This window comes from Hyphomicrobium sp., assembly GCF_051860585.1.
GTDB lineage: Bacteria > Pseudomonadota > Alphaproteobacteria > Rhizobiales > Hyphomicrobiaceae > Hyphomicrobium_C.
In genome coordinates, this window is record NZ_JBHYDS010000001.1 from 170,043 (window position 1) to 227,186 (window position 57,144).

Consider the following 57,144-nt stretch of genomic DNA (forward strand, 5'->3'; position numbering starts at 1 on the left):
CGCTGACGGGGGCTTCCACCTTTCCGGTGCTCGTGATGTCAATCTGGTGGAAACGGCTCAACGTCTTTGGCGCGGTGGCCGGCATGGTGACAGGCTTCGGCGTCACAGTGCTCGCGATCATCGCCGGTGAAGCCGGGCTGACGGGCACGGACGGCGCGCTAGCCGCGGCGATCGGATTGCCAGCGAGCGTGGTGGCAACCATCGCGGTCGCCCTGGCGACGCCTGGCCCGCAAAAGAACATCATGGAGCTTCTGCGCGATATCCGCGTGCCGGGAGGCGAGGTGCTCTACGATCGTGAGATGCGCTATGAGCGGCGCGCCAAGGCCCAGCGCCCGTGACGCGCGAAGGACAGACGCACGAGGACGACCGCGCGAACGCGCCCGGTGGCCGCAAACAGCTTTACCCAGCGCTCGAGCCCTTCAACGAGGGCTTCATCGATACAGGCGACGGCCACACGCTCTATTACGCGGAATGCGGAAAACCAGACGGCGCGCCCGCGCTGATCGTCCACGGCGGTCCGGGCGGCGGCTGCAATCCGGCGATGCGGCGCTTTCACGATCCGGCGCACTACCGCATCATCCTCCTCGACCAGCGCGGATGCGGACGCTCGCGGCCGAACGCCTCGATTGAAAACAACACGACGTGGCATCTGGTCGAGGACATCGAGCGACTGCGCCGGCATCTCGGCATCGGGCGCTGGCAGCTGTTCGGCGGATCGTGGGGATCGACGCTGGCGCTCGCGTATGCCGAGACCTATCCCGACCGCGTCACCGCCCTCGTTCTGCGCGGCATCTTCCTGCTCAGGACGTGCGAGCTGGCCTGGTTCTACCAGACTGGTTGTAGCAACCTCTTCCCGGACGCCTGGGAGGCGTTCGAGCGCGTCATCCCTCCGGCCGAGCGCGGCGACATGATCGGCGCCTATTACAAGCGGCTCACCGACCCCGACCCCCGAGTCCACCTGCCGGCCGCGGAAGCCTGGAGCGTATGGGAGGGCACGACGCTGTCGCTGATCGAGGACAAGCTCCGCGTTCGATCGTTCGCGCAGCCGGCCTACGCGCTCGCGTTCGCGCGCATCGAGTGCCACTACTTCGTTAACCACGGCTTCTTCGCGGAAGACGGCGCGTTGCTGAAACATGCCGGCGCACTCGCGTCCATTCCCGGCATCATCGTCCACGGGCGCTACGACGTGGTGACGCCGGTGAGAAGCGCCTGGGACCTGTCGGCGCTGTGGCCATCTGCCGAGTTGCGTATCGTCCCCGACGCGGGCCATGCGATGACGGAGCCCGGCACGATCGACGAACTGGTGCGGGCAACGGCGCATTTTCGCGACGAGCCGGTCGCCGGGGTCTGATCTTGCTGGCCTCCCGTCGACCGGGACGCGTAAAGTACCCCGCAAGCAATGCCCTGTTATTGCTACGCCTCTGGATTGTGAAAGACCCCTTCCGCCGATGCCGTCCGAGACCCATCGATCGATCGCTATCGCCGACAAGAACCCGGTCGTCCGCACCGGGCTCGCCGATATCGTGTCTCGCGATGGGCGATTCGTGGTGACGGCCGCGGTCTCGACGGGGACGGCGCTGCTCGATCTCGTCGCGGTTCAGCCGGTCGACATCGTCATCCTCGGCTGGGCGCTACCGGATATGACGGGCGGCGACGTGCTCGCCGAACTGAAGAAGCGAAAGAGCCAGACGCGAACGATCGTCTACACCGGCGAACCGGGCGACGAGATTGTGCGACGCACCATTCGCGCGGGCGGCTGGGGTTTCATGTCGAAGTCGGACGAGCCGGACGTTCTGCTCGAAACCATTTCGACAGTTTCGCACGGCCGCGTGTCGTTTCCTTACGTCGACATGGACGCCGACGCGAACGATCCCCTCAGCGCGCTCACGGTGCGCGAGCGCGAATTGCTCGGAGCGCTTGCGGATGGATGGTCGAACTTGCAAATCGCGGCGCGCATCGGTATTTCACGCAATACCGTGAAGTATCATCTCAAGAACCTCTACGACAAACTCAACGTCAACAACCGCGCCATGGCGGTCGCATTGTTCATGGCGCAGACGGGCACGCGCGAGCAACGCTGAGCCCTTTCGCACCATCCTTCCAACGCCCTCATTCCAAGAGCGCTTAAGCCGCAGGTGGGTAGGGCTAAAACTACCCACATGGGGCATTCCCAAGGCCACCCGGACCAACGATAAACCTACTCAAGAGATTTCCGGCAGCTCCCCCTGCGGGTGTTGTCCGCGATGCGACGGCTGCTTACGAACTGCCTCCGAGGCACTCGTTGAACGGCCATCAAATCGCCTCCGGGGATCACATCTCGATTTTGCGAAAACTCAACGCTGATACCGCAACGGCAATGTCCAAATTGCGCGGAGCAGCGAGCGTTTTGGCTGACGCTGATCCGCCATGACGCTAAGGTTGGGCAAAAAAAGACGGAAGCATTACTCGCGAGGAGACGCACATGACCACCACAATGGTGAAGCCGCACCTTTTCATTCCAGGCCCGACCAACGTTCCCGATGCCGTTCGCATGGCCATGAACATCCCCATGGAGGACATGCGCAGCGCCGATTATCCGAAGCTCACGCTCCCCGTATTCGAAGACCTGAAGAAGGTCTTCAAGATGAAGGACGGCCGCGTTTTCATCTTCCCGTCGTCGGGCACCGGCGCATGGGAATCGGCGATCACGAACACGCTCGCCGTCGGCGACAAGGTTCTGATGAGCCGCTTCGGTCAGTTCTCGCTGCTCTGGGTCGACATGGCCGAGCGCCTCGGCCTCAAGGTTGAGCTTTGCGACGAAGAGTGGGGCACGGGCGTTCCGCTCGAGAAGTATGCCGACATTCTCGCCAAGGACACGGCGAACGAAATCAAGGCCGTGTTCGCCACGCACAACGAAACCGCAACGGGCGTCTCGTCCGACATCGCGGGCGTTCGCAAGGCTCTCGATGCCGCCAAGCATCCGGCGCTGCTGTTCGTCGACGGCGTCTCGTCGGTCGGCTCGCTCGAGATGCGGATGGGCGAGTGGGGCGTGGACGCTTGCGTCTCCGGCTCGCAGAAGGGCTTCATGCTGCCGACGGGTCTCGGCATCCTGGCCGTGTCGCAGAAAGCGCTCGATGCAAACAAGAGCCTCAACGGCCGCATGAACCGCTGCTTCTTCTCGTGGGAAGACATGATCAAGACGAACGATCTTGGCTACTTCCCCTACACGCCGGCGACGCAGCTGATCCGCGGTCTCCGCGCTTCGCTCGATCTCATCTTCGCCGAAGGCCTCGACAACGTGATCGCCCGCCACACGCGCCTCGCGTCCGGCGTGCGTGCCGCCGTCGATGCCTGGGGCCTCAAGCTCTGCGCCAAGGAGCCCAAGTGGCACTCGGACACGGTGTCGGCCATCCTGGTGCCGGAAGGCATCGATGCGGTCAACGTGCTGAAGACGGCTTACTACCGCTACAACACTTCGCTCGGAACCGGCCTCAACAAGGTCGCCGGCAAGGTCTTCCGCATCGGCCATCTCGGTGCTCTCGACGAGGGCATGATCGGCGGCGTGCTGTTCAACGTCGAAATGGCGCTCAAGGATTGCGGCGTGCCGATCAAGTTCGGCTCGGGCACCGGCGCTGCGGCGGAGTACTTCAGCAAGACTGCAACGAAGCCCGCTCTGCAGAGCGCCGCTTAGTTTCAAGGCGGCGCTCGATACCGGGCGCCGCCTTTTCTCTTTTCGCCCAATAGACGGCCCGTCCTTCGCTCAGCTGCGACGGACTTCGCCGGAAGTGTCTTCAAAAACAATCTGATCGAGGAAATGCCAGATGAGCTATACTCTTTATCCGCTCCGCAAGCAGCGCCTGCAGCGTTCGTATCTCGCTGTTCCGGGTTCGAACCCGACGATGATCGACCGCGCCATCAAGAGCGCCGCCGACTATGTGTTCCTGGATTGTGAAGACGCCGTGGCGCCGCCCGAGAAGGAGCAGGCCCGCAAGAACATCATCCAGGCGCTGAACGACCTCGACTGGAAGGGCGCAGGCAAGAGCGTCTCCGTTCGTATCAACGGCCTCGACACGCACTACTGCTATCGCGACGTCGTCGACATCGTCGAGCAGGCCGGCGCGAAGCTCGACACGATCCTGATCCCGAAGGTCGGCGTTGCTGCCGACGTCTATGCCATCGAGAGCTTCGTCAGCCAGATCGAAGTCGCGAAGGGCCTCCCCCACCAGATCGGCACCGAAGCCCTGATCGAAACGCCGCTCGGCATGGCCAACGTCGAAGCCATCGCTTCGGCCAACAGCCGCCTCGAGTCGATGCACTTCGGCGTTGCCGACTACTCGGCCTTCAACAAGGCCCGCACGGTCGTCATCGGCGGCCTGAACCCCGACTATCCGGGCGACCAGTGGCACTTCCCGCTGTCGCGCATGACGGTTGCCTGCCGCGCGTTCGGCCTGCGTCCGATCGACGGCCCGTTCGGCGGCATCGACGATCCGGAAGGCTACAAGGCCGCTGCTCGCCGCGGTGCCGCACTCGGCATGGAAGGCAAGTGGGCGATCCATCCTTCGCAGATCGAGCTCGCCAACGAGATCTACTCGCCGACGGCGAAGGAAGTAGAGCGCGCCGAGCGCATCCTCGTCGCTCTGAAGGAAGCCGAAGCCCAGGGCAAGGGCGCTGCTTCGCTCGACGGCAAGATGATCGACGCGGCATCCGAGAAGATGGCGAACAACCTGCTCGCCACGGCGGCGGCGATCAAGCGCAGCGAAGCCGCCCGCGGATAATAAGAAAAACTTCGAGGAAACACCCCCCAAGGAGGTCCAGAATGGACATTCACGAGTACCAAGCCAAAGAGCTTCTTTCGAAGTTCGGCGTGCCGGTTCCGCGCGGCGGTCTTGCCTACAGCCCCGAGCAGGCGGTCTACCGGGCGCACGAAATTGGCGGCGCACGTTGGGTCGTCAAGGCGCAGATTCATTCTGGCGCCCGCGGCAAAGCCGGCGGCATCAAGGTCTGCAAATCGGACGATGACATCGAGGCGGCGGCCGAAGGGCTGCTCGGCAAGAAGCTCGTCACGATCCAGACCGGCCCCGCCGGCAAGCTCGTCTCGCGCCTCTACGTCGAGGAAGCGACCGACATCGACAAGGAGATCTATCTCTCCTTCGTCATGGACCGCGCAGCCGAGAAGATCGTCGTCGTGTCGTCGGCTGCCGGCGGCATGGACATCGAGGAAATCTCGCACAGCCAGCCCGACACCATCATCAAGGTGGCCGTCGATCCGGCTGTGGGCATGCAGGGCTTCCAGGCTCGTGAAGTCGCTTTCGGCCTCGGCGTCGAACCGGAGATCGTCGGCAAGCTCGAGCGTGTCATCCTCGGCTGCTACCGCGCGTTCCGCGATCTCGACTCGTCGATGCTCGAGATCAACCCGCTCGTGATCACCAAGCAGAAGCAGGTCGTGGCGCTCGACGCCAAGATGAGCTTCGACGAGAACGCTCTGTTCCGCCGCCCGCAGATCGCGGAACTGCGCGACAAGAGCCAGGAAGACAGCCGCGAAACCTACGCCAACGATCGCGGCCTCTCCTACGTCGGCCTCGATGGCGACATCGGCTGCATCGTGAACGGCGCCGGCCTCGCCATGGCCACGCTCGACATGATCAAGCTGGCCGGCGGCGAGCCCGCGAACTTCCTCGATATCGGCGGCGGCGCAAGCCCCGAGCGCGTGACGAAGTCGTTCAAGGCCGTGCTTCGCGACAAGAACGTGAAGGCCATCCTCGTCAACGTGTTCGCCGGCATCAATCGCTGCGACTGGGTTGCAAAGGGTGTGGTGGACGCGATCAAGGAACTCGAAATCAAGGTTCCGATCGTCGTGCGCCTCGCAGGCACCAACGTCGAGGAAGGCCGCAAGATCATCGATCAAAGCGGTCTCACCATGATCAGCGCGGAGACGCTGGCCGACGCTGCGAATAAGGCCGTCTCGGCCGCCAAGAACGCCGCGTAAGGAGGAAACGAGAATGGCCATCTTCATCAACGAAAATACGCCGATCCTCGTGCAGGGCTTCACCGGCCGCATCGGCACGTTCCACGCGCAGGAAATGATCGACTACGGCACCAACGTTGTCGGCGGCGTCACGCCCGGCAAGGGCGGCAGCTCTCACCTCGGCCGTCCGGTGTTCAACACCATGAAGGGCGCCGTGGACGAGACCAAGGCCGAAGCCTCGATCGTGTTCGTACCGCCGCCGTTCGCGGCGGATGCGATCATGGAAGCGGCCGATGCCGGCATCAAATACTGCGTCTGCATCACGGACGGCATCCCGACGCAGGACATGATCCGCGTGAAGCGCTACATGCGCCGCTACAAGAAAGAGAACCGCATGGTTCTCACGGGGCCTAACTGCGCGGGCACCATCTCGCCCGGCAAGGCGATGCTCGGCATCATGCCGGGGCACATCTACATGCCGGGCCGCGTCGGCATCGTCGGCCGCTCGGGTACGCTCGGCTACGAGGCTGCCTCGCAGCTCATGGGACTCGGCATCGGCGTCTCGACCTCGGTCGGCATCGGCGGCGATCCCATCAACGGATCGTCGTTCAAGGACGTGCTCGAGCACTTCGCGCAGGATCCGGACACGGACGCGGTGATGATGATCGGCGAAATCGGCGGTCCGCAGGAAGCCGAAGCAGGCGAATACATCCGCGACCACTTCAAGAAGCCGGTCGTCGCTTACATTGCGGGCCTTTCCGCTCCGAAGGGCCGCCGTATGGGCCATGCCGGCGCGATCGTCTCCGCATTCGGCGAAGCCGCGGCTGAGAAGGTCGAAATCCTGGCAAACTGCGGCGTCTCGATTGCGCCGACGCCGTCGGAAATGGGCTCCACGGTTCAGCGCGTGCTGGCCGAACGCAAGGCAGCCTAAAGGCTACGGCGGGACGCGCAGACTGGCCGGCAACCGAAAAACCCATTCGGCCCGGCGCGCTTCCCCTCTCAGGTCCGAGCCACCTCTGTGCCCGATGCCAGAGGCGGCTCGACGACCCGGCGGTCTCATGTTTGGACCGCCGGGCCCTTCTCTGCCTTTGGGACTCTCGTTGCGCGAGCCCCGTTTCAGCCGGGGCGTTGAGGAGATCTAGATGTCGTCCAAGAAACAGGCGTCCGGCGAAAGCAAGTTCGACGAAAAGTCGCTGCGCGCTGAATTGAAAGCGCTGCGGGCGCAAATCCCCGATCAGCCGACGCTCAATCCGATCGTCAATGTCGCGTTCAATCTTTCGCGGCGGCTCGAGGGTGGCGAGGTCAGCTTTGACGACGTCACGGCGTTGGCGACGCGGCTGATGGACAGCGCCTGCATCCACCGCGCGGTGCTCCTCAAGGACCAGATCGGCGTCGAAAGCGAAGACGCGACCCGCAAGGAATTCTCCGACTTCATCAAGCCGTTCGCGGCCGGCACGGACGCGAAGGCGTTCGAGGCGTTCAAGGCCCGGTTCTCGCGCGCACGCAACGGCATCGTCTTCACCGCCCATCCCACGTTCGGGCTTTCCGAAGCGCTTTCGGACCGCATGGCGGAAATCGCCGTGTCCGGCAGCGGCGACGGGCAGACGATCGGGCTTCCGCACCGCCCCGACGCACCGCTGACGCTCGAATACGAGCATGGCCGCGTTCAGAGCGCGATCCGCAACCTGCGCGATGCCTACTGCGATATTCTCGACGACTTCTTCCGCACGGCGCACGAGACGTTCGGCGACAAGGCTCTGGCCTCCAATCCCCAGCTCGCGACGTTCGCCTCGTGGGTCGGCTACGATCTCGACGGGCGCACGGACATCAAGTGGACGTTCTCGTTCCTCGTTCGCCTCAAGGAAAAGATCGCGGCCCTCGCCGACATCCGCGAGCGCGTGCAGGCGTTGCGCCCGCAGCTCGGCGAGGACGGCGAGATGGTCCGCCTTGTCCGCCAGATCACCGGCAAGCTCGACCTCGCGGTTGCGGCCGCGCAAGGCCAACTCAAGGCGCTCGAGTCCGTCGGCACGAACGGCTTCACGCTCGCGCATGCGGCGAACGTCATCACTCAGGGCGACGGTCATAATCTGACCAGCGCCGAGCCGCTGCTGGCATTGCTCGACCAGATCACCGAAGCAACGCAATCTCTCGATAACAAGGTCGCGGTCGCGTCCGTCGCGGGCCTGCTGCGGGCGACCGGCCTCGGCATGAGCCACATCCACGTGCGCGTCAACGCCGTGCAGATCAACAACGCGTTCCGCGCCTTCGTGCACGAAAGCTGGACGCGCGACCTGACCGAACGACAGGCGCTCGCGCGCATCGTCGAAATGATCCGCACGGTCAAGCCCGAGACGGTGAACTTCGAGACGCTCGATCTCGAGAATGCCACCGCCATCCGCCAGTTCGCGCTGGCGGCGCAAATCTCCAAGCACATCGATAGCGACACGCCGATCCGCTACCTGATCGCCGAATGCGAGACACCGGGCACGATCCTGATCGCGCTCTACTTCGCCAAGCTGTTCGGCGTATCGGAAATCGTCGACATCTCACCGCTGTTCGAAACCCCGGCGGCGCTCGAAACCGGCCCGCGCCTCGTCGAGCGCCTGCTCGCCGAGGAAGCCTATCGCGACTATGTCTCGAAGCGCGGCCGCCTCGCCGTGCAGACCGGCTACTCCGACGCCGGCCGCTTCATCGGCCAGATCGCGGCGGGCCTCGCCCACGAACGCCTGCATCACGGCCTTGCCGAGGTTGTCCGCAAATCGGGCCTCAAGAACGTCGAGACGCTGATCTTCTCGACGCACGGCGAGAGCATGGGACGCGGCGCGCATCCCGGCCCGCTCCGGCGCCGCCTCCGCTACGTGTTCCCCGGTGAATCGCGCTGGCGCTTCTTCCGCGACGGACTGCCGGTGAAGCACGAGACGAGCTTCCAGGGCGGCGACGGCTATCTGTTCTTCGCCAACCGCGCGTTCGCGCAGCGCGCGCTCGCCACCATCATCATGAGCGGCAAGGATCCCGGCGAAGGTGAGGATCCGTTCTACACGGACACCAATCTGACGCTCGATTTCCAGCTTCGTCTGCGCGACTACCAGCAGCAACTGTTCGCTCATCCGGGCTACCGCGCGCTGCTCGGCGCGTTCGGCGCCAACCTGCTGTTCAAGACCGGCTCGCGGCCCGTCAAGCGGCAGGGCGATCACCATTCCGACCGCGGCGATCCGGCCCGCATGCGCGCCATTCCGAACAACGCCATCCTGCAGCAGTTCGGCTATGTCGCGAACGTCGTGGCGGGCCTCGGTGCGGCCGTCGGCAGCGAGCGTGAGCGGTTCGTCGAAATGGCGAAGAAGTCGTCACGGCTCAGGCCGCTGATCGAGATGATCGCGCGCGGCAAGCAGCTTTCGAGCCTCAATGCCGTGGGCGTCAACGCCATTGTGTTCGACGCGGGCTTCTGGGCGCAGCGCGCGTCCTGGGCGCGCGAGGCGCATCTCGACGGCGCGTTCAAGTTCCTGGCCGACCGCCTGCTCGACGACGACCGGGCGCAGAAGATCAACGGGCTCGCGCACTATCTGCGGCTCGACGCCATCGAGCTGCACGGCATCCTCGAGGAAATCGGCCTCGAGGGCGGCAAGATCCCCGACGAGCACCGCATGGAGCTCGATCTGCTGCAGGCCATCCGCGCCGCGCTGATCATGCGCATCTTCATCCTCACAGCTCAATTGCCGCGCTTCACGCCGACCAACGAAGTGACGCACGAGGAGATCGTCGGCAAGGCGCTGTCGCTCGAGATCCCCGAAGTGGTTCGCGTCGTGCGGCAGGCGTTTCCGCGCCGCGTCGACGATCCGCACGATGACGGCAATTTCGTCGAGAAGGCGACCTACCTGCCGAAGGGCATCGACGACTACGGCCGCATCGAAACGGAGATCCTGGAGCCGATGGAGCGCGCCTACGAGCTCGTGCGGGAAATCGGAACGGGCATCTCGCATCACTGGGGCGCATTCGGCTGAGGATTTCCCCATAGCCCTGCACTTGCGATGGGGAGAGGGGTCCATGCGAAGCATGGCTCCGCCATGACGGTGAGGGGCAGAAGCTGGCGCTGCGGTGTTTTGCTGCCCCTCACCCCAACCCTCTCCCCGCAAGGCGGGGAGAGGGAGAAGAACCCTCACCGCATGCCGGGGGCATGGCTCCGCCATGACCCTCTCCCCGCAAGGCGGGGAGAGGGAGAAGAGCCCTCAGTGCATGCCGAGCCAGCGCGGCAGCGCCAGCGAGAGATCGGGCCAGAAGGTGACGACCATCAGGAACGCCACCATGGTGGCGAGCCACGGCACGACGGCGCGCGACATGGTCATGAGACCCAGCTGCGAGATGCCGCTCGCCACATAGAGATTGAGCCCTACGGGCGGCGTGATCATGCCGATCTCCATGTTGACCACCATGATGATGCCGAAGTGCACGGGGTCGATACCGAGCTTGGCCGCCACCGGAAACAGGATCGGCGCTAAGATCAGCGTCACGGACGCCGGCTCCATGATCGAGCCCGCAACCAGCAGGATGACGTTCACCACCAGCAGAAACGCGATCGGGCCGAAGCCCTGGTGAATGAGCCAGTCGGCCATGGCTTGCGGGATCTGCTCGTGGGTGAGCAGGAACGTGAAAAGCACCGCGTTGGTGATGATGTAGAGCAGCATGGCGCTCATGCTGGCGGATTGCAGCAGCACGCGCGGCACGGCGTTCAGAGGCAAGTCGCCGTAGATGAAGACCGCGACCACGAACGCATAGACCGCGCTGACGGCCGCGGCTTCCGTGGGCGTAAACACGCCGCCGTAGATGCCGCCCATGACGATCACGATCAGCGCCAAACCCCAGAAGCAATCGACGAAGGCCGCGAGGCGCTCGCTCCAGGGCTGGCGCGCGCCGGCAGGATAGCCGCGACGCCAGGCGAGCCACACCGTCGTCAGCGCGAGAAGCGTGGCCAGGACGAGACCGGGCACAACGCCGGCCATGAAGAGGTCGTCGACCGACGCGGCGTGGACGCGTTTCCCATCGGGACCTATCGCCGCCATGCCGGATGTCGCCACGCTGTAGAGCACCATGACGATGGACGGGGGAATCAGAATACCAAGCGCGCCGGACGACGCGACGACGCCCGCGCCGAATTTTTTTGGGTAGCCGCGCGCGACCATGGCCGGGATCATGATCGAGCCGACGGCGACGACGGTTGCCGGAGACGAGCCGGACAAGGCCGCGAAAATGGCGCACGCCACGACGGCCGCGAGGCCCAGCCCTCCCGGCCAGTGGCCGACCATCGCAGTGGCGAAGCGGATCATGCGACGCGCGACACCGCCGTGCGTCATGAAATTGCCGGCGAGAATGAAGAACGGCACGCACATCAGCTCGAAGCTTTCGATGCCGGTAAACAGCTTCAGCGCGACGGCGCTGAGCGGCGCGTCCGTCAGCGTGAACAGCACCGTGAGAACGGTGAGCCCGAGCGCGATGGAAACCGGCATGCCGACGAACAGCAGCGCGACGAGGAGCAGAAAGATCAGGGCTGTCGTCACCGGGGCACCTCGGCGCCCGCGGCGGAGCCGACGCCTTCGACGGCACCGGGATCATGGTGCGGACGTTCCCCCGTCCGCCAGTAGACCCACGCCACCTCGAGGAAGCGGAAGCACATCAGGTAGGAGCCGAGCGGCACGGCCAGATAGACGATCCACATCGGCAGTTCGAGCACGGCTGAGGTCTGCCCGGTGTCGTAGATGTGCCAGACGAGGTTGGCGCCAAGGGTGCCGATGACGGCCGTAAAGAATGCGCCCGCGAGCAGCCCGGCAAGGATGAGTATCCGTTGCGCGTTGCCGGTGAGGCGCTCGACGAGGATATCGACGCCGACGTGGATGCCGGTGCGCACGCCGTATGCGGCGCCGAACTTGGCCATCCAGACGATCATGAAAATGCAAAGTTCCTGCGCCCAGGTCAGGCGAACATAGGCGATGGCGAAGAACACGCTCTTGCTGGCGACGCTCAGGCCCTCCAACCCCTCCGCACGAGACCATCGGTAGAGCGATGCGACGCCCGAAAGGCCATAGCGCTGCACCACGGCAACGAAGATCAGCAGCGTCGCCGCGCCGAGCAGCGTCGCGATGATGATCTCCTCAAGCGAGTCGAGAGCCCGCGCGGCCTTCGAGCGCCGATCTTGCATTTGGGTTTTCCACGCCGGTTGGCCGCGGTGGGCCGCATTCATTCCGTGCACGCCTATGACACGGGATGCGCGCGCCGTCACGCCCGCTGTGGCCGCCTCAGTCTCCGCCGGTATTTCGTGGGCACTGGCGCTGTCGGATTCGAGCCCCTACGTTCGTCCTCGAGGAAACGCGAAAGGATACCCCATGGCCTATGTGGACGGATTTGTGCTGATCGTTCCGACGGACAAGATCGACGCCTACAAGAAGATATCGACGAAGGCCGGCAAAGTCTGGCGCGAGCATGGCGCGCTCGAATATCGCGAATGCGTGGGCGACGATCTCGACATGAAGTTCGGGCGCCCGTTTCCCAAGCTCTTGAAGCTGAAGCCGACCGAGACGGCCGTGTTTTCCTGGATCGTCTACAAATCGAAGGCCCAGCGCAATCAGATCAACGCCAAGGTCATGAAAGATCCGCGCCTTTCCGGCATGGATCCGAAGTCGATGCCGTTCGACATGAAGAAGATGTCGATGGGCGGGTTCACTGTGCTCGTGGACGTCTGATCGCGCGCGGAAGCGATGGCCGGTCCGGGCCGCGGCGTGGCGGCAATCACCGGGCCGGGGCTTTGCGGCCCGTGACGGCATAGATGCGGTCGATGAGGTCGCGGCCGATGCGGCCGGCCATTTCGTCGTGAACGGGAACGAGCGCCGCGACCCAGGCCGCGCGTTCCGCCTCGGTCGGCTCATGGAACGTGGTCCGGCCGGACGCCTTCATTTCCACAAGCGCGTCGTCGTTTTCCTGGCGCGCGAATGCGTTGGCGACCGGCGTCGTTTCCGCAATGGCACGCTCCAGGGCTTTGCGGATATCGGGGGAAAGGCCGGTCCAGAATGCGTGGTTAGAGATCACGGCGTAGCCAAGATAGCCGTGGTTGGTCATCGTGGCGTGGGCCTGCACCTCGTACATTTTCTGGGTGTACATATTCGCCGGCGTATTTTCCGTCCCGTCCACCACGCCCGAGGAGAGCGCCTGATAGGCTTCCGAGAAAGCCATCACCTGGGGGAGGCCGCCCATCGCCCACATCTGGGCTTCGATCACCTTCGACGCCTGGATGCGCATCTTGAGACCGAGCACGTCGTCCGGTCCGCGGAGGGCGCTGTTGGCCGACAGGATCTTGAAGCCGTTGTTCCAATACGCGAGCCCGATGAGACCCTTCTGTTCGAGCCTGCCCAGAAGCTCGCGGCCGATGTCGCCGTGCGTGACTTTCTCGAGAGCCTCGTAGTCCGCGAACATATAGGGCAGGTCGAACGCCTCGAACGCTTTGATGCCGAGCGGGCCGAATTTCGAGACGGACGGCGCGAGCATCTGGACGGCGCCGAGTTGCAGGGCCTCCAGCTCCTCCTTGTCCTTGTAGAGCTGCGAGTTCGGGTAGAGCTCGATGCGGACGCGGCCGTTCGTGTAGCGCTCGGCAAGCGCCTTGAAATGTTCGGCGGCGCGGCTCTTATGCGACTGGGGCGCCGCCACGTGGCTGAACTTGATGACGATAGGCGCATCGGCCGCGCGGGCGGGTGCGAGGGATAACCAGGCAAGCGCGAAAACCAGCACGACGCTGCGCATGTAAGCGATCCCCCTCCTCCACCCGGCTCCGTCAGCGCAGGGGCATTTCACGTGGCTCGTCCGCTTCGATGCGGGCCTGCTCCGCCCGGCGCCAATCGCGCAGGACGCGGCGGGTCAGGCGGAAAACGCGGCGCGCGCGGCGGCGGTCGTCCTTTGGCAGGCAGACGCAACAGCAGCAGAAGAACGGCTTGCGCGCGATCTTGAGCATCAGCTCCCGATGCTTCCACGCCGTTTCGTTCGAAACGCCGTCGGTCATGACCTCCGTCTCCCGTCCTATGCGTGCCGTTTCAAGGCCTCGGCCGTTAGCGCAAAGAGCTCGCCCTCACTTTGCTCCGTATCGAGCCAAAGAAACGGCAATGACGGGTATTCGGTTTCAAGCGCCTCGCGCGCCATGCCAACCTCGACGACCAGCATCCCCTCGGTATTGAGATGAACGGCGGCCTCGGCCAGGATGCGGCGCACGAGATCCAGTCCGTCGTCGCCGCCGAGGTGAGCCAGCTCGGGCTCCGCCTTGTATTCGGGCGGGAAGGCCGCGACGGCTTCGGCCGTCACGTAAGGCGGATTGGAGATGATCAGGTCGTACGTTCGACCCTCGAGGCCCGCGAAGAGATCGGACCGATGGATGGAAATGCGGTCAGTGAGGCCGTAGTCCTCGACATTGCGGGCGGCGACCTCCAAAGCGCCGACCGAGATGTCGACGGCATCGACCGCTGCATTCGGGTACGTCAACGCCGCCAGAATGGCCAGACACCCCGATCCGGTGCAGAGGTCGAGGATGCTTTCGACTCCATCGGGATCGGGCACCACGGCCGACAGGCCGTCGTCCAGCAGCTCGCCAATGTAGGACCGGGGCACGATCACGCGCTCGTCGACGTAGAACGGGCGGCCCCGGATCCAGGCCGTGTTAACCAGATAGGCGGCGGGCTTGCGGGTCGCGATGCGCTGCTGGATGAGGTCCGCCACCTTGGCGCGCTCGTCACGCGTCAGGCGCGCGTCCATCCAGGGTTCGAGCTGATCGATGGGCAGGCTCAACGCCGACAGAATGAGATACGCGGCCTCATCGAGTGCGGTCTCGGTGCCGTGGCCGTAGGCGAGTTTCGCCACAGTGAAGCGGCTGACTGCGTAGCGAAGCCAGTCCCGGATGGTGAACAGGTCGTCAAGGTGGCTGAAGTCGGCTGGTTTGCTCATGGACCCGGTGCGCTGTTGATCGTCTCACGTGTCCGTAGCCGATGGGGCGGGCGGTGCCAACCGACAGTTGCGCGCGGCGCGGACGGGCCTTATCGGAATGGCGTCTCGAAATGGTGTCCGGGAGGTGCCCATTCGGCGGGCACGGCACGCTTCGGATGACCTCGCAACATTCGCAACTGCGAAAGGGTTGACGCATCGCGTCATCGTGTCCAATGCCTATCGTGCCGCTTGGCGAAGCGCACGCAAAACGCCAATATCGCCAGCTTCGTCCCCGTTACATCGGGGCCGCTCACTTATAGAAACGACCATTCGGAGGGAACACCGTGACGGTGAAATCAGATATCGAGATCGCGCGCGAAGCCAAGATGAAGCCGATCACCGAGGTTGCAGCGAAACTCGGCATCCCCGCCGACGCCATCATCCCCTACGGCACCACCAAGGCGAAGCTCTCGTTCGATTTCATCAACGCGCTGAAGACCCGCCCGGACGGCAAGCTGATCCTGGTGACGGCCATCAGCCCGACGCCTGCCGGCGAAGGCAAGACCACGACGACGGTCGGCCTGACGGACGGCCTTAACCGTATCGGCAAGAAGGCCATGTGCTGCCTTCGCGAGCCCTCGCTGGGCCCGTGCTTCGGCGTCAAGGGCGGCGCGGCCGGCGGCGGCTATGCGCAGGTCGTGCCGATGGAAGACATCAACCTGCACTTCACGGGCGACTTCCACGCCATCACCAGCGCGCACAACCTGCTCTCGGCCCTGATCGACAACCACATCTATTGGGGCAACAGCCTCGGAATCGACAGCCGCCGCGTGGAATGGAAGCGCGTTCTCGACATGAACGACCGCGCGCTGCGCTCGATCACGAACTCGCTCGGCGGCGTCTCGAACGGATACCCGCGCGAGGACGGTTTCGACATCACGGTCGCTTCGGAAGTGATGGCGATCCTTTGCCTCTCCAGCGACCTCAAGGATCTCGAAAACCGCCTCGGCAACATCATCATCGGCTACACGCGCGAGAAGAAGCCGATCCGGGCGCGCGACCTCAAGGCGGACGGCGCAATGACCGTGCTGCTCAAGGACGCGCTGATGCCGAACATGGTGCAGACGCTCGAGAACAATCCTGCCTTCATTCACGGCGGGCCGTTCGCGAACATCGCGCATGGCTGCAACTCCGTGCTGGCGACCAAGAGCGCGCTCAAGGTGTCCGATTTCGTCGTCACGGAAGCGGGCTTCGGCGCTGACCTCGGAGCGGAGAAGTTCTTCAACATCAAGTGCCGCAAGGCCGGTCTGAAGCCGGCCGCAACGGTCATCGTCGCGACCGTGCGCGCGCTCAAGATGCATGGCGGCGTGGCCAAGGACAATCTCAAGAACGAGGACGTCGCGGCCGTCGCCAAGGGCTGTGACAACCTCAAGCGCCACATCGAGAACGTGAACAAGTTCGGCGTGCCGGCGATCGTCGCCATCAACCGCTTCATCACGGACACGGACGCTGAGATCCAGGAAGTCATGCGGGCCGCGGAGAGCATGGGCACGCGCGCCTTCATGTGCACGCACTGGGCCGATGGCGGTCTTGGCACCGAGGCGCTGGCCCATCATGTGGTCGAGGTCGCGAACTCGGGCAAGGCAGATTTCAAGCCGCTCTATCCGGACGACATGCCGCTGCGCGAGAAGGTTCGCACGATCGCGACCGAGATCTATCGCGCCTCCGACATCGCCTGCGACAGCTCCGTCGAGACCAAGTTCAAGGACCTGGAAGCGATGGGCTTCGGCCATCTGCCGGTCTGCATGGCCAAGACGCAGTACTCGTTCTCCACGGACCCGACCAAGCGCGGCGCGCCGACGGGCCACGTGGTGCCGGTGCGCGAGCTGCGGCTTTCGGCGGGTGCCGAGTTCGTCGTCGTCGTCACGGGCGAGATCATGACCATGCCGGGCCTGCCGCGCGTGCCGTCGGCGGATTCGATCCGGCTCAATGCCGAAGGTCTTATCGAAGGGCTCTTCTAAGCTCCACACGCACGCTCAATGCGAAACCGGCCGGTGCAGGGTGCACCGGCCGGTTTTTTTGTGGGTGGCTTAGAGACGCCTGGTCGGATCGTCATCCGTCACGTCTGCCGGGGCGGGTTCAGGTGCCGGAGCGGCCGCTTCAGCGGCTGCGGCCGCCGCAGCGGCAACTGCCATCTTGCGCTCCTCACGCTGCTTGAACAGCTCGTGCTTGGCGTGCTCTTCCCGCGGCCGAACGATGAATATTTTATAGGCGTGAAACGCGATGCCGGCGCCCCAGCCCAGCACGACCCACTGCACCCAGAAGTGCGCGCCCTCGATCAGATTGATGATCGCCAGGCCAGCTATGACGGCAAGGAAAATGCTGAAGTGGGTGTAGAAGCCGTTGATCGCCTTATCACGCTCAGTTTCCATGGCGTGTTCGAAGAGGTCATCCATCGCGAAGCCTCCTAATCCCTTATCGCTCCGATGTGGGACCACTCTACACCCATTGAGGCACATGGAAATGCCTCGTACGGAACACTTCAGCGTTAAGCAACAAGATGAAGCGGCTGGGTTGCCGGTCGCATGAACTCGAAGCCTTGCGCGACAAGGCGGCCTTCGGCGGCATCCGCGACCAGGGCCAAGCGGGTCGTCGCGTTCAGGATCGGCGGCTTGAGCCAGGAAAAATCGGTATCCAAGTCCGGAATGACGCAGTGCATCATCGAGGCGCGCTCCGCGCTCGCCATGCCGCGCGAGCGGCCCCGCCAACCCGGCGCTTCCCAGTGATTGGCGGCAACATTCGGCCCGACGTGGAGACGCGCTTCCGTCTCCGTCCGTTCGATCACGACAGTTTCGTTCGGCCTGATGCCGGCGAGCGAGAAAATAGCGGGCGTGGAAATGGGCTCGCGCGTCAATCGTTCGCGGGCATCGGCGAAGTCGGTGGCGTCCTCGAACACGGATCGCAGCAGATGGGCCGGGGTCGGGTGCGGCATGGTCCAGACGCGGCGGCGGCTGACGGCCCAATCGAGCACGTAGAACCCTATCGCCTTGCGCATCGGCGCCTGATTGAGGGCGGCCGAGAAACGGCCCGGAGCCATGCCCGTCAGAACGCCCGTGTAGCCGGGCCATGTCATTGTGACGAACGGGCCATGGCGGTTCTCGACGCGCGCGGCGATGACATGGCGGCCGAGGCCCGGCGTGCGCCAGTCCAGCACGCGCACCAGCCGCGCGCTCTTGCGGTCCGGGCCTGGGGCAACGCGACAGGTGCAGGCCCATTCGTAGTTCACGGACAGAAAGTAGGCGCCCGGCCGCTTCAGCCGTTCGGCAATGGCGTCAATTTCCGCAAGGTGCGCGTTCTCCCATTTGGCCAGCCAGCGCCGCGATACATAGTCGAGCTGGCGAAGGGCCGCGGAGGGCAACGCGCCGGTGGCGAGATCGAGAAGCGCATGCGCGCGCGCTTCGTGGGCGAGCAGCGATTCCATCGGGAACGACGGACCCGTGTCGAGAACCGGGATCGGCTCGAGCGGATCGAAGGCATGGGCGGGGGACAGCATGGAAGCGGCGGCCTCCTGCCGCGACGGCGCCAGCACTACGACGCGTCCCTACAGGTAGGCTTTCAAAACGGCGCGTCAAGATGATCGCGGGCTCACACGTGCGTCATAGCGAGAACGCTTGCTAGTCGCGCGGCATGATAAACCACAGCACCAGGTACGCGAGAATGCCGGGGAAACCGATCGAGGCGACGGTCGCGACAACATAGAGAAAGCGCGTGAGCGTGGGGTCCCAGCCGAGCCACCGCGCCAGACCTCCGCACACGCCGCCGATCAGCGCGCCCTGGCTGACGCGCCGGAGAGGCGCTGACGTGTTGAAGAGGGTGGGATCTGACATAGCAATGTGCCCAAGTTTATTGACAATCAACTCACCTAACGTTCTTAAGGGGCGCTCCGTTCCACAATGACGGCCCCGCGGCAATGACAACGCCCGCCTCCTACCTGCCGAGAGCCCGATGCGCCGCCGCCTTCTCATCATTCACAATGCTCATGCCGGGACTCGAAGCCGGTATTTTCTGCGCGCCGTGTGTCGCGCACTGGAGGCGGCCGGCGCGGAGGTGCGCGTCGAGCATGCCGATACTCTTGCCGCCGATGCGGCCATCGCGCGATCCGCCGTTGCGGAGGGGCGTTTCGACGCCATCGTCGCCGCCGGTGGCGACAGCACCATCCGCGGTGTCGCGTCGGGCCTTCTGGGCAGCGACGTTCCGCTCGGCATCATTCCCATCGGCACCGGCAACGTGCTCGCACGTGAGATCGGCGTTCGCTGCCGGGCAAAAGTGCTGGCGCAAACGCTTCTGCGTGGACCCAGCGTGCCAATCCGGTACGGGCTCGCCGACGGCACGCCTTTCTTGGCCATGGCGGGCGTCGGGTTCGACGCGGACGTGCTTCTCCGCCTCAGCATGGCGTGGAAACGCACCGTTGGGCGGATGGCCTATGCGTGGCCCATCCTGCGGGCCATGGCGCACGCCCCCCGGCCCTTTGAAGTCGTCGTCGATGGACGCACGCTTCCGGCGACTTGGCTGATCGTGACGCGCGCGGCGCGCTACGGCGGATCATTCGTGATCGCCAAGGAGCAGAGCCTGGCCGGTGATGGTTTCCACGCCGTGATCGCGAATGCCACCACGCGACGGGCGCTGGCGGGGCTGCTCATTGCGATCGCCCGAGGGCGCCTCGAAGGCCGGGCGGACGTTACCGTGCTGCCTTGCTCCCAGCTTGGCGTCCGCGCCAGTGACACGATCGCGGCACAGATCGACGGGGAGCGTCTATCGTCCGTACCGCGCGAGATTGCGGTCGGGCCGGAGCGTTTGACGCTCATCGTTCCGCATGGGTCTCCCCTTGCGGCAATGCGCGGCGCGTAGCCGGACGGGCTTTGGCACGCTCTCGCTAGCGCGCGAGCAGCAATCCGGAATCGATCAGGCGGCGATGGAACGTCAGGATTTCATCGCGCTTGGTGCACGTAAAGTACCGGCCTTGGCAGACATTGAGCAGGCGCAGTCGTTCGTGTTGCGCATCCGACAGCGGCAGGCGGGCGGCATTGAGCAACAACGCGCCGAGATAGGGCACGTCCAGCACGTCGACGTCCGGTAGCGGACCGGGATCGAAATTGATGCCGTCGACCGTGTAGTACGTGAGGTAGCCGGGCGACTCCGGCGTCATCGTCATGTCCTCGGTGGCGGTCGCGGCATTGAAGCCGAGAAACGGACGCGTCACGACGGGCTGATGGTCGCCATACTGGACGATCAGGAAACGCTCGTTCGGGAAACGGCGGACCAGCTCGGCGCGGAAATAATCGTAATCCATCTTCGCCATGCCGACGCGGCGCAGGTATTCATGCATCTTCGGCGTCGGACCGCCGCCCGGAACGTCGACTTCCGGCATATAGGGCGGCTCATACGGCAGGTGGGTCGCGGCCGTGATGATGAAGTTGAACAGCGGCGCCTGCGATTGCCGGAAGTGGCTCTGCATGTTGCGCAGCGCGTTGTCGTAATAGAAGCGGTCGCGCTCGTTGTACTTTTTCGCGCCCTGGGCTTTGCGATCCAGGATCTCCGAGAAGCCGATGGCGCTATAGAACCTGCCGCTCGAAACGAAGTCCTTCTGCATTGGATAATAGAGCATGTTGCGGTAGCCGCAGCGCGCCAGCGTCTCGGGGAGGGTGTCGCGCACCTTGCCCTGCATCAGAGACTGCACGAACGGGCGCATGCCGCCGAACGACAGCGTCGACACGCCGGCGAGAACCGAGAATTCCGTCAGCCAGGACGCGCCGCCATAGGTTTCCACGCGCAGCTTGTGCAGTCCGCCATCGGCGGAGCGGAAGAACGGGTCGAGGCCCTTGTCGTAGCGGATGCCCGGAAAGAAGTTCGGAGGGAAGACGCTTTCCTGATGGATGAGAATGATGTTCGGCGGCCGTTGCACCGGATGGCACGACGCGGGTGCGGCGAGCATGCTCGTTCCGCCGTTGTGCGGGGCGGCTTCGATGAGCTGCCCTTGCCATAGGGTCTCGATCGTCTCCGCCCACGACAGATAGAACGACGAGACGTAGTGGTGATCCCAATAATAGAGCGTGTGATGGCGTCCGCCCTTGTTCGCCACCGCGAGGGCGGTCGTGGCCAGCGCAAGCAGGAGGACACCGCCCGCGGCGGGGCGCGCGATGCGCGTCGGGTCGAGGCGAAACAGGAGCCAGCCCAGCCCGGTCAACGCGCCCATGGCGGCGAAGAGGGCGAGCACCTCGGTGCGGAAGCCGCTCCAGAGAAATGACAGCGTGTCCCACGACAGCAGATAGAAGACGATGTCGTAGGCGTGGAGCGTCATGCCGAGATAGTGGCGCTTGACCTCCGACACGGCGACGATGAGCGCAATGGCGCTCGCCACGACCGCGGTCGAGAACAGCACGCGCCGGGAGGCGAGCAGCACCGACGATGCGAGCGCCACCGTCACGCCGGTGGTGAACGTGATGGTCCACCAGGGCCATTCGTGCCGGACGAAATAGGACCACATGGCGGCGGCCAGGACGGCAGAAATCATCCAAGCGGCGGCGTGCCGGTTCGCCAGGCGATCCCGGGCGACGGCGCGAACCAGATCCATGAACCCGTGGCGTTTGGGATCAAACAGGTCCGTCGTCATGCTGTCTTTTTGGACCTATGGGAAGGAGGGTCGCACAGTCTTTGTGGAAGACTGTCACGAAGTCAAACTTCAGATATACGACAGTATCGCAACAACCGCACGCCGGGTGAATGTCCCTGTTTTCGGGGGCTTTATTGCGGCGCCGCAGACGGGCGCCTCCCCTCACCTGCAAATTTTCGTGCCGAGAATTATTCCGGGCGGGCGGCCAGCGTGGTGATCCGGCACCACACCCCAACACCACACCCGGACAAAGGCGGCGGCGGCCATATTAAAGCTCAGAATCAATTACGTTCTGCGGCAATCTCGGAGCTGTCGAATGGACCCTCGATGACGTCTGCCGTCTGCCGTTTCCTTGGCTCGCTTCTGCTCGTCGCCACTTCCGCGGCCGCTGTCTCAAGCTCCATTTCCACGCCGGCATCCGCCAAGTCGCCCGGCAAGACCTATTGCTACAACACCATCTGCCATAGAGTTAAGACTCTGGCGGAAATGGAGAAGCTGGTCGGCTTCGAGGAGGTCGTGACGGCGTCGTATTACGACGACTGCAAGACCGACAAGAACAACCCCTGCTCGGCCTTGTCGTCCGGCGAGGACTTCCGCCCGGATCTGCCCGACAACGCAGCGAGCCCGGTCTACCCCAACGGCACCATCCTGATTTTGCTCAACCCCAAGACCAACGCGTCGCTCCTCGTGCGGGTCAACAACTCGGGTCCCTACGCCAAGGGACGGCTGCTCGACGTGTCGCGCGCCGCGGCGGAGCAGCTCGGATTCGTCAAACTCGGCGTCACCAAGCTCAAGGTGACCGTGATCAGCGGGCCGTTAAGCTAAACGCGCGACCACACCCCTCCGAAAACAAGTCCCACCGCCGTGCACGTCTGGGAGACGCCCGAGCAGGTCGAGGGCGCGGCTGGAGCGCGCCCGCGTGGCGGAGGAAGAGCGGCTCGAAGCCCTTGAAAGGAAACGGCAGGACGAGAAGTGGGAGCAGTTTTGGAAAGACGTGGATCGGGATTTGCGGCCTCCTTAGGGTATTATTCCTCCGCTCAAACCGGCGTCATTTATGGTTTGCGACCGGCCAGCGATAAATTTTGCCATTTTTACGGCCGACACTTTCGAATTAATATAATCCGGTCGAGGCGAAAGAGACCCGGGGGGCTCGATTGTTTCATGCACGCCCATTTGCTCGGCCCGCAGCGGTCTCGTCGCTGATCGTGAGCGTTTGCCTCGGCGGTGTTTGCCTTGCGGGCGTTGCGCAGGCGCAGGACAAACATCCCGCAGCCGCGTGCAAGGAGCCCGGTGACCTCGCCGTTCTCGCTTCGCCCATTTCGCCCTGGAAAGGCGCGCCGCTGCGCGTCGTGTTCACGTCCGAGCAGGCGCTCGCGGGCGAGCTTTCGCTCGTCGCACCGGATGGCAAGGTGGCGACGACTTCGCGCGACCGGCACGGCGGGCCGCCCTATTTCTGGTTTGCCGAGGTGGCGGCGCCCGTCGCCGGTGCCTGGAAAGCCGTTCTCAAGCGCGACGGCGCGACCACCGAATGCAGCACCATCACGCGAGACATCGGCGTGCAGGCCAAGGCCCCGGCCCGGCCGCGCGGCAGCGACAAAAGCATTTGGCCGGTCCGCGATGCGTGGAGCCGCGGGACGGAAAACCTTTATTCGGCGTGGATCGAAAAGCTGTTCGACGCGCCGCTCGACGAGGCGCCGTCATGGCCCGCCCTGCACGAGGTTCTGCGCGATCGCTCGCGCAACGTGCTGTTCAATCACCTCGGCCTCGGCGAAGACGAGAAGGGCTTGATCATCCGGCCCGATTGCGCCGATCTCCCGTATTTCCTGCGCGCCTATTTCTCCTTCAAGATGGGGCTTCCGTTCGGCTACGCGAAGTGCACGCGCGGCGGGGCCGGCCAGCCGCCCCGGTGTGCGCAATGGTGGAACATCGAGAAAGAGGAGCCACCGCCCGCTCCGCCGCCGGGCCAGAAGATCGCGGCTGACGGCGACTTCTTCGGAATGTTCGGGGGTGCGCCCGAGGCGGCGGCGCCCCTCGTCAAGCTGCCTCCGAAGCCGCAAGGGCTGGTGCCGGGCTTTGGCTACTATCTCCGCACGACGGTCGCCAACGGGGTCCATTCCGGATCCGGGCGAACGCTCGCTGCCGACAACAGCACCGATTACTACCCCGTCTCCCTCAAGCAGGAGACGCTCCGGCCCGGCGCGATCTATGCCGACCCCTATGGGCACGTCCTGGTGTTGACCAAGCGCGTGGCGCAGACGGATGACGCGGCCGGCGTGTTTCTCGCCGTCGACGGCCAGCCCGACGGCACCGTGGCGCGCAAGCGCTTTTGGCGCGGCAACTTCCTGTTCGCGCAGGACCCGGCGCTCGGAAGTCCCGGCTTCAAGCGGTTCCGGCCGGTCGTGCGCGAGAAGGGGTCCCAGCGCCGCTTGACCAACGCCGAAATCGGCAAGAACCCCGAGTACGGCGACTTCTCGCTCGACCAGACGCAACTCTCGGTCGAAGACTTCTACGACCGCATGGAAGACGTGATGTCGCCCGCGCCGCTCGATCCGATGCGCGCCATGAAGGAAGTCATCACCGCGCTCGAAGAGCAGGTGAAGGCGCGCGTCACATCGGTCGAGAACGGGCGGAAGTACCAGACCGGTGGAGGCGCAGAGGTGGCGATGCCCGACGGCGCGTCGATCTTCGAGACCACGGGGGCCTGGGAGGACTTCGCAACGCCATCGCGCGACCTGCGCCTGTTGATCGCCATCGATGTGGTGCGCGGCTTCCCGGAACGCGTCGCGCGCCGCCCGGAACGTTATGCGATGCCGACGGGGAAAACCGCGGCGGACGTCAAGCTCGAGCTGGACAACGTGCTCGCGAGCGAACTTGGATCGCGCAAGTTTTCCTATACCCGGACCGATGGCACGCCCTGGACGCTGACGCTCAAGGACGTCATCGACCGGACCGGTGCGCTCGAAATGGCCTACAACGTCAACGACTGCGTCGAAGCCCGGTGGGGCGCGCCCGACACGGCCGAGGAAGCGCTCACCTGCAAACGGCGCGCTTCCGGCACGCAGCGGACCAAGATGACCGAGTATCGCGCCTGGTTCACCGAGCGCCGCCGCCCACCGCGCGGATAAGTCCAAGCTCAGAGTTGCAAACGCCTCTTTCGTAGGGCGAGACGTATGGCATAAGGGCGCCTGAATTGTCTTCAGGACCCGCGCGCATATGATCCGTCTCGACAATATCGGCAAGCAGAACGGCCATCAGATCGTCTTCATCGAAGCGTCTGCCGCGCTTCACAGGGGCGAGAAGATCGGCTTGGTCGGCCCGAACGGCGCCGGCAAGACCACCCTTTTCCGCATGATCATCGGCCGGGAGCAGCCGGACGAAGGGCAAGTGTCCACCGATCGCGGCATTACGATCGGCTATTTCAGCCAGGATGTCGGCGAGATGTCGGGCCGCAGCGCCGTCGCGGAGGTGATGGACGGCGCGGGGCCTGTGAGCACGGTCGCGGCCGAGCTCAAGGAGCTGGAAACGGCCATGGCCGATCCGGACCGGGCGGACGAGATGGACGAGATCGTCGCGCGTTATGGAGAGGTGCAGGCGCGCTTCGAAGAGCTGGACGGATACGCGCTCGACGGCCGCGCGCGCGAGGTGCTGGCCGGGCTCTCGTTCAGCCAGGAGATGATGGACGGAGATGTCGGCGCGCTTTCGGGCGGCTGGAAGATGCGCGTCGCGCTGGCGCGCGTGCTGCTGATGCGCCCGGACGCGATGCTGCTCGACGAACCGAGCAACCATCTCGACCTCGAAAGCCTGATCTGGCTCGAGCACTTCCTCAAAAGCTACGAAGGTCTGCTGCTCATGACCTCGCACGATCGCGAGTTCATGAACCGCATCGTGACCAAGATCGTCGAGATCGACGGCGGATCGCTCACCACGTATTCCGGCAATCACGACTTCTACGAGCAGCAGCGCGCGCTCGCGGAGAAACAGCAACAGGCTCAGTTCGATCGTCAGCAGGCGATGCTGGCGAAGGAGATCCGCTTCATCGAGCGCTTCAAGGCGCGCGCGTCGCATGCGGCGCAGGTGCAGAGCCGCGTCAAGCAACTCGCCAAGATCGACCGGGTTGAGCCGCCGAAGCGCCGCCAGACGATCATGTTCGACTTTCCCGCACCGCCGCGCTCCGGCGAGGACGTCGTGAGCATCAAGGCCGTGCACAAAGGCTACGGCAGCAAGCGCATCTACGACGGGCTCGATTTCCATGTGCGGCGAAAGGAGCGGTGGTGCGTGATGGGCGTGAACGGCGCGGGCAAGTCCACGCTGTTGAAGCTGATCGCCGGATCGACGGCGCCGGATGCCGGCACGGTCAACGTCGGCGGCAGCGTGAAGATGGGTTACTTCGCTCAGCACGCAATGGACCTGCTGGACGGGGACCGCACGGTGTTCGAAACGCTGGAGTATGCCCATCCGCAGGCGGGCCATGGATCGCTGAAGTCGCTCGCGGGCTGCTTCGGGTTCTCGGGCGACGACGTCGAAAAGAAATGCCGCGTGCTCTCGGGCGGCGAGAAGGCGCGGCTCGTGATGGCGAAGATGCTCTACGATCCGCCGAATTTCCTGGTACTGGACGAGCCGACGAACCATCTCGACATGGCGACGAAGGAAATGCTGATCACGGCGCTCTCCGAATACGAAGGCTCCATGCTGTTCGTTTCGCATGACCGGCATTTTCTCGCCGCGCTCTCCAATCGCGTGCTGGAGCTGACCCCGGACGGCGTCCACACGTATGGCGGCGGCTACACGGAATACGTCGAGCGCACGGGCTACGAGGCTCCGGGCCTTCAGAGCTGAGCACCTGCGCAGAAGCCTTCCACGCATGACTGCCCATCCCGGCGCGCAATACTTACGCCGGGAGGCGATGCTTACGGCGAAGTAAGCGGGGCCTCGGGAACGACCCTCACAGGAGCCACGTTTCCGATGCGCGCGCGTCATGCGCGAACACAACTCGGAGTACCACGTCATGAATAAGCTCGCATTGGGGCTCGCTCTTTCGGCAGCCCTTGTCTCCGCGCCTGCGTTGGCGAAGAGCGACGCGGCAAAGATGAAAAGCACTGAGGCCATGTCGCAGAGCGAGATGCTCAAAACCCCGGGCCAGAACCGCGAACCGGGTGAAAACGGCACGTTCCAAGGCAAGCCCGTTGTTGAAGGCCCGGCTCACTGGCCGAAGGTGATATCGGACAATGCTTCATCTGGCTCATCGACCGGAGAGGCGGGTAGTGCCGGCAAGTCTGCTACGCACAATTAGGCGTGCGATTTTCAGGCTGCTCGACACGTCTTTTCACCGCGTCTCCACCAAACTTGGCCCGCACAGCGGGCCATTTCTTTTTGGCAATCCGGCCGCTGGAGCGCGCGGCGGACTTATTTCACCTCGATCACTTCACCTCGATAGGGCCGAGATCGACGTCGCCGGCGCGTGCGGTGCCGTTGCGGTCGGCGGGCGAGTCCGCAAGAAGCTTGCCCGCGCCCAGGGCGGGCGAGTCGGCGGTCGGCGTGAAGTCGTTCGGGCTTCCGCCGACGACTGTCGGGAACTTGGCGAACCAGCTCGCGGAAAAGTCGTCGCGCGAAATCTCGTCGTTGCCGGGCTCGCGTCCTTCGAGCCTGCCGGAGACATAGAGATTGCCGCGGTAGACGTTGTCGCTGGCGGTGCCATCGACCTCCATCAGCAGAGCGGACGGATTGGCCGCGACCGCGCCTCCGTCGACCGTCACGCCCAGCAGAACGTTGTTGGCGAACAGATTGCGAGTGGAGTTGGCTGTGAACTGGACGCCGTGCTTGCCGGTGGTGATGAACAGGTTGTGCAGCACCTTGTTGTCGCTCGATCCGAGCTTCGGATTGTCGGTCTCTTGCCAGAAGCTCACGTTGTGGCGCACCTGCGGGCCGAAGACGTTGTTGCGGACGACACTGCGCCGGACACTGGTGAAATTCGGCCCGGACGACGCGCCATCGTGGAAGTAATTGCCTTCGACCAGGAAGTAGTCGCTGGCGCCGCGCCCGCCCTCTCCCTCGCCGGCATAGGCGTCGCAGCGGGGATCATCGAAGGGAATGCCTTCGTCGGCGCAGGTGGAGGCGGGGTCGGCGTTGATCTGGAAATCGCTCGACAGGTTGCCGTAGGTCTCGTTGAAACGGACGATGTTCCAATCGCTGCCGTTGGAGATGTAGATCCCGTGCCCGTCATCCTTTTTGGCGCCGAAGCCGAGGTTGGCCTCCCACACGTTCCAGTCCGACTGGCCGGAGAAGAAGGGATCGCGGTCCTGATCGTTGCCGGTCGAACGGAGGATGGCGATACCGCGCGAGTGCTGGCTGGCGTCGTAGCCTTCGCCGACCACGCGCACGCCGTACTTTCCGCCGGTCATGTGGAATCCATCGACGGCGATGTAGTCGGCGGCCTCGAAGTTGAAACAGCTCGCGCGGCCGCTCTTGCAGCATAACATCGAGACGCCGATGGACTTGTCCGTATTGCGCTCGGCATAGAGCACGACGGGCTCGTCGTAGGTGCCGCCGGTCTCCTTGGTGAAGTTGAAGCAGGCGTCGTATTTGCCGCGCAGGAAGTGGATCTTTGTGCCCGGCGTCGCGCCCAGCACGGCGTCTTTCGCAGCCGCCGGCGCTTCCGGGCTCGCGCCGTCGCCACGTCCGTCCGGGCTCACGAATACGGTCTTCGAGGGCTTCCACGCGGGGTCGGTGTAGTAGCGGTTGAACTGCTCGGCGAAGCCCATGTATTTGGCGCCGCGCGCGACGGCGGGTTTGCCCGGCAGTGCCGCGGGCGCGCTGACCGCTTCGTTGGATGCGGCGGAAGCCTCTTCAGATGCGGGAGCCGCGGGCTTCGCTTTTGCCTTGGGCTGAGCGACGGTGGGCGCGGGTTCTGGTGCGGTGTCTCGTGTGGTGTCCGGGCCGCCTTCCTTGAGCTTCTTCACGTAGGCGCGCGCGAGATTGGATAGGAAGCCTTCCGGGTAGCTTTCGAGAAACGCGTTCCAGCCCTCGATCGTGCCGAGCTCCTTGGCGGCGTCGAAGGCCTCCTTGGCGGGAACGTCGTCCTGCTGGGCGAAGGCGACCATGCCGGGGCCAGATGGGGGAGCCGCCAGCGGGATCAGGAGCGCGGCGGCAGCGACGAGGCCCAGGGCACGGAGACGGCTCATGATCATCCTGTCGGTTCGACTTACGGCTGACGTTTTAGAGGGAAAGGGCTACCCGGACAACGTCGGCTGGCTGACGGCCGTTCCACCTTCGAGCGGTCCCGCGGGGAGGCTGGGTGGCTGGCCAGACCCAGGCGCCAGCGGGTCACGTCAGAACATGTGCACGCTCTACGCCATGACCAAAAGCCGGGACGCGGTGCGGGCCTGCCCGGCTCGTCATGCCTACAAATGCTGCTCGACATCCATCTGCTGATGCAGGATACGCGTGAAATCGATGCCGTAGGCGACCTCTTTGAAAAACACGAAATGCGATCCAGCGGCGTATTTGAGATAGCCGGTACGGACATGCTCGGCGGAGCGGCCTTTCAGCTTGCCGTTTGCCAGCGCCGCAATCACATCGACGATCTTGGAATGGTAGATGTCGGCCTGGGCTGGCGACCAGTGCTCGGCGGTATAAAACCCTTTCAAGGTCGGTACGCGCCTTTGGCCTAAGCTTGTATTCCTTACCTCTTGTCGGCATGGCGTGTGTGCACGTCGGCGAGGAACGCCTGATTGTCGAACGGTTCCGCTGACCCGCTCTCTTCACCTTCGATCAGGGCGTCACGCAGCGACTTCAGTTGAACCTCCCGGTCCTCCAGGAGCCGCAGGCCCGCCCGCACGACTTCGCTGGCCGAGCCGTAGCGACCGCGTGAGACCTGCGCGGCGATGAACTGATTGAAATGCTCGCCGAGGGCGATGGACGTATTCTTGCTCATCTTGGCACCTCCCAATATGTACCAATATATAATATATATTGGTAGCTCTCAAACAGATTGGCTCGTCGAACCATCGACTAGAGTGGCGCGACGCTGATCCGCCTGAAGCCGATGCCACCGCCGCCAGCCACCGCGGCGCTTTGGGCCAACAGATTGACTTCGAACGGGATCTCCAGCATAAGAACGCCAGCGTGGCGGGCCCTAGGGTTCGTGGCGTTAAGAGCGCTGTCCGAGGCTCAGGTTGCGGATTTTGGCAACCCATTGAAAGTGTGCGATTAATTTCGCACCGCCACAGGGCGCGGAGAGACCTAAAGCGCTAAAAATGCGCGGAAAAGAGGCATCCATGTACGCTGTCATCAAGACGGGCGGCAAGCAGTATCGCGTCGCTAAAGACGACGTGATCATTGTCGAGCGGCTCACCGTCGAAGACGGGAAGAAGATCGAATTCACCGAAGTGCTGCTGATGGGCAGCGGCGCCGACATTAAGGTCGGCTCGGCCCTTCCAACGGGTGCAAAAGTCACGGCTGAGCTGGTCGAGCAGACCCGCGGCCCGAAGCTCATCGCCTTCAAGAAGCGCCGCCGCAAGAACTCGCGCCGCAAGCGCGGTCACCGCCAGGATCTCTCGAAGATCCGTATCACCGCCATCTCTGCCTAAGGCATCTGTGAGCGCGTCATTCGCTGCTCCGAAATAGAAGGAACTTCACGTCATGGCACAAAAGAAAGCCGGCGGTTCAACCAAGAACGGCCGCGACTCGCATTCGAAGCGCCTCGGCATCAAGCGCTACGGCGGCGAGCACGTCATTCCGGGCAACATCCTCTGCCGCCAGCGTGGCACGCAGTGGCATCCGGGCACGGGCGTCGGCATCGGCACCGATCACACCATCTTCGCCGTCGAAGAGGGCAAGGTGAAGTTCGAGGCCAAGCGCAACGGCCGCATCTATATCTCGGTTCTTCCCGAGAAGCTCACGGCGGCCGAGTAGGCCAGCCTTACTCTTCCAATTGACGAGGGGGGATGGGCGCCATCCCCCCTTTTTCTTTCTCGCGGCCAACGTAAGCTGACCATCCTCAAGCTTTGGACCTCAATGACGAAGCCGATCACAACCCGACGCCTCAAGCTGCGCGCTCTGCGCGACAGCGATGCGCCGGAGCTTGCCCGGCTCGCCGGCGACTGGGATGTGGCGCGCATGACGGCCCGCATTCCGTACCCGTATTCGGCGGCGCTCGCGCGCGAGTGGATGGACACGCTGGGCGACGACGAATTCGTGCGCGTGATCGAGTTTCAGGGCGCGCTCATCGGAGCAGTCGGCTACGTGGCCGGGACCGACCGTTCGGCCGAGATCGGGTACTGGATCGGCAAGCCGTGGTGGGGCCAGGGCTTCGCGACGGAGGCCGCTTCCGCGCTAGTGCGTCATTGTTTTACGCGGGCGGGCTTCAAGCGGCTCACCTGCTGCCATTTCGACGACAACCCCGCGTCGGCGCGGGTGATCAGCAAGCTCGGCTTCACGGCAGCCGGGCAAACCACGGCATGGTGCGATGCGCGTCATGCCGAATTTTCCGCTCGGACTTATCAGCTCAGCCGACCGATGACGGCCGTCTTCTGGAGGCGCTCGGCATGAAGTTTCTCGACCTCGCCAAGATCTACATCAAGGCCGGTGACGGCGGTAACGGATGCATCGGCTTCCGGCGTGAGAAGTTCATCGAATTCGGCGGTCCCGACGGCGGCGACGGCGGCAACGGCGGCGACGTGATCGTCCAGTGCGTCGACAATCTCAACACGCTGATCGACTACCGCTATCAGCAGCATTTCAAGGCGCAGCGCGGCATAGACGGCGCAGGCAAGAACAGGGCTGGTGCCAACGGAGAGGACTTCATCGTCAAAGTTCCGCCCGGCACGGTGGTGCTCGCTGAGGACCAGGAGACGGTGCTCGCCGAAATGACCGAGGTGGGGCAAAGCTTTGTCGCCGCGCACGGCGGCAACGGCGGCTTCGGCAACGCCCATTTCAAGAGCGCGACCAACCAGGCGCCGCGCCATGCCAATCCCGGCCGGCCGGGCGACGAATTGACGATCTGGCTGCGCCTGAAGCTGATTGCGGATGCCGGTCTCGTGGGACTTCCCAACGCAGGCAAATCGACGTTTCTCGCAACCGTCTCGGCGGCAAAGCCGAAGATCGCGGACTATCCCTTCACCACGCTGCATCCGAACCTCGGTGTCGTGCGCGCGGGCGATCGCGATTTCGTGCTGGCCGACATTCCGGGCCTGATCGAAGGCGCACATGAGGGCGCGGGGCTCGGCACGCGCTTTCTCGGCCATGTGGAGCGCACGCAGGTTCTGCTGCATCTCGTCGATGCGACGCAAGAGGACGTGGGCGAGGCCTATCGCACCGTCCGCCGCGAGCTCAAGGCGTACGCCCTGGACCTCGGCAAGAAGAAAGAGATCGTGGCGCTGTCGAAAATCGACTCGCTCGACGCCGAGACGCTGGAAGTGCGCCTGGCCGAGTTGCAGAAGGCTGCGCGAAAGAAGCCCATCGCGCTCTCGGCCGTATCAGGCGCCGGCGTCAAAGAGGCACTGTTCGCACTGACGCGGGAAATCACGCGCGCCGTGACGAGCGAGCAGGCCGCCAACAACGCCGACGAGCAGAAGCCCTGGCGGCCTTAGGGATTTTTTCCTGAGCTCGCAAGTGCCCGCGGAGTAGGGGTTCGCCCTTACGAACGGAACCGGGTTTGCGGCGCTGCGCCCTCGATCCCATTTATTGAAAATCGCAACCCGCCGGTGCGCCGAGGGGAGCCGTTGCCTCGCGTTACGGCACCACATGATGCGCACCCCGTGACAGTCGAGGATACAATGCGCATGGATGCGAAAATTCCGGAACAAGCGGAGATAATTCGATAACTCCTGCCATGTAACCTATTGAAGTCGAACTCGTCATGATCCACTAATTAACTGTTGCAGAGGGCACTTAAAGGGTTGCCCCGAGTACGGTTTTCGAGCCTTCAGGGGGACCTTCGTGCTTTCTCATATTTCTTCCAATCACTTTGGAAAGGCGTTTTCGCGCGTTGCGTACGCCTCGCTGGCAATTGCCGCCATCGCACAGTTTTCCGCACCGCAAGCCGCAGCGCAGGAACAACAGCGCAGCAAGTCCAAGCAGCGCGCCGCCGCAGCGAAACCTGCGCCGATCAGCACTGAGGGGCCGCTGACGCTGCTCGTGTCGCTCAATCAGCAGCGCATGTTCATCTATGACGCGAACGGCATGGTGACCCAGACGCGCGTCTCCACCGGCAAGCCTGGGCACGAGACGCCGAAGGGCATCTACAGCATCATCGAGAAGAAAGAATTCCACGAGTCGAACATCTATCTCGGCGCGAAGATGCCCCACATGCAGCGCCTGACGATGACCGGCATCGCGCTGCACGGCGGCGTCATTCCCGGCTATGCCGCCTCCGGCGGTTGCGTGCGCCTGCCGTTCGATTTCGCGCGCCGCTTCTTCAATGTCACGGATATCAACCAGCGCGTGGTGATCGCACCCGATGTGCAGTCGCCTGTCGCCTTCGAGCACGCCGCGCTGTTCTCGGCCCTTCCTTCCGTTTCAGAGAGCCCGGCTCCGGAACGGCGCGCTGACGGCGCCGGCGTGACCGCGCTCAAGGTTGCCGACGCCCTGCTCGGCTCCGCTTCCGCGCATGCGGCGACCGGCCCGGCCGATCGGACGATCGAAACCGCGGCTGAAGCCCGCCGCGCCGAGCGCCAGCGCCTCGTCGACGCGATCCCGCACGCCGCCGAAACCCGCACCGCCGCCATCGACGCCGAGAAAGCGGCCGGCAAGGCGCTCGCCGAAGCGCGCGCCGCCGCCAAGGACGCCCGCTCCGTAGCCAACAACGCTGCGCGCGAGGCCGACAAGGCCAAGGACGCTCTGAAGGCGCAGGAACGCAAGCTGAAGCGGATCGTGGCCAGCATCCCGACCAATACGTCCAAGATCCGCGCCGACCGTCTTGCGGATCTTCAGGCCCAGGAAGCCGCGGAGCGCGGACGCATCGCCCCGCAGACGGAGGAAGCCAATCGCGCTGCGGAAACCGCCGACACTGCCGCCAAGGCAGCGAAGGCGGCTGACGCCGCCGCCGATGCCGCGCAGGACGCCCTGAAAGCGGCGAAGGCCGAGGTGAAGAACACGGCCAACGCCGAAACGGTCGCCAGGAAGGCCGTCGACGCGTTCGACCGCCGCGAAGCCAACCGTTCGTACCCCGTCTCGGTCTTCGTCAGCTCGGCGACCGGCATGGTGCACATCCGCCAGGGCTTCGAGCGCGTCATCGAGGCGCAAGCCACGATCGAGAACCCGAGCATGCCGCTCGACACGTTCGTGTTCACGGCGCTCGACTGGCAGGACGGGAGCAAGACCGACCTCAAGTGGACTGCGACGGAAGTAAACGAATATTCCACCCGCATGAGCAGCCTCGACGTCGACGGTGGCTTGAGCCGCAAGAAGCGCCAAGCTGCGCCGCAGGAGGTTGCCGCACCGCTTGCCTCCGACGCAGAGAAGGCCAAGCGCACGCTCGACCGCATCAAGTTCCCGAAGGAAGTCAGCGACCTCATCGCCGAAGTCGTGAAGCCCGGCTCGACGCTGATCGTTTCGAGCTATGACATGGCCCGCAGCGAGACGCGTTACGCCGGTACCGACTTCGTGGTCCAGATGCCGGAAGTCGTCGCCAAGATCTCGAAGCCGACGCCGCGGCCTGCAGCTGTGCAGGTGGTCGAGGACAACAGCAGCAACAGCGGCTGCTTCTTCTTCTGTGGCTCGTCGTCTTCGTCGTCGTCGTCGAGCAAGGCCAACAAGCGGGTCAAGCAGCGGAGCAACGGTTCGAAGTCCGCGGTCTACTAGGCCTCACTCTGCCCGTGCGAATTGAAAAGCCCGGCCGCGCATCGCACGGCCGGGCTTTTGATTTGGTCGAAGCCTGAACGCGTCAGATGTCCTGGTCGCGCGCCGTCGTTTGCAGTGAGCCAAGCACGGTGCCGCTCCACCTCTCGACCTTCTCGGGCAAGAATGTGAAGCTCTGAAGCTTATAAACCAAACCGTCTTTCATCACGGTCTGCTCATCGCCGGGGATTGCTTGCGCCGGGAGATAGGGCGCACACGACGCCTTGGCGATCTGCTTGTTTACGGCGTTTGCGGCCATGATCTCATTCTCGCCGCGGGCCTTATAGTTCAGAAATGCGATCTGATCGGCCTTCGCGTCGCAGAAATATCCGCGAACCGTTTCGGCCTGATCGCTAGCGGCCGATGCGCCGTGAGCCAAACCCACCGCGCCAATGACTGCGGCGAGCGCCACCTTCTTCAAGGAAAAACCAGCAGAACCGTCGCCTTCGGGCATTAGGACCTCCAAGGATTCGAGACGGACAGCCACACACGTCATCGCGCGCGCCCAACCGAACGAGTCCGTCCCTCACGTCCGCGTGTTCTTATTTTTCCCGAAAGGCTAAGTGAACATTTGCACTATCACAAGTATTTTATCCGGCGTGATCCGGGCAACTTGTGCACTGACGTGTCAGGCCATGTCGGTCGGCTTGCGCAGGCCGCCCATCGCGACACCCAGGAACAGCCCGGCGATGAAGCCGCCAACGTGGGCCATGTAGGCCACCCCGCCTTGTTCCGTTTGCGCCGTGTTGGCGATCGATCCGACGCCGCTGACGAGCTGCAGCGCGACCCAAAAACCGAGCACGATGAACGCGGGCATGGCGACCACCTGCCTGCCGAGCAGAACGTTGACTCGGGCCTTGGGGAACATGAGCAGATAGGCGCCGAGGACGCCCGCGATGGCGCCCGAGGCGCCGACATTCGGAATGGCCGAAGCCGGGTTCACGGCATACTGCGCGAAAGTCGCCGCGAGCCCGGATGCAAGATAGAACAGCAGGAAGCGGACGGAGCCGAACCTGTCTTCGACGTTGTCGCCGAAGATCCAGAGGTAGAGCATGTTGCCGCCGAGATGCATCCATCCACCGTGCATGAACATGGCGGAGATGAGAGTGAGCGTGTCGGCCGACGGGTCATTCGAGAAGCGCGCCGGAATGAACGCCCATTCCGTGATGAAGGCGTCTCCCCGCTGAAGCTCGAGCAAAAAGACGCCGATGTTGATGGCGATGAGAGCGAAGGTGACGATTGGCGTGCCGCGTCGTGCGCTGTTGTCATCACCAATGGGAAACATGATCGCTCCTCGCAAATCAGCAGATAGCGGCGGCAGCGTGCAACCCTGAGTATATCCCGTCTGAGTATATCTCGCGCCGAAAGCTAGTGAATCACGATTCACTTTGCGAATTAAGAGAGCGGGTGAGTTTGCAAGACGCGTGCGTCCCCAACGGCACAAGGCCGACCGGCCATCCGTTTGGATGGGGGCACGCGTATGCTGTTGAAACCGGACTACATTCCGCTCGGCGCCTCGCTGGGCGTATCAGGAGCCCGGCGCGTTTTGCACAGATGTTAGGCGCGGCAGGCGCGTGCGCGGCGAAATTCGGTTGGCTCGCAAAGGCCGCGGCGGATGGTTTCACGCATGGTGCCGAAGTGGGTCGAGTCGATCCTGATGATCTCCGCGGCCGGAACGCGTTTCTTCACGGCGGCAACCAGCCCCTCGCGCCTGGCCTCGGGGAGCAGCTCGTCCTGCAGTCCGATCACGAACCGGCTGCCGGGAGCGAGGTTGTCGAGGTGATCGATGGTGTGATGTCCGTCGAGCGCGCGCGTGAAATCGCAGACGCGGTACCCCTTCTCCTCGGCGTGCGCTTTGACGTGGCGCGAGGCCGGGCTTTCCCACAACGTCAGATCGCCGCGATCGGCGGAGGCGACGGAGCACAGGCGCGCGCCGATGCGGTTGGCGAACATCGTCGCGGCGGCGTTGCCGATGCTGAGGCCCACTACGAGAAGTTGATCCGGCGTCAGACGCGAGCGCTCGAAGCTTCGCGTCGCATCGTCCACGACAGCGTGCAGAGCCTGGATGCAAAGCTCCGGCTCGGAGCTCACGATCGCGCGCGGCATCTCATAACAGGCGAGATAATTTTCTGGAACGATGCGCCGCGCCATCGCGAGGCGATACGGCATGCACCACGGCAAAAAAACGATCGTGGCCGAGCCGGGGTCGCCTTCAATACGCAGGAACGCTGTAGACTCGTCACCGACCGGACGTTCCCTCAGGTCGGCGTCGCTCACTATATGCAGCATGGCCCTCACAACGCATTATGCACCGTAATAGTTCCGGTGTTGCAGATGAGGCCTTATCGGTCAAATTTCGAGCACAGATATGACGCCGGGTACGGTCGTCATGCGGCCGATCGTCCTTGCGGAGAGGTCATATCGTCCCTTCGGTGATATCGGGATCGGCTGCTGATATCCCTCCAATTGCAGCTCAAATTTCAACTCGGCCTTGCCTGGGCGCAGCAGAGACTTGAGTTGATCGATGATGGCTGGATTTTTTATCATGGTGTCGCCGTCGATTACGGCCGTAACGGTGCGCGGAAGCTGCTCCATCGCATCGTCGAGCGATTTGACATCCTGCACGCGCATCTTCAACGCGTCGCCATCACGCTCGCCTTCGACGGACAGCAGCACGGCCTTCCCGGATTCCAGAAGCTGGCGCGAGTTGGCGAGCGTCTCGGAGAAGATGACGGCTTCGAACTGGCCGCTCGTGTCGGAAAACATCGCGAAGGCGAACTTGTTGCCCTTCTGCGAACGCCGCTCGCGCGCCGCGATGACGATGCCCGCGAGGCGGCCCGCAGTAACGCCACGCGCGCTTGCGGCTTCGAAATCGACGTAGCGATGGACGCCCAGCTTGGCGAGCGCGCGCTCGTATTGATCGAGAGGATGACCTGAGAGGAAGAAGCCGACGGCCTCGAATTCCTTCTGGAGCTTTTCCATCGGCGTCCAGGCCTCGGCAGGCTTGAGCTTCAGGACGACGGGCGCAGCGCTCGTTTCCATGCCGCCAAGCAAGCTTCCCTGCCCGGTGTGCTCCTCATCTGCTTTTTTGCCGGCTTCCGCCATGATCTGTTCGACGTTGCCGTGGACGAGGGCCCGGCTTTTTTCGAACATGTCGAAGGCGCCAGATGCGGCGAGCGTTTCGAGCGCGCGCTTGTTCACCGCCTTGGTGTTGACGCGCGAGGCGAAGTCCGCGAGCGAGGTGTACGGTCCCTTGTCATTGCGGCTTTCGACAATGGTTTCGACGGCGGACGCGCCGATGTTCTTCAACGCGGCAAGCGCGTAGCGGATCGCGCCGCGCTCTTCTCCCTCCGCCTTGTGGGGAGGGCCGGGGTGGGGGGAATCCCCTCTGCTGCCGTTCTGGGTTTCCCCCCTCCTAACCTCCCCCACAAGGGGGGAGGGATTGCTTCGTGCGGAGGCGGGAGGCTCGGCGAGAAACTCGACGGCGGAGGCGTTGACGCACGGCGGCAGCACGCGGATACCGCTCTTCTTCGCCTCGGCCGCGAACATCGCGAGCTTGTCGGTATTGCCGGCGTCGAGCGTCATGGAGGCGGCCAGGAACTCCTCGCGGAAGTTCGCCTTCATGTAGGCCGTGTGATAGCTCACGAGCGCGTATGCGGCGGCGTGAGATTTGTTGAAGCCGTAGCCTGCGAACTTGTCGACCAGCTCGAAGATGTAGACCGCGTCGTCCTTCTTGACGCCGTTCTTCATCGCGCCTTCAACGAACAGCGCCTGCTGCTTCGCCATCTCGTTCTTGTCTTTCTTGCCCATGGCGCGGCGCAAGAGGTCGGCGTCGCCGAGCGAGTAGCCCGCCATCACCTGGGCGATCTGCATCACCTGTTCCTGGTAGATGATGACGCCGTGGGTCTCGCGCAGAGTGCCTTCAAGCAGCGGATGCAGGCAGTCGACAGGCTCCTCGCCGTGCTTGCGATTGATGTAGGTCGGAATGTTGTCCATGGGGCCGGGGCGATACAGCGCGCCCATGGCGATGATGTCGTCGAAGCGATCGGGCTTCAGGCGCTTCAAACTTTCGCGCATACCCGTCGACTCGAACTGGAAAATACCAACCGTGTCGCCCTTGGCGAGAAGCTCGTAGGAGCGCTTGTCGTCGAGGGGCAGCGCCAGAAGGTCGATCTCGATGCCGCGACCACGCTTCACCAACTCGACCGCCTTGGTGAGCACGGTGAGCGTCTTCAGGCCGAGGAAGTCGAACTTCACGAGGCCCGCCGCTTCAACCATCTTCCAGTTGAACTGGGTGACGGGCATGTTCGACTTCGGGTCGCGATAGAGGGGCACGAGTTCGTCGAGCGGCCGGTCGCCGATCACCAAGCCAGCGGCGTGCGTCGAGGCGTGGCGGTAGAGGCCTTCAAGCTTCTGGGCGACCTCGAGCAGGCGCGCGACCATCGGATCGGAGTCGCGTTCTTCCTGCAGCTTCGGCTCGCTCTCGATCGCCTCGGGCAGCGTCACCGGGCTGGCCGGATTGTTCGGCACGAGCTTGCAGAGCCTGTCGACCTGACCGTACGGCATCTGCAGCACGCGGCCGACGTCGCGCAAAACGGCGCGCGCCTGCAGCTTGCCGTGGGTGATGATCTGCGCGACGCGGTCGGCGCCGTATTTCTCCTGGACGTAGCGGATCACCTCGTCGCGGCGATCCTGGCAGAAGTCGATGTCGAAGTCCGGCATCGAGACGCGTTCGGGATTGAGGAAGCGCTCGAACAGCAGGCCGAACTGCAGCGGGTCGAGGTCGGTGATGGTAAGCGACCAGGCGACGACCGAGCCCGCACCGGAGCCGCGGCCGGGGCCGACGGGGATGCCGTGCGCCTTGGCCCATTTGATGAAGTCGGCAACGATCAGGAAGTAGCCGGGGAACTTCATGCCGGCGATGACGTCCAGCTCGAAGGCGAGCCGCTTGGCGTAGTCCTCGGCGGAGAAGCCTTCGGCGGTGCCCTGCACGGCGAGGCGCTTGCGCAGGCCCTCCTCGGCCTGGCGCTTGAGCTCCAATTCCTCGGCGGCCGACTGGTCCCCGTTCGGCGCGTGCTCGGCGGCGACGAAGCGGGGCAGGATGGGCTTGCGCGGCAGCGGGCGATAGGCGCAGCGCTGCGCAATCTCGATGGTGCTTTCGAGCGCTTCGGGGAGATCGGCAAAGACAGCCGCCATATCCTCGGCGCTCTTGAAGTAGTGCTCGCGCGAGACGCGGCGGCGCTCGTCCTCCGTCACCATGCGGCCTTCGGAGATGCAGAGCAGCGCGTCGTGGGCCTCGTAGTCGTCGGGGCTCGCGAAGTAGACCTCGTTGGTGGCGACGAGCGGGATGCCAAGTTCATAGGCGAGCGCGATCAGCTGCGGCTCGATCTCCTCTTCCGATTTGAGGCCGTGCCGCTGCAGCTCGACGTAGAGCTGGCCGTTGAAGATGCGGGCGAGGCGCGTCAGCCGCTCGCGGGCGAGGTCGAGCTGGCCGTCAGTCAGCGCACGGCCGATGGGACCGAGCGGACCGCCGGTGAGCACGATCAGGCCTTCGCGATGGGCTTCGAGGGCTTCGATCTTGATGTGCGTCGGCTCGGTCGGGTCGGGCAACAGGAAGGCCTGGCTCGCGAGCTTGATCAGGTTGGCGTAGCCGTCCGGATTGGAGGCCATCAGCGCGACGGGCCCGGCAAGGCGCACGGCCGGCTCGTTCTGGCCCGGTCTCATGAGGGCGTTGGCTGGCGCGACCGCGTCGCGGAAGTCGATCTCGTACGTGGCGCCGACGATGGGCTGGATGCCCGAGCCCGCGAGCTTTTCGGAAAACTCAAGCGCGCCGAACAGATTGCTGGTGTCGGTCAGGCCGATCGCGGGCATGCCGGCTGCTTCGGCCAGCTTGGCGATCTTGGCGATCGGCAGCGCGCCCTCGAGCAGCGAATAGGCCGAATGGGTCTTGAGGTGGATGTATTTTGGTAGGTCCGGCTGCGCTGTCATTTCTGTCCTAACTGTCGTCGTGCCCGCCCCGAGCCCCCTCACCCTAACCCTCTCCCCAAGGGGAGAGGGAACTGCGGCTTCCCCGCTCTCGCGTCACAACTCAGCCCTTTGGGAGCAGTGAGGGCGAATGTCCCATTTCGCATCTCCCAATCGAGCGCGTTCTTTCACCTCTCCCCCTGGGGAGAGGTCGGGAGCGATCGCAGATCGCTTCCGGGTGAGGGGGCGCGATCGCGGTGCGGTGTGAAATTTCACATCGTGTCAACCGGTCTAACCCGATTCGGAGGGGCGCTTCGGCGGCCCGGGCGCCCGCCTCCCCGCGTGAGTTGTATGATCCCCGTGATCCACAGTCGATATATAGGCAACCGTACTGGCGAACGCGGCTTGCCAGAGCGAAGCGGGGCAAGTACCGCTTGGCCAGCATGGCGAACGCACTCACCAACATCTGGCGGCTGTCGCGCGCGGGCATCGTTCTGGCCCAGCACGGCGTGCGCTTTATCCCTGCGGGCCAGCCCGTTCCGCTGCCGTTGCGCCTGGCGCGGCTGGCGACGCTGCCGATCACGCTGCTGGCTGCGCCTTTCAACGCCGGTAAGCCCAAAGAGCGGCGGATCTCGAACGCGCTGGCGACGCTTGGGCCCTCCTACATCAAGCTCGGCCAGTTTCTGGCCACGCGCGGCGATGTGATCGGACCCGAGCTGGCCGGCGACCTCGGCCATCTGCAGGACCGCCTGCCGCCGTTCAGCATGGCGGAAGCGCGCCGCGCGGTGGAAGACGCACTCGGCGGCAAGCTCGAGGATCATTTCGCGGAGTTCGGACCGCCCGTCGCGGCCGCCTCCATCGCCCAGGTGCACAAGGCCGTCACGATCGGCAAGGACGGGCAGCGCCGCACCGTGGCCGTCAAGATCCTGCGGCCCGGCGTCGAGAAGCGGTTCAAGCGCGACCTCGACAGCTATTTCTTCGCGGCGCGCCTGATCGAGCGTGTCAGCGAGCCGGTGCGCCGCCTCAAGCCCGTGGCCGTGGTCGAGAACCTCGCCCGCACGACCGAGCTCGAAATGGACCTCCGGCTCGAAGGCGCGGCGATCTCCGAGATGGCCGAAAACCTCCAGCCCGATGAGCGCTTCCGCGTGCCCGGCGTCGACTGGACGCGCACGGCCAAGCGCGTGCTGACGACGGACTGGATCGACGGCGTGCCGATCTCCGACCACGCGCGGCTGCGCGCGGACGGGCACGATCTCAAGGCGCTCGGCCTCACCGTGCTCACAAGTTTCCTCACGCATGCGATGCGGGACGGCTTCTTCCACGCCGACATGCATCAGGGCAACCTGTTCGTCGACACGGCCGGGAATGTCGTCGCCGTCGACTTCGGAATCATGGGACGGCTCGGGCACAAGGAGCGCCGCTTCCTGGCGGAGATCCTGTACGGCCTCATCACGCGCGATTACCGGCGCGCCGCCGAAGTGCATTTCTGGGCCGGCTACGTGCCGCCGCATCATCCGGTCGAGGTGTTCGCGCAGGCGCTCCGCGCCGTCGGCGAGCCGATCCACGGACGGACGGCGGACGAGATCTCGATGGCCGATCTGCTCGGCCAGCTGTTCGCCTACACTGACGTGTTCGACATGGAAACGCGGCCCGAGCTGATCCTCCTGCAAAAAAGCATGGTGATCGTGGAAGGCGTGGCGCGCGGGCTCGATCCGTCGCTCAATCTGTGGAGCGCGTCCGAGCCGGTGGCGGCCGAATGGGTGCAGGCGAACTACGGCGCGCGCGGGGCCGTGAAGAAAGCCGGTGAAGGCGCGACGACGCTGGCGCGGGTTCTCGCCGAGGTGCCGGCGATGCTCGCCGAGGCCGAACGTGCCTCGGCCGGACTTTCGGAGATGGCGCGGAACGGGCTGCGGCTCGATCCGGCCACCGTCGAGAGCTTGGCGAAGGCCTCGAGCCGGCGCAACCGCTTCTGGCATGCCGCGACGTGGATCGGGGCGCTCAGCCTCGCCGTGCTGGCCGCGCAGTCTGCCGGGCTGTTCTGAGCGCTTCCACTCGGATTGGTGCGAAGGTCCGTCATTGGAGTGCCTAAGATATAGGCCGTGCTCACCCGGACGTGATTTACATCACGTCCGGCCTCTCCCCGTCCATGCGGAGCATGGCTTCGCCATGACGGGAGAGGCGAAGAGGATGTTCTTTCCCTCTCCGATCGACCTGCGGTTCCCTCTCCGCTTGGGGAGAGGGTTAGGGTGAGTGTGAGGGGGCGCTGGACAAACTCTATCGGAACGCCCCCAGACCGGCGCGAGGATCGCGACTTCAAATTGGCGCGAGGATCTCGTTTTAAATTGGCGCGAGGATCTGGTTTTAAGTTGGCGCGAGGATCGCGACCAGGATCATGATCAGCCCCACCATTCCGGCCGTCCAGGCCAGCGACCGGATCACCGGAATGCCGGCGGCGTACAGCGGCACATAGACGACGCGCGCCGCGAGATAGAGGGCCGCGCCCCACAACGTGAGATCGCCGTTGCGGCCCGCGACGTGCGCGATCAGCACGGCAGCGGCGAACAGCGGCAGGGTCTCGAACAAGTTCTCCTGCGCACGCATGAGGCGGCCCGTGACCTTGCCGACCGGGGCGGGCGACGGCGTATCGCGCGCGCTGGCGTTGTAGTCCAATCCGGTTTCCCGATTGCGCAGCGTTGCCGGCAAGAGGATCTGCACAATCGCGAGAACAAGCGTCCACGCGAGGATCGTCAGTTCCGGTGTCATCTCTTGCTGTCCCTCTGGTCTTTGGTTTGTCGTGCTTCTTGTCAGACACCGTTACTGGCACGGCTTCGCCACACCGTTGCTGGCATGGCTTCGCCATGACCGGTTCCCACCTTTCCCGAAGCACTCTGAGAAGCCAAAACAAGCGCCAGCGCGATCCGTTCCGTCTCGGCTGTGTCTGGGGATCGCGCCGCAAAAAGAAAAGGCGGCGATCCCGTGGACCGCCGCCAAATCATTCTATTCGCTATTCGGGACGGGCGGACGCCTATTCCTTGCCCTTGTCCTTCTTGCAATCGATGTCGAGCTTGACCCATGGCGTGTCGAGCTTGCACTTGCCGTCCTTCATCGTGAAGACGTCGCTGAAGTCGCCAGCGTCGAGACCGCCCTTCTCGCCGTCATTCTCGGCAACATCCGGTGCGTCGGCGGGCGCTTTTGCGGACGGCGCGGGTGCCGGTGTCGTTTCGGTTGCGCCCTTCTCCGCGGTCGCGGGCGGGGCTGCTGCATCGGTCTTCGGAGCCGCCGGGGTCGCCGTGGCCTGCTGCTCACCGCAGCGCTCGAGGTTTGCAGGCGCCTTCGTCCAGATCATCGTCTTGGACAGGAAGCTGATGCCGGCATAGCCCTTGACCTTCAAAGTGCCGTCGGACAGCGGGGTGATCTCGACGTTGTACTTCTTCTTTTTCTCAGGGCTGTAGATCCAGGCGTCGTCGCCGCCCCAAACTCCGCCGCCCGTCGAGATGGCGTCATGAATGATCTCGCGGCCGCAGCCGTTGACGTCAGAGGTGTCCTTGACCCAGACGACATGGCCGCAAAGCTTGCCGCCGCAGTCCTTGATCTCGATGGCGCCGCGGCCGGTGTCGTTCATCCAGACGCCCAGCGGGTCGGCGGCGAATGCGGGGACGGATGCGAAGAGCGTAGCCGCGAGTGCGGCGGAACGAAGAGCGAGTCTCTCGATCGGCATAGCTGCCTCCATAGTTGTCTCGGTTTCCACGACCGCACGGGACTCGATGTCCTCGGCGGCTCGCCCGTGTTCGGGCTCGGCGGCATACTTGCTCATGCCGCGGGGCCGCGCTGTTCCCCTAGATACAAGGGATGAGACACGTCATCATTACACGGATTGGGGATGGATTTCGACCAAAAGTCCGCCATCCAGCACGACGACGCGGTCCATGCGCCGCGCCAACTCCAGATTGTGCGTGGCGATCAGGGCTGCAACCCCTTCGCTCCTAAACAGCCCAATCAGCTCATGAAAAACGAGTTCCGAAGTCTTCGGATCGAGATTACCCGTCGGCTCGTCGGCCAAAATGAGGCGGGGGCGGTTGGCGAGCGCGCGACAAATGGCCGTTCGCTGCTGCTCACCGCCCGAGAGCTGGGCGGGGCGATGGTCGAGGCGCTCGGAGAGGCCCATGGACGACAGGAGCTTTTGCGCCCGCACCTCGGCGTCGCGGCGCGAGCGGCCGTGGATCATCTGCGGAATGGCGACGTTCTCCAGTGCCGAGAACTCCGGCAGGAGCTGATGGAACTGGTAAATGAAGCCCATCTCGGCGCGGCGGATCAGCGTGCGCGCATGATCGTCGAGCGTGGCGCAGTCGCGGCCCGCCACGATGACGTTGCCCTGGTCCGGTGTTTCGAGCAGACCCGCGATGTGCAGCAGCGTGGATTTGCCCGAGCCGGACGGGCCGACAAGCGCCACGCATTGTCCGGCCCACACATCGACCGACGCGCCGGCGAGCACATTGATGTCACGCGTGCCCTGATGGAAGACGCGCTGCAGGCCCATCAGGCGCAGGACGGGAATATGCTGTGCAGACGTTTCGAGCACCGAGGCGTCCCTCATCATTCGTACCGGAGCGCTTCGACGGGATCGAGACGCGAGGCGCGCCACGACGGGTAAATCGTCGCCAGGACCGACAGCACGAGCGCCATGAGAACGATCGAGCCGGTTTCGACCGGATTGATGTCGGCCGGCAGGCGCGTCAGGTAATAGACGTTCGGATCGAAGACCTTGGTGCCCGCCGCCCAGGCGACGAACTGGCGGATCTCCTCGATGTTGGCGCAGAACACGACGCCGATGATCAGGCCGGCAATCGTGCCGACGATGCCGATCGAAGCGCCGGTGATCAGGAAGATGCGCATCACGGAGCCCTTGCTGGCCCCCATGGTTCGGAGAATGGCGATGTCGCGCCCTTTGTCCTTCACCAGCATCATGAGCCCGGAAATGATGTTCAAGGCGGCCACCAGCACGATCAGCGACAGGATGATGAACATCACGTTGCGCTCGACCTCGAGCACGGTGAAGAACGTCTCGTTTCGCTGTCGCCAGTCGGTGACGTTGATGGTCGGGCCGGCGGCGGTGCGAATACTTCGCGCAGCCGCGTCGACATCCTCGGGATCGGAGATGACCACCTCCAGGATGTCGACCTCGTTGGGTTTCGAGAAGTAGCGCTGCGCTTCCGGCAGCGGCATGAAGATCATGGTCTTGTCGTACTCGGACATGCCGAGCTCGAAGATCGCCGTGACCGGATAGGTCTTGGATCGCGGGGCGGTGCCGAACGGCGTTGCCGCGCCGCGCGGCGAGATGATCGTGATCGGATCGCCGACGTTGATGCGCAGCATATTCGCGAGGCGCGTGCCGATGGCGAGCCCGCCCGACTGGTCGAAACCGTCGAGGGTGCCGTAGCGAATATTTTCGCCGACCAGTTTCAAGTGCTTCAGGTCGTCCTCGCCGATGCCGCGCACGGCGGCGCCCAGCGCCTGCACGGCCGAGGACACCATGACCTGTCCCTCGATCAGGGGAATGGCGCGCTCGACGCCCTTGGCGCGCGAGACGGCCTTGGTGATGTCGGGGTAGTCGTCGAACGGCGCGCCGATCTTGTAGACGACGACATGCCCGTTCAGGCCGAGGATCTTGGAGAACAGGTCTTTGCGGAACCCGTTCATGACAGCCATGACGATGATGAGCGTGGCGACGCCCAGCATGATGCCGAGAAAGGACACGGCCGCGATCACCGAGACGAAGCCCTCCTTGCGGCGGGCCCTCAGATAGCGCGATGCGAGCATCCACTCGAAGGGCGCAAACGGCTTCGTGTCGGTCGTTGCTGCCATGCCCGTCTCCCCACGTGGACGTGATCAGACCAGAACGCGCTGGTCCATGATGCGAGTAACGACGCGCTCGAGCCCGGCATCGATCGGAAGTGTCTCGCGCTCGCCGGTCTTGCGGTCCTTGATTTCAATCTCGCCCGCTTTCACGCCCTTGGGACCGACAATCACCTGATAGGGGATGCCGATCAGGTCCATGGTCGCGAACTTGCCGCCGGCGCGCTCGTCGGTATCGTCGTAGAGAACATCCATACCGGCGTTCTCCAGGCGGCGCTTGATGTCGAGGGCGGCCGCGTCGGTTGCGGCGTCGCCAGACTTGAGATTGATGACGGCGACTTCGAACGGTGCGACCGGCACCGGCCAGACGATGCCGGACGCGTCATGGCTCGCTTCGATGATGGCGCCGACGAGGCGCGAGACGCCGACGCCGTACGAGCCCATTTCGAGCGTGATCTGCTGCCCGTCCGGGCCCTGAACCTTGCATCCCATCGGCTCGGAGTATTTGGTGCCGAAGTAGAAAATGTGACCGACCTCAATTCCACGCGCCGAAACCCGCTTTTCGACTGGCACTTCCGCCTCGAACCGGGCGGCGTCGTGCTTTTCCTCGGTCGCAGCATAGAGCGACGTCCACCGCTCGAAGATCGGCGTGAGGTCGCCATAGAAATCAGTATTGGCGCTCGGGATCTCGCCCTCGATCAGGTCCTTGTGACAGAACACCTGACTTTCGCCGGTCTCCGCCAGGATGATGAACTCGTGGCTCAAATCGCCGCCGATCGGGCCGGTGTCGGCTTGCATGGGGACGGAGCGCAGGCCGAGGCGGGCGAACGTGCGCAGGTAGGCCACGAACATGCGGCGGTAGGCGGCGCGGGCGTTCTCCTTGGTGAGATCGAACGAATACGCGTCCTTCATGAGGAATTCGCGGCCGCGCATGACGCCGAAGCGGGGGCGGATCTCGTCGCGGAACTTCCATTGGATATTGTAGAGGTTGCGCGGCAGGTCCTTGTAGCTCCGGATGCTGTCGCGGAAGATCGTCGTGATGACCTCCTCGGCCGTCGGCCCGAACAGCATATCGCGCTCATGCCTGTCGGTGATGCGCAGCATCTCCTTGCCGTAGGCTTCGTAACGTCCGCTTTCGCGCCAGAGGTCGGCCGACTGGATGGTCGGCATCAGGAGTTCGACGGCTCCGGCCCGGTTCTGCTCTTCGCGGACGATCGCCTCGATCTTCTTCAGCACGCGCAGACCGAGCGGCAGCCAGGAATAAATTCCGGCCGATGACTGACGGACCATGGCCGCCCGCAACATCAGCTGATGCGATACGATCTCGGCCTCTTTGGGAGTTTCGCGCAGTACCGGCAGGAAGTAGCGGGAGAGGTGCATGGGCCTGACTTATGTTGCGTCGCAAACGCGGCGGTGGGACCCGAGACGCCCATAATGGATGGCCGCGGGCGGGCGAAGATCACGTGAAGGCGTCAATACCGAGGAATATCGCGGAGGGCAAATCAAGCGTTGCGCGGCGGCACTGCAGTGCACTTTTGCCATCAAATCGTCACGCTAGCCACCATGCGAGCACGCCGCTGCATGCGCTTTGTGCAGCTAAGAATTTTTTACACGTCAACCCGTGACATAGCGACGCCGTTCGGTTATGGTGCCCTCGTTCAAGTGACAGGGGCGAAGCCAATGAGATCCAGATGGCTCGGGGCCCAAGTCTAGGGAGAAAATGGCCGCAGTACCGGAGTACACTCCGGGTCTGAGAGCCGCATAAACAGACGGCACGCAAAGTGCTGCTGACACGAGCCAAAAGCTAGCAAGAGCAAGGCATTCGCCTTGCTCTTTGCGTTTGTGGGGCAGGATTGGGCACAGGATTGCCGGGACAGCCGGCTCCTGCAAGGCTGCTGTCGAGCCTGCATACATCCGTACAAAGACTTCCGTAGAGCAGGGATTGCCTGCGGTCGCGCACGCACCTCCTCGATCGTCGAGCGCGTCGGTCATCGAGCACGGCCCAGGGTCCGTTGCCGATTCAAGCCGCTGTCAGTTCAAGGAGCTATGGATTTAGCGGGTGACGCCGGCGGGCAAGTTCTGCTCCGCTGGGACATAGAGGCCAAGCCAGTCGTTCTCGAGCGCCATCCAGACAAAGCCGAACGCAACCGCCGCCACGACCGTGTTGATGAGCATGGCGCGCAGAATGCGCGGTTTGGCGGGCGCGCTCTCCGGCGTGCCCTCGACGACTTCACCCTCTTCGCCCTGCGTGCGCACGCCAAACGGCAGCACCGCGAACAGCGTCATCCACCAGATCATGATGTAGAGCACAACGCCGAAGCTGATGGTCATCGTCGTCTCCCTGTCAGGCTTGTTCGAGCTCTGTCAGCGTGCCGCAGAAGTCCTTCGGGTGAAGGAACAGCACGGGCTTGCCATGGGCGCCAATCTTCGGGTTGCCGTCGCCCAGCACGCGAGCGCCCTGCTCTTTGAGTTTATCACGCGCAGCCAGGATGTCGTCGACCTCGTAGCAAACGTGATGGATGCCGCCGTCCGGAAACTTCTCCAGGAACTTGGCGATCGGCGAGTTTTCGCCCAGGGGCTCCAGGAACTCGATCTTGGTGTTCGGAAGGGTCACGAAAACGACGGTGACGCCGTGCTCGGGCTGCTCCACCGGGTCCGTCAGGACCGCGCCCAGGGCGTTCTTGTAGACCGACGTGGCCGCAGCGAGATCCTTAACGGCGATGGCGACGTGGTTCAGGCGTCCAATCATTTCCAAACCCCATGATCATTCAGGCGCGACGGGCCGCATCGTCATTTTATGGCGGGCCGCAGTGCTACTTTGCGGCGTCCCGCATCGTTATTTTGTGGCGTCCCGCATCGTCATTTTACGGCGGGCCGCCGGGCGGTCGAGTTTCAGGCTTTCCCTTCGATCACGCTCGCCAGCACTTTGACAATGGGCTTCTTGCCCCAGGCGTTGGCGACGCTGCTGCGGACGCTCCGGCGGACGGCTTCGATCACCATTTCCAGATCGCGACGGCGGCCGGGCGGGATCGATCGCAACGTGCCTTCGATGGACGAGAGGACGATATCCTCCATCGGATCGCCCTCGTTGTCCTCGGCGGGGATGCCGTCGAGGGCCACCTGCGGGTCGACCGCGAGGTCGCCCTTGCGGGTGAAAACGAGGGAGACGGCGATGATGCCGACGCTGGCCAGTTTGCGGCGTTCGCGGACCGGGCCGTCGCCCGAGGGGACGATCAGGCGGCCGTCGCGGAACAGGCGGCCGACGGGGGCGTCGTCGATAATCCGCAGCGGGCCAGGCGCAATTCGAACGATTTCGCCGTTGTAGGCGATCTGCACATCGGCCACGCCGGCCTCGCGCGCAAGCTCGGCGTGCGCCTTGAGGTGGCGCGCCTCGCCGTGCATCGGGATCGCAGACTTGGGCCGCACCCAAGAATAGAGCTGGCGCAGTTCCTCGCGGCGAGGATGGCCGGTAACGTGCACGAGCGCGTCGCTATCGGTGACGACCTCGACGCCCATGCGCACGAGGCTGTTCTGAATCCAGCCGACGGCCCTCTCGTTGCCCGGAATGGTGCGCGACGAGAAGATGGCGATGTCACCTTTGTCCATCGAGATGTCGGGATGCTCGTTCTCGGCGACCCGCGCCATGGCCGCGCGCGGCTCGCCTTGGCTGCCGGTGCAGATGCAGACCACCTTCGAACGCTTCAGCTCGCTGTACTGCTGCTGGTCGACGTAACGAAACCCTTGCGGCAGGTAGCCGGTGTCGATCGCGACCTGGATGACGCGATGCAAAGCCCGGCCGGCCACGACAAGCTCGCGGCCCGCGGCGCGGGCAGCGTCCGCCACCGCCTTGATGCGGGCGACGTTGGACGCAAACGTGGTGACGGCGACGCGGTGGGGCGCATCCTTGACCAGGGCGGCGATGGTCTTGGCGACATCGCGCTCGGATGGCGAGCTGCCCTCGCGCATGGCGTTCGTCGAGTCCCCGATGAGCGCCAATACGCCTTCGTCGCCCAACGCGGTCAGACGGGCCTCGTCGGGCCTGCCGCCGATGGTCGGCGTGAGATCGATCTTCCAGTCGCCCGTGTGCAGGATCGTGCCGAGCGGCGTGCGGATGGCGAGTGCGCTGCTCTCGGGGATCGAGTGAGACATTTCCATAAATTCGACGTCGAACGGGCCCGTCTGGAAGCGGCCGTTGAGCGGGACTTCCCGGATCGGGATCTGGAGGCGATTGCCGTATTCGGAGAGCTTCGCTTTCAACATGCCGGCGGTGAAGGGCGTGGCGTACACCGGCGCGCCGAGACGCGACCACAGCTCGATCACCGCGCCGATGTGATCTTCATGCGCGTGCGTGATGACGATGCCGGCGAGGGTGCTCTTCTCTTCCTCGATGAAGCGCAGATCCGGAAAGATGACATCGACGCCCGGGTCATCTTCGCCCTCTGGAAAGGTGATGCCGAGATCGACCATCAGCCAGCGGCGCGCGTCCGGCGGGCCAACGCCGTAGAGATAGGCGTTCATGCCGATCTCGCCCAAGCCGCCGAGCGCCAAGAAAACCAATTCATCCTGGTCGCGGGGCGACTGACGTTTCGTCTTATCTGATGGCATCTACGCGCTTGCGCCCTATCTCTAAAAGTAACGTGTCAAATCAAACCGCAAGAGACACGTCGCCGAAGGCGAAACGCCTGATGCCCGCGCCGGCGTCGATCAACAGACCGCCGTCCGCGTCCAATCCTTCAAATGTGCCGGTAACGCGCTCCGTACCCGTGTCGATGCTCATCCGTTCCCCTATAGGATGCGCACGCATTAGCCAAGCCTTCCTGATCGCGGCAAAGTCTTCGCCGCCGCGCCAGACCGCGAGCCAGCGATCCGCGGCATATGCGATCCGAGCGAGCAAGGCCGCCGGTTCCGGCGTTGCGCCATGGGCGGCGAGGCTTGTCACCGGGCGATCGAGGCCCTGGGGATACGTGGCGATGTTGACGCCGATGCCGATGATCGCCGCCAGCCGCATGCCGTCGGCTGGTCCAGGCTGGCCGTCGCCCTCCCGCGCGATGACCGTGCTCTCGATCAGGATGCCACCGGCCTTGGCGCCGCCGATCAGAATGTCGTTCGGCCATTTCAGACGCATCGCCGCATGCGCCGCGGGCGGCAGCGCCGCGCAAAGGGCGTCGTGCACCAGGACGCCAGCCACAAGCGAGAGCTGGTAGGCCTTGGACGCGGGCGCCGGCAGGCTCACGAGCAGGCTTGCATAGAGGTTACCATCCTCCGACTCCCAGGCGCGACCGGCCCGGCCACGGCCGGCGGTTTGGCGTGAGGCCGTGATCCACAGCGGGCCGCGTTCTCCGGCCACCGCACGGCGCATCGCCTCCGCGTTGGTGGAGTCGAGTTCAGCGAAATGCTGGAAAACGTTTTTCATGCTGCGGCCGATTGTCTTTCGCGGCCGTCGGGCAGCGATATCCAAAATCTTAGGTCTCACATAAATGCCGTATTAAGCACCTGAAACACATACCTTATATATAGCCGCACGGCCGTTCACGGCCCGTGGGCGGGAGACCATTATACGGTTCCGGTGAGACGAGCCTAGAGAGTCATGACAGACGCCAGAGAAACCAAGCGCCGACCGACAAATCGCGCAGGGATCATCAAAGTGGACGGCAAGGAAATGATGGTGGTGCTGCGCGACGGCTCCAAAACGGGCGCCTGCGTTCGCCTCGTCGGTCCCGGCGTCATGCCTGAAAATTTTCGCCTCGTGGCACCGATGGAAAGGATCGACGCGGATTGCGTTGTCGTCTGGCGGCGTGGTCGCGACTGCGGCGTCAGATTCGAATAGCAGCCCGCCTCACAGTTGCAGCGACCTGGCGGCCACTTCGGCTGCGGCGACGAGCGGCGCCGGATAGACGGCGTACAACACCACGAACAGGCCCGCGGCAATCATGACCAGCCGCACGTAGGGCGCGGCCGGCGTGAAGCGCGGCTTGGCTTCATCGAAGAACATCACCTTGATGATGCGCAAATAGTAAAAGGCGCCGACGACGCTCGACAGCACGCCGATGATGGCGAGGCCGTAGAGTTCGGCTTTCACGGCCGCCGCGAAGACGTAGAACTTGCCGAAGAAGCCGGCCAGGGGCGGCACGCCTGCGAGCGAGAACAGCAGCATCGCGAGAACGAACGCCATCGGCAGGTTGTTCTGCGCCAGGCCGGCGAGCTCGCCGATTTCCTCGACGGGTTCGCCGTCGCGGCGCATCGCCAGGATGCAGGCGAAGGAGCCGAGCGTCATGACAAGGTAGATCGCGAGGTAGATCAGCAGGGCTTGCACGCCCTGCTCGCCGCCGGCCGCGAGACCGACCAATGCGAAGCCGACGTGGCCGATGGAGGAATACGCCATCAGGCGCTTGATGTTGGTCTGGCCAATGGCCGCGAAGGCGCCGAGCAGCATCGAGGCGATGGACAGAAAGATGACGATCTTCTGCCATTGGATGAAGAGACCGCCGAAGCCATCTATCAGCACGCGCGCCAAAAGCGCCATGGCCGCCAACTTCGGAGCGGCGGCGAAGAAGGCCGTGATGGGCGTCGGCGCGCCTTCGTAGACGTCCGGCGTCCACATGTGGAACGGCACAGCCGAGACCTTGAACGCAAGGCCGACGAGCAGGAACACGAGGCCGACGATGAGGCCCATGTTCGTCGCCGCATCGGGGGCGGCGGCGGCGGTCGCCAGCCCGGCGAACGAGGTGCTGCCCGCAAATCCGTACAACAGCGAGGCGCCGTACAGCAGCATGCCCGACGAGAGCGCGCCCAGCACGAAGTACTTCATGCCGGCTTCGCTCGAGCGGACATCGTCCCGGCGGGCGGCTGCGAGCACGTACAGCGCGAGGCTCTGCAGTTCGAGGCCGAGGTAGAGAGCCAGCAGATCGTTGGCCGAAATCATCATCATCATGCCGACGGTGGCGAGGAGGATGAGGACAGGAATCTCGAAGCGGTCGGCCTTGGCGCGGCGCAGGTCGTCCATCGAGAGCATGATCGCAACGGCGGAGCCGGCGAGCACGAGCAGCTTCACGAAACGCGCGAACGCGTCCGAGATGAATGCGTCGTTGAAGGCACGCTCGGTCCCCGTCTGCATGACGACGGCGACACCCGTCGCGGCCAGGGCCAGGATGGCGAGCCACCCGGCGCGGTCGCTGTCGCCCTTCGTGCCGCCGAAAGCACCGAACATGAGGAGCGCAATCGCACCGGCCGCGAGGACGATCTCGGGATAGGCGGCGGCGTAGTTGATCATATCGGCAGGCATCTCTGCGATCCTATGGTGCGACGGCTGCGGCGTGGCCTGCGGCCTCGAGCGAGGTCACGAGCGCTTTGACGGACACGGCGGTGACGTCGAGAATGGGCGCGGGGTAGAACCCGAACAGAAGCGTGAGCACGACCAGCGGGACGAGGATGACGATTTCGCGCGGCGTGACGTCCGCCATAGCCTTGAGCGACGGCTTCTCCAGCGCGCCGTAGACAACGCGCCGGTAGAGATAAAGCGCGTAGCATGCGGACAGGATCACGCCTGACGTGGCGGCCACCGCGACGTACGTGTTGACCTTGAACGACGCGATCAACGTCAAGAACTCGCCGACGAAGCCCGAGGTGCCCGGCAGGCCGACGTTGCCCATCGTGAAGACCATGAAGATGGCGGCGTAGATCGGCATGCGCTCGACGAGGCCGCCATAGGCCGAAATCTCGCGTGTGTGCAGGCGGTCGTAAACGACGCCGACGCAGAGGAAGAGCGCCGACGATATCAGGCCGTGCGACAGCATCTGGAAGATGGCGCCATCCAGGCCCTGCTGGGTGAACGTGAAGATACCCATCGTGACGAAGCCCATGTGCGCAACGGACGAATAGGCAATGAGCTTCTTCATGTCCTCCTGCACGAGGGCGATCAGCGAGGTGGCGACGATGGCGATCACGGAGAGGGTGAACACCAGCGGCGCGAAGGTTGCACTCGCCTCGGGGAACATCGGCAGCGAGAAGCGCAGGAAGCCGTAGCCGCCCATCTTGAGCAGAATGCCGGCCAGGATGACCGAGCCCGCAGTCGGCGCCTCGACGTGGGCATCCGGAAGCCAGGTGTGCACCGGCCACATCGGCATCTTGACCGCGAACGAGGCGAAGAACGCCAGCCACAGCCAGGTCTGCATGTCCGACGGGAACTTGGTCGTCATCAGGGTCGGGATGTCGGTCGTGCCCGCGTGCCAGTACATCGCCATCATGGCGAGCAGCATCAGCACCGAGCCGAGGAACGTGTAGAGGAAGAACTTGAAGCTCGCATAGACGCGGCGCGGGCCGCCCCAGACGCCGATGATGAGGAACATCGGGATCAGGCCGCCTTCGAAGAACAGGTAGAACAGCACGAGGTCGAGCGCGCAGAAGACGCCGATCATCAGCGCTTCAAGCACCAGGAACGCGATCATGTACTCCTTGACGCGATCCTCGATCGCCTCCCAGGAGGCCAGGATGCAGAGCGGCATCAGGAAGGTGGTCAGGATGACGAACAGCATCGAGATGCCGTCGACGCCCATCTTGTACTTTATGGGGCCCAGCCAATCACGCTCCTCGACGAACTGGAAGCTCGCCGTGCCGGGATCGAAGTTGATCCAGATGAGCAGCGAGACCGCAAACGTGATGAGCGTGGTCCAGAGCGCCGTGTAACGGATGTTGGCAAGCGCCTCGCGCGACAGGAACGCGATGAAGATCGCGCCCGCAATCGGCAGGAACGTCACCAGCGACAGAATGGGAGCGTCCGAGATGTTCATGGGGCCGACCCGCCGCCGCTAAGGATGAAGTACGTGAGGAGTGCGGCGACGCCGATCAGCATGGCGAAGGCGTAGTGATACACGTAGCCGGTTTGCAGTTTGACGATCCGGCCGGTGCCCCACAGGACGCTTCTGCCGGTGCCATCGATGGTGCCGTCGATCACCGCGCCGTCGACGCCCTTCCAGAGGAAGCGGCCGATGGCGAAGGCGGGGCGCACGAAGATGAAATCGTACAACTCGTCGAAGTACCACTTGTTCAGGAAGAACAGATAGAGCGGGCGGAAGGCGCGCGCTGTCGCGGCTGGCAGGCCCGGCGCGAGGACGTAGTAGAGCACGGCGATGGCGAGACCGGAGAGCATGGCCACCGTCGGCGCGAGGGGCACCCAGCCCGGCACCTCGTGCATGTGATGGCGGATGTCCTTGCCCGGCGCCTCGAACAGGGCCGTTCGCCAGAAGTCGCCATAGCCTTCGCCGATGAAGACTTGAGTGAAGGCGATGCCGGCGAAGACGGCGCCGACGGCGAGCACGATGAGCGGGATCAGCATGACCCAAGGGCTTTCGTGGGCGTGGTCGTAGTCATGACGGTCGGCGCGCGTCTCGCCATGGAAGGTGAGGAAGATCAGCCGCCAGGAGTAGAACGACGTCATGAACGCCGCGACGACGAGCGCCCAGAACGCGTAGTTGCTCGGCGTGTGCGCGGCATAGGCCGCCTCGACGATCGCATCCTTGGAGTGGAAGCCCGCAAAACCGCCGAGGTGCGGGATGCCGACGCCGGTGAGCGCAAGCGTGCCGATCAGCATCATGACCCAGGTGATCGGCAGCTTCTTGGCGAGCCCGCCCATGCGGCGCATGTCCTGCTCGTGGTGCAGGCCGTGGATGACCGAGCCCGCGCCAAGGAACAAGAGCGCCTTGAAGAAGGCGTGCGTGAAGAGGTGGAAGATGGCGGCCGAGTAGGCGCCGACGCCGCAGGCGACGAACATGTAGCCAAGCTGAGAGCACGTCGAATAGGCGATGACGCGCTTGATGTCGTTCTGGACGAGACCGACGGTGGCGGCAAAGAACGCCGTGATGGCGCCGATCAGCGTGACGACGGTCAGCGCGGTCGGCGCAAGCTCGAAGATTGGCGACAGACGGGCGACCATGAAGACGCCGGCGGTGACCATGGTCGCGGCATGGATGAGGGCGGAGACGGGCGTCGGGCCTTCCATGGCGTCCGGCAGCCAGGTGTGGAGCAGGAACTGGGCGGACTTGCCCATGGCGCCCATGAACAGCAGCAGGGCGATGACCGTCAGGATATCGAGGTCGTAGCCGACGAACGACATCGTCTTGCCGACGAGATCGGGGGCTGCTGCAAAGACGGCATCGAGGCTGATGGAGTTCGTGACGGCGAAGAGCCCGAAGATGCCGAGCAGGAAGCCGAAGTCGCCGACGCGGTTGACGACGAAGGCCTTGATGGCGGCCGCGTTCGCCTCGGGCTTCTTGTACCAGAAGCCGATCAGCAGATAGGACGCGAGGCCGACGCCTTCCCAGCCGAAGAACATCTGCAGGAGATTGTCGGCCGTCACGAGCGCCAGCATGGCGAAGGTGAAGAGCGAGAGGTAGGCGAAGAAGCGCGGACGGCTGTCGTCCTCGTGCATGTACCCGATCGAGTAGAGGTGCACGAGCGCGGAGACGGTGGTGACGACCACCAGCATGACGGCCGTCAAGGTATCGATGCGCAGCGCCCAGGCCGTGTCGAGTTCGCCCGAGGTCACCCAGCGGAACAGCGGCACGCGCGCCGTCTCGCCGTCGAAACCGACGCGGACGAAGACGATCCAGGAGAGCAGCGCGGCGATCATCAGCAGCGCCGTGGTGAGGATCTCCGCGGGGCGCGGGCCCATCAAGCGGCCGAACAGCCCGGCGATCAGCGCGCCGACAAGAGGAAGGAGCACGATGGCGGCGTAGATCATTGAATTCCCTCCGGCAGCGGGCAGCCGGCAGCCGGCAGCCGTGCCGTCTGATGCGCGACGCTGCCGCTCATTCCGTTGCCTGCTGCCTGATACCTGCTGCCCACGTTCACCCCTTCATCATGTTGACGTCTTCCACCGCGATCGAGCCGCGGTTGCGGAAGAAGACGACGATGATGGCGAGGCCGATCGCGGATTCCG

Annotated in this window: 51 protein-coding genes (2 of these 51 running past the window's edge); 22 read left to right on the top strand and 29 right to left on the bottom strand. The window is 64.2% G+C overall.

All coding sequences use genetic code 11. The features are described 5' to 3' along the window. From ACTIFK_RS00765 to ACTIFK_RS00800, 8 genes are all read left to right on the top strand, one after another. Positions 1-338 carry the final stretch of a solute symporter family protein gene (locus ACTIFK_RS00765; RefSeq protein ID WP_439541127.1) on the top strand. Its footprint begins 1,495 nt before the window's first position, so only the last 338 of its 1,833 coding nucleotides appear in the window; its start codon lies beyond the left edge, outside the window; its stop codon occupies positions 336-338. Further along, the gene (gene pip / locus ACTIFK_RS00770; protein ID WP_439541128.1) at positions 335-1,351 is read left to right on the top strand and encodes a prolyl aminopeptidase; all 1,017 of its coding nucleotides are present in this window, start codon (positions 335-337) and stop codon (positions 1,349-1,351) included. The genes ACTIFK_RS00765 and pip overlap by 4 nt, the downstream gene beginning before the upstream one ends. Before the next feature lie 97 nt (positions 1,352-1,448). Further along, positions 1,449-2,081, top strand: a complete 633-nt coding sequence (locus ACTIFK_RS00775) for a LuxR C-terminal-related transcriptional regulator (RefSeq protein WP_439541129.1) — start codon at positions 1,449-1,451, stop codon at positions 2,079-2,081. A 380-nt stretch (positions 2,082-2,461) separates the two neighbouring features. Continuing rightward, positions 2,462-3,670, top strand: a complete 1,209-nt coding sequence (locus tag ACTIFK_RS00780; protein ID WP_439541130.1) for an aminotransferase class V-fold PLP-dependent enzyme — start codon at positions 2,462-2,464, stop codon at positions 3,668-3,670. Between the two features lie 130 nt (positions 3,671-3,800). After that, on the top strand, positions 3,801-4,754 hold the full coding sequence (locus ACTIFK_RS00785) for an HpcH/HpaI aldolase/citrate lyase family protein (RefSeq protein WP_439541131.1): 954 nt from the start codon (positions 3,801-3,803) through the stop codon (positions 4,752-4,754). Between the two features lie 41 nt (positions 4,755-4,795). Continuing rightward, positions 4,796-5,965 carry a malate--CoA ligase subunit beta gene (locus ACTIFK_RS00790; protein ID WP_439541132.1) on the top strand — a complete coding sequence of 390 codons (1,170 nt, stop codon included), beginning with the start codon at positions 4,796-4,798 and terminating at the stop codon, positions 5,963-5,965. A 13-nt stretch (positions 5,966-5,978) separates the two neighbouring features. Next, the gene (gene sucD / locus ACTIFK_RS00795; RefSeq protein WP_439541133.1) at positions 5,979-6,875 is read left to right on the top strand and encodes a succinate--CoA ligase subunit alpha; all 897 of its coding nucleotides are present in this window, start codon (positions 5,979-5,981) and stop codon (positions 6,873-6,875) included. 211 nt (positions 6,876-7,086) lie between these two features. Then, positions 7,087-9,942: a phosphoenolpyruvate carboxylase gene (locus ACTIFK_RS00800; protein WP_439541134.1), complete on the top strand. Its 2,856-nt coding sequence runs from the start codon at positions 7,087-7,089 to the stop codon at positions 9,940-9,942. A gap of 225 nt (positions 9,943-10,167) precedes the next feature. Here the strand turns inward: ACTIFK_RS00800 and ACTIFK_RS00805 are convergent, their stop codons facing one another. Further along, positions 10,168-11,493: a TRAP transporter large permease gene (locus ACTIFK_RS00805; protein ID WP_439541135.1), complete on the bottom strand. Its 1,326-nt coding sequence runs from the start codon at positions 11,491-11,493 to the stop codon at positions 10,168-10,170. Further along, complete coding sequence (locus ACTIFK_RS00810) at positions 11,490-12,131, bottom strand: TRAP transporter small permease (protein WP_439541136.1); 642 nt, start codon at positions 12,129-12,131, stop codon at positions 11,490-11,492. Before ACTIFK_RS00810 ends, ACTIFK_RS00805 begins: the two co-directional genes overlap by 4 nt. A 184-nt stretch (positions 12,132-12,315) precedes the next feature. Between ACTIFK_RS00810 and ACTIFK_RS00815 the strand changes: the two genes are divergently transcribed. Next, entirely contained in the window at positions 12,316-12,672 is a 357-nt protein-coding gene (locus tag ACTIFK_RS00815; RefSeq protein ID WP_439541137.1) for a DUF1428 domain-containing protein, read from the top strand. A 46-nt stretch (positions 12,673-12,718) separates the two neighbouring features. On the opposite strand, the gene ACTIFK_RS00820 is transcribed toward ACTIFK_RS00815, so the two are convergent. The 3 genes from ACTIFK_RS00820 to prmB are packed head-to-tail and all read right to left on the bottom strand — an operon-like array spanning position 12,719 to position 14,911. Beyond that, positions 12,719-13,723: a TRAP transporter substrate-binding protein gene (locus ACTIFK_RS00820; RefSeq protein ID WP_439541138.1), complete on the bottom strand. Its 1,005-nt coding sequence runs from the start codon at positions 13,721-13,723 to the stop codon at positions 12,719-12,721. Positions 13,724-13,754: 31 nt separating this feature from the next. Beyond that, a complete protein-coding gene (locus ACTIFK_RS00825; RefSeq protein WP_439541139.1) occupies positions 13,755-13,979 on the bottom strand; it encodes a hypothetical protein in 225 nt (74 codons plus the stop codon). Positions 13,980-13,996: 17 nt separating this feature from the next. Next, the gene (gene prmB / locus ACTIFK_RS00830) at positions 13,997-14,911 is read right to left on the bottom strand and encodes a 50S ribosomal protein L3 N(5)-glutamine methyltransferase (RefSeq protein ID WP_439541140.1); all 915 of its coding nucleotides are present in this window, start codon (positions 14,909-14,911) and stop codon (positions 13,997-13,999) included. Between the two features lie 323 nt (positions 14,912-15,234). Between prmB and ACTIFK_RS00835 the strand changes: the two genes are divergently transcribed. Then, positions 15,235-16,911 (top strand): formate--tetrahydrofolate ligase, encoded by a 1,677-nt coding sequence (locus ACTIFK_RS00835; RefSeq protein ID WP_439541141.1) that lies wholly within the window; start codon positions 15,235-15,237, stop codon positions 16,909-16,911. Positions 16,912-16,980: 69 nt separating this feature from the next. Here ACTIFK_RS00835 and ACTIFK_RS00840 read toward each other — a convergent pair whose 3' ends face one another. The 3 genes from ACTIFK_RS00840 to ACTIFK_RS00850 form a co-directional block, all read right to left on the bottom strand. Further along, positions 16,981-17,346: a 2TM domain-containing protein gene (locus tag ACTIFK_RS00840; RefSeq protein ID WP_439541142.1), complete on the bottom strand. Its 366-nt coding sequence runs from the start codon at positions 17,344-17,346 to the stop codon at positions 16,981-16,983. Between the two features lie 92 nt (positions 17,347-17,438). Beyond that, complete coding sequence (locus ACTIFK_RS00845; protein WP_439541143.1) at positions 17,439-18,443, bottom strand: hypothetical protein; 1,005 nt, start codon at positions 18,441-18,443, stop codon at positions 17,439-17,441. 121 nt (positions 18,444-18,564) lie between these two features. After that, positions 18,565-18,777: a PspC domain-containing protein gene (locus tag ACTIFK_RS00850; RefSeq protein WP_439541144.1), complete on the bottom strand. Its 213-nt coding sequence runs from the start codon at positions 18,775-18,777 to the stop codon at positions 18,565-18,567. Positions 18,778-18,895: 118 nt separating this feature from the next. Between ACTIFK_RS00850 and ACTIFK_RS00855 the strand changes: the two genes are divergently transcribed. Continuing rightward, complete coding sequence (locus tag ACTIFK_RS00855) at positions 18,896-19,798, top strand: diacylglycerol/lipid kinase family protein (RefSeq protein WP_439541145.1); 903 nt, start codon at positions 18,896-18,898, stop codon at positions 19,796-19,798. 25 nt (positions 19,799-19,823) lie between these two features. Here ACTIFK_RS00855 and ACTIFK_RS00860 read toward each other — a convergent pair whose 3' ends face one another. Beyond that, entirely contained in the window at positions 19,824-21,560 is a 1,737-nt protein-coding gene (locus ACTIFK_RS00860) for a sulfatase-like hydrolase/transferase (protein WP_439541146.1), read from the bottom strand. A gap of 327 nt (positions 21,561-21,887) precedes the next feature. On the opposite strand from ACTIFK_RS00860, the gene ACTIFK_RS00865 reads away from it, so the two are divergent. From ACTIFK_RS00865 to ACTIFK_RS00880, 4 genes are all read left to right on the top strand, one after another. Continuing rightward, positions 21,888-22,385, top strand: a complete 498-nt coding sequence (locus tag ACTIFK_RS00865; RefSeq protein ID WP_439541147.1) for a septal ring lytic transglycosylase RlpA family protein — start codon at positions 21,888-21,890, stop codon at positions 22,383-22,385. Positions 22,386-22,714: 329 nt separating this feature from the next. Next, positions 22,715-24,685 (top strand): hypothetical protein, encoded by a 1,971-nt coding sequence (locus ACTIFK_RS00870; RefSeq protein ID WP_439541148.1) that lies wholly within the window; start codon positions 22,715-22,717, stop codon positions 24,683-24,685. An 88-nt stretch (positions 24,686-24,773) separates the two neighbouring features. After that, on the top strand, positions 24,774-26,396 hold the full coding sequence (locus ACTIFK_RS00875) for an ABC-F family ATP-binding cassette domain-containing protein (RefSeq protein ID WP_439541149.1): 1,623 nt from the start codon (positions 24,774-24,776) through the stop codon (positions 26,394-26,396). A 169-nt stretch (positions 26,397-26,565) separates the two neighbouring features. After that, positions 26,566-26,850 (top strand): hypothetical protein, encoded by a 285-nt coding sequence (locus tag ACTIFK_RS00880; protein ID WP_439541150.1) that lies wholly within the window; start codon positions 26,566-26,568, stop codon positions 26,848-26,850. A 127-nt stretch (positions 26,851-26,977) separates the two neighbouring features. On the opposite strand, the gene ACTIFK_RS00885 is transcribed toward ACTIFK_RS00880, so the two are convergent. The 3 genes from ACTIFK_RS00885 to ACTIFK_RS00895 all read right to left on the bottom strand — a co-directional run bounded on the left by ACTIFK_RS00885 (position 26,978) and on the right by ACTIFK_RS00895 (position 29,490). Continuing rightward, positions 26,978-28,738: a right-handed parallel beta-helix repeat-containing protein gene (locus tag ACTIFK_RS00885; protein WP_439541151.1), complete on the bottom strand. Its 1,761-nt coding sequence runs from the start codon at positions 28,736-28,738 to the stop codon at positions 26,978-26,980. Between the two features lie 219 nt (positions 28,739-28,957). After that, positions 28,958-29,203 carry a type II toxin-antitoxin system RelE/ParE family toxin gene (locus ACTIFK_RS00890; RefSeq protein WP_439541152.1) on the bottom strand — a complete coding sequence of 82 codons (246 nt, stop codon included), beginning with the start codon at positions 29,201-29,203 and terminating at the stop codon, positions 28,958-28,960. Positions 29,204-29,238: 35 nt separating this feature from the next. Continuing rightward, positions 29,239-29,490 (bottom strand): type II toxin-antitoxin system ParD family antitoxin, encoded by a 252-nt coding sequence (locus ACTIFK_RS00895; protein ID WP_439541153.1) that lies wholly within the window; start codon positions 29,488-29,490, stop codon positions 29,239-29,241. Between the two features lie 343 nt (positions 29,491-29,833). Here ACTIFK_RS00895 and rplU point away from each other — a divergent pair, with 343 nt between their 5' ends. From rplU to ACTIFK_RS00920, 5 genes are all read left to right on the top strand, one after another. Continuing rightward, entirely contained in the window at positions 29,834-30,145 is a 312-nt protein-coding gene (gene rplU, locus ACTIFK_RS00900; protein WP_439541154.1) for a 50S ribosomal protein L21, read from the top strand. A 52-nt stretch (positions 30,146-30,197) separates the two neighbouring features. Then, entirely contained in the window at positions 30,198-30,470 is a 273-nt protein-coding gene (gene rpmA / locus ACTIFK_RS00905; protein WP_291149629.1) for a 50S ribosomal protein L27, read from the top strand. A 102-nt stretch (positions 30,471-30,572) separates the two neighbouring features. Next, on the top strand, positions 30,573-31,106 hold the full coding sequence (locus tag ACTIFK_RS00910) for a GNAT family N-acetyltransferase (RefSeq protein WP_439541155.1): 534 nt from the start codon (positions 30,573-30,575) through the stop codon (positions 31,104-31,106). After that, positions 31,103-32,146: a GTPase ObgE gene (obgE, locus tag ACTIFK_RS00915; protein WP_439541156.1), complete on the top strand. Its 1,044-nt coding sequence runs from the start codon at positions 31,103-31,105 to the stop codon at positions 32,144-32,146. Before ACTIFK_RS00910 ends, obgE begins: the two co-directional genes overlap by 4 nt. Before the next feature lie 349 nt (positions 32,147-32,495). After that, positions 32,496-34,358, top strand: a complete 1,863-nt coding sequence (locus ACTIFK_RS00920) for a L,D-transpeptidase family protein (RefSeq protein WP_439541157.1) — start codon at positions 32,496-32,498, stop codon at positions 34,356-34,358. Between the two features lie 82 nt (positions 34,359-34,440). On the opposite strand, the gene ACTIFK_RS00925 is transcribed toward ACTIFK_RS00920, so the two are convergent. The 4 genes from ACTIFK_RS00925 to dnaE all read right to left on the bottom strand — a co-directional run bounded on the left by ACTIFK_RS00925 (position 34,441) and on the right by dnaE (position 40,382). Further along, positions 34,441-34,848 (bottom strand): hypothetical protein, encoded by a 408-nt coding sequence (locus ACTIFK_RS00925; protein ID WP_439541158.1) that lies wholly within the window; start codon positions 34,846-34,848, stop codon positions 34,441-34,443. Between the two features lie 174 nt (positions 34,849-35,022). After that, entirely contained in the window at positions 35,023-35,679 is a 657-nt protein-coding gene (locus ACTIFK_RS00930; protein ID WP_439541159.1) for a rhomboid family intramembrane serine protease, read from the bottom strand. 272 nt (positions 35,680-35,951) lie between these two features. After that, positions 35,952-36,683, bottom strand: a complete 732-nt coding sequence (locus ACTIFK_RS00935; protein ID WP_439541160.1) for a hypothetical protein — start codon at positions 36,681-36,683, stop codon at positions 35,952-35,954. Positions 36,684-36,743: 60 nt separating this feature from the next. Next, a complete protein-coding gene (gene dnaE, locus ACTIFK_RS00940) occupies positions 36,744-40,382 on the bottom strand; it encodes a DNA polymerase III subunit alpha (RefSeq protein ID WP_439541161.1) in 3,639 nt (1,212 codons plus the stop codon). Between the two features lie 419 nt (positions 40,383-40,801). On the opposite strand from dnaE, the gene ubiB reads away from it, so the two are divergent. After that, positions 40,802-42,400, top strand: coding sequence for a 2-polyprenylphenol 6-hydroxylase (gene ubiB, locus ACTIFK_RS00945; RefSeq protein WP_439541162.1), 1,599 nt, complete (start codon positions 40,802-40,804; stop codon positions 42,398-42,400). Between the two features lie 319 nt (positions 42,401-42,719). On the opposite strand, the gene ACTIFK_RS00950 is transcribed toward ubiB, so the two are convergent. From ACTIFK_RS00950 to ACTIFK_RS00990, 9 genes are all read right to left on the bottom strand, one after another. After that, positions 42,720-43,121 (bottom strand): MAPEG family protein, encoded by a 402-nt coding sequence (locus ACTIFK_RS00950; RefSeq protein WP_439541163.1) that lies wholly within the window; start codon positions 43,119-43,121, stop codon positions 42,720-42,722. A 262-nt stretch (positions 43,122-43,383) separates the two neighbouring features. Beyond that, complete coding sequence (locus tag ACTIFK_RS00955) at positions 43,384-44,076, bottom strand: DUF2147 domain-containing protein (protein ID WP_439541164.1); 693 nt, start codon at positions 44,074-44,076, stop codon at positions 43,384-43,386. A 147-nt stretch (positions 44,077-44,223) separates the two neighbouring features. Then, positions 44,224-44,955, bottom strand: coding sequence for an ABC transporter ATP-binding protein (locus tag ACTIFK_RS00960; protein ID WP_439541165.1), 732 nt, complete (start codon positions 44,953-44,955; stop codon positions 44,224-44,226). After that, entirely contained in the window at positions 44,952-46,220 is a 1,269-nt protein-coding gene (locus ACTIFK_RS00965; RefSeq protein ID WP_439541166.1) for a lipoprotein-releasing ABC transporter permease subunit, read from the bottom strand. Before ACTIFK_RS00965 ends, ACTIFK_RS00960 begins: the two co-directional genes overlap by 4 nt. A 24-nt stretch (positions 46,221-46,244) precedes the next feature. Then, positions 46,245-47,591 (bottom strand): proline--tRNA ligase, encoded by a 1,347-nt coding sequence (gene proS, locus ACTIFK_RS00970; RefSeq protein WP_439541167.1) that lies wholly within the window; start codon positions 47,589-47,591, stop codon positions 46,245-46,247. Between the two features lie 672 nt (positions 47,592-48,263). Beyond that, positions 48,264-48,542, bottom strand: a complete 279-nt coding sequence (locus ACTIFK_RS00975) for a DUF1467 family protein (RefSeq protein ID WP_439541168.1) — start codon at positions 48,540-48,542, stop codon at positions 48,264-48,266. A gap of 13 nt (positions 48,543-48,555) precedes the next feature. Next, a complete protein-coding gene (mce, locus tag ACTIFK_RS00980) occupies positions 48,556-48,960 on the bottom strand; it encodes a methylmalonyl-CoA epimerase (RefSeq protein ID WP_439541169.1) in 405 nt (134 codons plus the stop codon). Positions 48,961-49,103: 143 nt separating this feature from the next. Then, positions 49,104-50,816, bottom strand: a complete 1,713-nt coding sequence (locus ACTIFK_RS00985; RefSeq protein WP_439541170.1) for a ribonuclease J — start codon at positions 50,814-50,816, stop codon at positions 49,104-49,106. 40 nt (positions 50,817-50,856) lie between these two features. After that, entirely contained in the window at positions 50,857-51,624 is a 768-nt protein-coding gene (locus tag ACTIFK_RS00990; protein ID WP_439541171.1) for a biotin--[acetyl-CoA-carboxylase] ligase, read from the bottom strand. A gap of 174 nt (positions 51,625-51,798) precedes the next feature. Here ACTIFK_RS00990 and ACTIFK_RS00995 point away from each other — a divergent pair, with 174 nt between their 5' ends. Further along, the gene (locus ACTIFK_RS00995) at positions 51,799-52,038 is read left to right on the top strand and encodes a PilZ domain-containing protein (RefSeq protein WP_439541172.1); all 240 of its coding nucleotides are present in this window, start codon (positions 51,799-51,801) and stop codon (positions 52,036-52,038) included. 9 nt (positions 52,039-52,047) lie between these two features. Here ACTIFK_RS00995 and nuoN read toward each other — a convergent pair whose 3' ends face one another. From nuoN to nuoK, 4 genes are all read right to left on the bottom strand, one after another. Further along, positions 52,048-53,493, bottom strand: coding sequence for an NADH-quinone oxidoreductase subunit NuoN (gene nuoN, locus ACTIFK_RS01000; RefSeq protein ID WP_439541173.1), 1,446 nt, complete (start codon positions 53,491-53,493; stop codon positions 52,048-52,050). 10 nt (positions 53,494-53,503) lie between these two features. Then, the gene (locus tag ACTIFK_RS01005; RefSeq protein WP_439541542.1) at positions 53,504-54,991 is read right to left on the bottom strand and encodes an NADH-quinone oxidoreductase subunit M; all 1,488 of its coding nucleotides are present in this window, start codon (positions 54,989-54,991) and stop codon (positions 53,504-53,506) included. A gap of 2 nt (positions 54,992-54,993) precedes the next feature. Further along, positions 54,994-56,943, bottom strand: coding sequence for an NADH-quinone oxidoreductase subunit L (gene nuoL / locus ACTIFK_RS01010; RefSeq protein ID WP_439541543.1), 1,950 nt, complete (start codon positions 56,941-56,943; stop codon positions 54,994-54,996). Positions 56,944-57,052: 109 nt separating this feature from the next. Continuing rightward, positions 57,053-57,144: the end of an NADH-quinone oxidoreductase subunit NuoK gene (gene nuoK, locus ACTIFK_RS01015; RefSeq protein WP_439541174.1), read on the bottom strand. The gene runs 217 nt beyond the window's last position; only the last 92 of its 309 coding nucleotides appear in the window; the start codon falls outside the window, past its right edge — the gene reads right to left on this strand; its stop codon occupies positions 57,053-57,055.

Bases quoted from the DNA above. Each gene is read 5' to 3' on its own strand.
- ACTIFK_RS00775 (WP_439541129.1), top strand. From the start codon at position 1,449: ATGCCGTCCGAGACCCATCGATCGATCGCTATCGCCGACAAGAACCCG.
- ACTIFK_RS00780 (WP_439541130.1), top strand. From the start codon at position 2,462: ATGACCACCACAATGGTGAAGCCGCACCTTTTCATTCCAGGCCCGACC.
- ACTIFK_RS00785 (WP_439541131.1), top strand. From the start codon at position 3,801: ATGAGCTATACTCTTTATCCGCTCCGCAAGCAGCGCCTGCAGCGTTCG.
- ACTIFK_RS00790 (WP_439541132.1), top strand. From the start codon at position 4,796: ATGGACATTCACGAGTACCAAGCCAAAGAGCTTCTTTCGAAGTTCGGC.
- sucD (WP_439541133.1), top strand. From the start codon at position 5,979: ATGGCCATCTTCATCAACGAAAATACGCCGATCCTCGTGCAGGGCTTC.
- ACTIFK_RS00800 (WP_439541134.1), top strand. From the start codon at position 7,087: ATGTCGTCCAAGAAACAGGCGTCCGGCGAAAGCAAGTTCGACGAAAAG.
- ACTIFK_RS00810 (WP_439541136.1), bottom strand. From the start codon at position 12,131: ATGCAAGATCGGCGCTCGAAGGCCGCGCGGGCTCTCGACTCGCTTGAG.
- ACTIFK_RS00815 (WP_439541137.1), top strand. From the start codon at position 12,316: ATGGCCTATGTGGACGGATTTGTGCTGATCGTTCCGACGGACAAGATC.
- ACTIFK_RS00820 (WP_439541138.1), bottom strand. From the start codon at position 13,723: ATGCGCAGCGTCGTGCTGGTTTTCGCGCTTGCCTGGTTATCCCTCGCA.
- ACTIFK_RS00825 (WP_439541139.1), bottom strand. From the start codon at position 13,979: ATGACCGACGGCGTTTCGAACGAAACGGCGTGGAAGCATCGGGAGCTG.
- prmB (WP_439541140.1), bottom strand. From the start codon at position 14,911: ATGAGCAAACCAGCCGACTTCAGCCACCTTGACGACCTGTTCACCATC.
- ACTIFK_RS00840 (WP_439541142.1), bottom strand. From the start codon at position 17,346: ATGGATGACCTCTTCGAACACGCCATGGAAACTGAGCGTGATAAGGCG.
- ACTIFK_RS00845 (WP_439541143.1), bottom strand. From the start codon at position 18,443: ATGCTGTCCCCCGCCCATGCCTTCGATCCGCTCGAGCCGATCCCGGTT.
- ACTIFK_RS00850 (WP_439541144.1), bottom strand. From the start codon at position 18,777: ATGTCAGATCCCACCCTCTTCAACACGTCAGCGCCTCTCCGGCGCGTC.
- ACTIFK_RS00855 (WP_439541145.1), top strand. From the start codon at position 18,896: ATGCGCCGCCGCCTTCTCATCATTCACAATGCTCATGCCGGGACTCGA.
- ACTIFK_RS00860 (WP_439541146.1), bottom strand. From the start codon at position 21,560: ATGACGACGGACCTGTTTGATCCCAAACGCCACGGGTTCATGGATCTG.
- ACTIFK_RS00865 (WP_439541147.1), top strand. From the start codon at position 21,888: ATGACGTCTGCCGTCTGCCGTTTCCTTGGCTCGCTTCTGCTCGTCGCC.
- ACTIFK_RS00875 (WP_439541149.1), top strand. From the start codon at position 24,774: ATGATCCGTCTCGACAATATCGGCAAGCAGAACGGCCATCAGATCGTC.
- ACTIFK_RS00880 (WP_439541150.1), top strand. From the start codon at position 26,566: ATGAATAAGCTCGCATTGGGGCTCGCTCTTTCGGCAGCCCTTGTCTCC.
- ACTIFK_RS00885 (WP_439541151.1), bottom strand. From the start codon at position 28,738: ATGAGCCGTCTCCGTGCCCTGGGCCTCGTCGCTGCCGCCGCGCTCCTG.
- ACTIFK_RS00895 (WP_439541153.1), bottom strand. From the start codon at position 29,490: ATGAGCAAGAATACGTCCATCGCCCTCGGCGAGCATTTCAATCAGTTC.
- rplU (WP_439541154.1), top strand. From the start codon at position 29,834: ATGTACGCTGTCATCAAGACGGGCGGCAAGCAGTATCGCGTCGCTAAA.
- rpmA (WP_291149629.1), top strand. From the start codon at position 30,198: ATGGCACAAAAGAAAGCCGGCGGTTCAACCAAGAACGGCCGCGACTCG.
- ACTIFK_RS00910 (WP_439541155.1), top strand. From the start codon at position 30,573: ATGACGAAGCCGATCACAACCCGACGCCTCAAGCTGCGCGCTCTGCGC.
- obgE (WP_439541156.1), top strand. From the start codon at position 31,103: ATGAAGTTTCTCGACCTCGCCAAGATCTACATCAAGGCCGGTGACGGC.
- ACTIFK_RS00925 (WP_439541158.1), bottom strand. From the start codon at position 34,848: ATGCCCGAAGGCGACGGTTCTGCTGGTTTTTCCTTGAAGAAGGTGGCG.
- ACTIFK_RS00930 (WP_439541159.1), bottom strand. From the start codon at position 35,679: ATGTTTCCCATTGGTGATGACAACAGCGCACGACGCGGCACGCCAATC.
- ACTIFK_RS00935 (WP_439541160.1), bottom strand. From the start codon at position 36,683: ATGCTGCATATAGTGAGCGACGCCGACCTGAGGGAACGTCCGGTCGGT.
- dnaE (WP_439541161.1), bottom strand. From the start codon at position 40,382: ATGACAGCGCAGCCGGACCTACCAAAATACATCCACCTCAAGACCCAT.
- ubiB (WP_439541162.1), top strand. From the start codon at position 40,802: ATGGCGAACGCACTCACCAACATCTGGCGGCTGTCGCGCGCGGGCATC.
- ACTIFK_RS00950 (WP_439541163.1), bottom strand. From the start codon at position 43,121: ATGACACCGGAACTGACGATCCTCGCGTGGACGCTTGTTCTCGCGATT.
- ACTIFK_RS00955 (WP_439541164.1), bottom strand. From the start codon at position 44,076: ATGCCGATCGAGAGACTCGCTCTTCGTTCCGCCGCACTCGCGGCTACG.
- ACTIFK_RS00960 (WP_439541165.1), bottom strand. From the start codon at position 44,955: ATGATGAGGGACGCCTCGGTGCTCGAAACGTCTGCACAGCATATTCCC.
- ACTIFK_RS00965 (WP_439541166.1), bottom strand. From the start codon at position 46,220: ATGGCAGCAACGACCGACACGAAGCCGTTTGCGCCCTTCGAGTGGATG.
- proS (WP_439541167.1), bottom strand. From the start codon at position 47,591: ATGCACCTCTCCCGCTACTTCCTGCCGGTACTGCGCGAAACTCCCAAA.
- ACTIFK_RS00975 (WP_439541168.1), bottom strand. From the start codon at position 48,542: ATGACCATCAGCTTCGGCGTTGTGCTCTACATCATGATCTGGTGGATG.
- mce (WP_439541169.1), bottom strand. From the start codon at position 48,960: ATGATTGGACGCCTGAACCACGTCGCCATCGCCGTTAAGGATCTCGCT.
- ACTIFK_RS00985 (WP_439541170.1), bottom strand. From the start codon at position 50,816: ATGCCATCAGATAAGACGAAACGTCAGTCGCCCCGCGACCAGGATGAA.
- ACTIFK_RS00990 (WP_439541171.1), bottom strand. From the start codon at position 51,624: ATGAAAAACGTTTTCCAGCATTTCGCTGAACTCGACTCCACCAACGCG.
- ACTIFK_RS00995 (WP_439541172.1), top strand. From the start codon at position 51,799: ATGACAGACGCCAGAGAAACCAAGCGCCGACCGACAAATCGCGCAGGG.
- nuoN (WP_439541173.1), bottom strand. From the start codon at position 53,493: ATGCCTGCCGATATGATCAACTACGCCGCCGCCTATCCCGAGATCGTC.